This is a genomic window from Amycolatopsis vancoresmycina (genome assembly GCF_000716785.1).
In the GTDB taxonomy this organism is placed as follows: domain Bacteria; phylum Actinomycetota; class Actinomycetes; order Mycobacteriales; family Pseudonocardiaceae; genus Amycolatopsis; species Amycolatopsis vancoresmycina.
This window is the reverse complement of the sequence record NZ_JNYY01000017.1, coordinates 115343-161880: the sequence shown is the minus strand read 5'-3', so window position 1 is coordinate 161880 and position 46538 is coordinate 115343. Positions and strand designations below refer to the sequence as shown.

General features: G+C 74.0%; 38 protein-coding genes (1 of these 38 cut by a window edge). 13 read left to right on the top strand and 25 right to left on the bottom strand.

All coding sequences use genetic code 11. From position 1 onward, the window contains the following. Nucleotides 1-136: 136 nt before the first annotated feature. From OO60_RS34210 to OO60_RS34190, 5 genes are all read left to right on the top strand, one after another. The gene (locus OO60_RS34210; protein WP_003083537.1) at nucleotides 137-595 is read left to right on the top strand and encodes a hypothetical protein; all 459 of its coding nucleotides are present in this window, start codon (nucleotides 137-139) and stop codon (nucleotides 593-595) included. A 70-nt stretch (nucleotides 596-665) separates the two neighbouring features. Beyond that, nucleotides 666-3407 carry a helix-turn-helix transcriptional regulator gene (locus OO60_RS34205; RefSeq protein WP_033262895.1) on the top strand — a complete coding sequence of 914 codons (2742 nt, stop codon included), beginning with the start codon at nucleotides 666-668 and terminating at the stop codon, nucleotides 3405-3407. A gap of 171 nt (nucleotides 3408-3578) precedes the next feature. Further along, nucleotides 3579-4754 (top strand): FAD-dependent monooxygenase, encoded by a 1176-nt coding sequence (locus OO60_RS34200; RefSeq protein WP_205624116.1) that lies wholly within the window; start codon nucleotides 3579-3581, stop codon nucleotides 4752-4754. A 125-nt stretch (nucleotides 4755-4879) separates the two neighbouring features. Further along, nucleotides 4880-6199, top strand: a complete 1320-nt coding sequence (locus tag OO60_RS34195; protein ID WP_240490633.1) for a GH25 family lysozyme — start codon at nucleotides 4880-4882, stop codon at nucleotides 6197-6199. A 23-nt stretch (nucleotides 6200-6222) separates the two neighbouring features. Beyond that, entirely contained in the window at nucleotides 6223-6963 is a 741-nt protein-coding gene (locus tag OO60_RS34190; protein ID WP_003068007.1) for a D-Ala-D-Ala carboxypeptidase family metallohydrolase, read from the top strand. Between the two features lie 51 nt (nucleotides 6964-7014). Here the strand turns inward: OO60_RS34190 and OO60_RS34185 are convergent, their stop codons facing one another. The 4 genes from OO60_RS34185 to OO60_RS34170 all read right to left on the bottom strand — a co-directional run bounded on the left by OO60_RS34185 (nucleotide 7015) and on the right by OO60_RS34170 (nucleotide 14034). After that, nucleotides 7015-7992 (bottom strand): helix-turn-helix domain-containing protein, encoded by a 978-nt coding sequence (locus tag OO60_RS34185; protein WP_003068004.1) that lies wholly within the window; start codon nucleotides 7990-7992, stop codon nucleotides 7015-7017. Between the two features lie 276 nt (nucleotides 7993-8268). After that, entirely contained in the window at nucleotides 8269-10362 is a 2094-nt protein-coding gene (locus OO60_RS34180; RefSeq protein ID WP_003067998.1) for a tetratricopeptide repeat protein, read from the bottom strand. 46 nt (nucleotides 10363-10408) lie between these two features. Then, a complete protein-coding gene (locus OO60_RS34175) occupies nucleotides 10409-12556 on the bottom strand; it encodes an NACHT domain-containing protein (protein ID WP_033262894.1) in 2148 nt (715 codons plus the stop codon). 44 nt (nucleotides 12557-12600) lie between these two features. After that, a complete protein-coding gene (locus OO60_RS34170) occupies nucleotides 12601-14034 on the bottom strand; it encodes an NsdA family TPR-like regulatory protein (RefSeq protein WP_051767849.1) in 1434 nt (477 codons plus the stop codon). 182 nt (nucleotides 14035-14216) lie between these two features. Between OO60_RS34170 and OO60_RS46710 the strand changes: the two genes are divergently transcribed. Together OO60_RS46710 and OO60_RS34165 are read left to right on the top strand one after the other, a co-directional pair. Next, nucleotides 14217-14363 carry a hypothetical protein gene (locus OO60_RS46710; protein ID WP_156081343.1) on the top strand — a complete coding sequence of 49 codons (147 nt, stop codon included), beginning with the start codon at nucleotides 14217-14219 and terminating at the stop codon, nucleotides 14361-14363. Next, nucleotides 14360-14644, top strand: coding sequence for a hypothetical protein (locus tag OO60_RS34165; protein WP_033262893.1), 285 nt, complete (start codon nucleotides 14360-14362; stop codon nucleotides 14642-14644). Before OO60_RS46710 ends, OO60_RS34165 begins: the two co-directional genes overlap by 4 nt. Nucleotides 14645-14657: 13 nt before the next feature. Here OO60_RS34165 and OO60_RS34160 read toward each other — a convergent pair whose 3' ends face one another. The 4 genes from OO60_RS34160 to OO60_RS34145 form a co-directional block, all read right to left on the bottom strand. Then, complete coding sequence (locus tag OO60_RS34160) at nucleotides 14658-14897, bottom strand: hypothetical protein (RefSeq protein WP_033262892.1); 240 nt, start codon at nucleotides 14895-14897, stop codon at nucleotides 14658-14660. A gap of 87 nt (nucleotides 14898-14984) precedes the next feature. Next, nucleotides 14985-15968 (bottom strand): alpha/beta hydrolase, encoded by a 984-nt coding sequence (locus OO60_RS34155; RefSeq protein ID WP_033262891.1) that lies wholly within the window; start codon nucleotides 15966-15968, stop codon nucleotides 14985-14987. A 16-nt stretch (nucleotides 15969-15984) separates the two neighbouring features. After that, on the bottom strand, nucleotides 15985-17070 hold the full coding sequence (locus tag OO60_RS34150; protein ID WP_003070905.1) for a DUF1648 domain-containing protein: 1086 nt from the start codon (nucleotides 17068-17070) through the stop codon (nucleotides 15985-15987). After that, entirely contained in the window at nucleotides 17067-17465 is a 399-nt protein-coding gene (locus OO60_RS34145; RefSeq protein ID WP_003070902.1) for a GntR family transcriptional regulator, read from the bottom strand. Before OO60_RS34145 ends, OO60_RS34150 begins: the two co-directional genes overlap by 4 nt. A 105-nt stretch (nucleotides 17466-17570) precedes the next feature. Between OO60_RS34145 and OO60_RS34140 the strand changes: the two genes are divergently transcribed. Beyond that, nucleotides 17571-18386, top strand: a complete 816-nt coding sequence (locus OO60_RS34140) for a hypothetical protein (RefSeq protein ID WP_003070900.1) — start codon at nucleotides 17571-17573, stop codon at nucleotides 18384-18386. Nucleotides 18387-18475: 89 nt separating this feature from the next. Here OO60_RS34140 and OO60_RS34135 read toward each other — a convergent pair whose 3' ends face one another. After that, nucleotides 18476-18898: a DUF6069 family protein gene (locus OO60_RS34135; protein ID WP_033262889.1), complete on the bottom strand. Its 423-nt coding sequence runs from the start codon at nucleotides 18896-18898 to the stop codon at nucleotides 18476-18478. A 64-nt stretch (nucleotides 18899-18962) separates the two neighbouring features. Here OO60_RS34135 and OO60_RS34130 point away from each other — a divergent pair, with 64 nt between their 5' ends. Both OO60_RS34130 and OO60_RS34125 read left to right on the top strand, forming a co-directional pair. Beyond that, nucleotides 18963-19454, top strand: coding sequence for a MarR family winged helix-turn-helix transcriptional regulator (locus tag OO60_RS34130; RefSeq protein WP_033262888.1), 492 nt, complete (start codon nucleotides 18963-18965; stop codon nucleotides 19452-19454). Nucleotides 19455-19565: 111 nt separating this feature from the next. Next, entirely contained in the window at nucleotides 19566-20735 is a 1170-nt protein-coding gene (locus tag OO60_RS34125) for a PucR family transcriptional regulator (protein WP_003070894.1), read from the top strand. 49 nt (nucleotides 20736-20784) lie between these two features. On the opposite strand, the gene OO60_RS34120 is transcribed toward OO60_RS34125, so the two are convergent. The 3 genes from OO60_RS34120 to OO60_RS34110 all read right to left on the bottom strand — a co-directional run bounded on the left by OO60_RS34120 (nucleotide 20785) and on the right by OO60_RS34110 (nucleotide 23520). After that, nucleotides 20785-21771 (bottom strand): HEAT repeat domain-containing protein, encoded by a 987-nt coding sequence (locus OO60_RS34120; protein ID WP_033262887.1) that lies wholly within the window; start codon nucleotides 21769-21771, stop codon nucleotides 20785-20787. After that, nucleotides 21765-22439, bottom strand: a complete 675-nt coding sequence (locus OO60_RS34115) for a HEAT repeat domain-containing protein (RefSeq protein WP_003059258.1) — start codon at nucleotides 22437-22439, stop codon at nucleotides 21765-21767. The genes OO60_RS34120 and OO60_RS34115 overlap by 7 nt, the downstream gene beginning before the upstream one ends. A gap of 70 nt (nucleotides 22440-22509) precedes the next feature. After that, complete coding sequence (locus OO60_RS34110) at nucleotides 22510-23520, bottom strand: ABC transporter substrate-binding protein (RefSeq protein ID WP_033262886.1); 1011 nt, start codon at nucleotides 23518-23520, stop codon at nucleotides 22510-22512. 874 nt (nucleotides 23521-24394) lie between these two features. Here OO60_RS34110 and OO60_RS34105 point away from each other — a divergent pair. Then, entirely contained in the window at nucleotides 24395-27226 is a 2832-nt protein-coding gene (locus OO60_RS34105; protein WP_003059263.1) for a helix-turn-helix transcriptional regulator, read from the top strand. A gap of 9 nt (nucleotides 27227-27235) precedes the next feature. On the opposite strand, the gene OO60_RS34100 is transcribed toward OO60_RS34105, so the two are convergent. The 5 genes from OO60_RS34100 to OO60_RS34080 all read right to left on the bottom strand — a co-directional run bounded on the left by OO60_RS34100 (nucleotide 27236) and on the right by OO60_RS34080 (nucleotide 32396). After that, a complete protein-coding gene (locus tag OO60_RS34100) occupies nucleotides 27236-28384 on the bottom strand; it encodes an MFS transporter (RefSeq protein WP_033262885.1) in 1149 nt (382 codons plus the stop codon). Between the two features lie 193 nt (nucleotides 28385-28577). Then, a complete protein-coding gene (locus OO60_RS34095; protein WP_003059270.1) occupies nucleotides 28578-30137 on the bottom strand; it encodes a long-chain-fatty-acid--CoA ligase in 1560 nt (519 codons plus the stop codon). Between the two features lie 80 nt (nucleotides 30138-30217). After that, the gene (locus OO60_RS34090) at nucleotides 30218-30658 is read right to left on the bottom strand and encodes a hypothetical protein (RefSeq protein ID WP_003059273.1); all 441 of its coding nucleotides are present in this window, start codon (nucleotides 30656-30658) and stop codon (nucleotides 30218-30220) included. Further along, the gene (locus tag OO60_RS44740) at nucleotides 30655-31026 is read right to left on the bottom strand and encodes a hypothetical protein (protein WP_003059275.1); all 372 of its coding nucleotides are present in this window, start codon (nucleotides 31024-31026) and stop codon (nucleotides 30655-30657) included. Before OO60_RS44740 ends, OO60_RS34090 begins: the two co-directional genes overlap by 4 nt. Nucleotides 31027-31217: 191 nt before the next feature. Further along, nucleotides 31218-32396 carry an MFS transporter gene (locus OO60_RS34080; protein WP_033262914.1) on the bottom strand — a complete coding sequence of 393 codons (1179 nt, stop codon included), beginning with the start codon at nucleotides 32394-32396 and terminating at the stop codon, nucleotides 31218-31220. 84 nt (nucleotides 32397-32480) lie between these two features. On the opposite strand from OO60_RS34080, the gene OO60_RS34075 reads away from it, so the two are divergent. Both OO60_RS34075 and OO60_RS46085 read left to right on the top strand, forming a co-directional pair. Further along, nucleotides 32481-33374, top strand: a complete 894-nt coding sequence (locus OO60_RS34075; RefSeq protein WP_003059279.1) for a LysR family transcriptional regulator — start codon at nucleotides 32481-32483, stop codon at nucleotides 33372-33374. 235 nt (nucleotides 33375-33609) lie between these two features. Further along, the gene (locus OO60_RS46085) at nucleotides 33610-34239 is read left to right on the top strand and encodes a helix-turn-helix transcriptional regulator (protein ID WP_003059281.1); all 630 of its coding nucleotides are present in this window, start codon (nucleotides 33610-33612) and stop codon (nucleotides 34237-34239) included. A gap of 39 nt (nucleotides 34240-34278) precedes the next feature. Here OO60_RS46085 and OO60_RS34065 read toward each other — a convergent pair whose 3' ends face one another. From OO60_RS34065 to OO60_RS34030, 8 genes are all read right to left on the bottom strand, one after another. Continuing rightward, the gene (locus OO60_RS34065; protein WP_003059283.1) at nucleotides 34279-35520 is read right to left on the bottom strand and encodes an MFS transporter; all 1242 of its coding nucleotides are present in this window, start codon (nucleotides 35518-35520) and stop codon (nucleotides 34279-34281) included. A 64-nt stretch (nucleotides 35521-35584) separates the two neighbouring features. Continuing rightward, nucleotides 35585-35812 (bottom strand): hypothetical protein, encoded by a 228-nt coding sequence (locus OO60_RS34060; protein ID WP_003059286.1) that lies wholly within the window; start codon nucleotides 35810-35812, stop codon nucleotides 35585-35587. A 2-nt stretch (nucleotides 35813-35814) separates the two neighbouring features. After that, complete coding sequence (locus OO60_RS34055; protein ID WP_003059289.1) at nucleotides 35815-36036, bottom strand: MbtH family protein; 222 nt, start codon at nucleotides 36034-36036, stop codon at nucleotides 35815-35817. Further along, on the bottom strand, nucleotides 36029-36520 hold the full coding sequence (locus OO60_RS34050; protein ID WP_003059290.1) for a hypothetical protein: 492 nt from the start codon (nucleotides 36518-36520) through the stop codon (nucleotides 36029-36031). The genes OO60_RS34055 and OO60_RS34050 overlap by 8 nt, the downstream gene beginning before the upstream one ends. Then, the gene (locus tag OO60_RS34045) at nucleotides 36502-39162 is read right to left on the bottom strand and encodes a penicillin acylase family protein (RefSeq protein WP_033262884.1); all 2661 of its coding nucleotides are present in this window, start codon (nucleotides 39160-39162) and stop codon (nucleotides 36502-36504) included. The genes OO60_RS34050 and OO60_RS34045 overlap by 19 nt, the downstream gene beginning before the upstream one ends. Further along, complete coding sequence (locus OO60_RS34040) at nucleotides 39159-39923, bottom strand: thioesterase II family protein (protein WP_033262883.1); 765 nt, start codon at nucleotides 39921-39923, stop codon at nucleotides 39159-39161. Before OO60_RS34040 ends, OO60_RS34045 begins: the two co-directional genes overlap by 4 nt. Continuing rightward, on the bottom strand, nucleotides 39923-43597 hold the full coding sequence (locus OO60_RS34035; protein WP_033262882.1) for a thioester reductase domain-containing protein: 3675 nt from the start codon (nucleotides 43595-43597) through the stop codon (nucleotides 39923-39925). The genes OO60_RS34040 and OO60_RS34035 overlap by 1 nt, the downstream gene beginning before the upstream one ends. Beyond that, nucleotides 43594-46538, bottom strand: the 3' end of a protein-coding gene (locus OO60_RS34030) for a non-ribosomal peptide synthetase (RefSeq protein ID WP_037329507.1). Its footprint extends 6460 nt past the window's final position; only the last 2945 of its 9405 coding nucleotides appear in the window; its start codon lies off the right edge, out of view; the stop codon is at nucleotides 43594-43596. The genes OO60_RS34035 and OO60_RS34030 overlap by 4 nt, the downstream gene beginning before the upstream one ends.

Here is a 46538-nt window from a genome sequence, read left to right as displayed (position 1 = left end):
CGCGACGCCGCGGCCGCCCACGGCGAACACGAAAAGGAAACCGGGCAGTACGACGAACAATGGCCCGCCTGGTACGCCCAGTACATGACCGACCACCAGCACGCCTGAACCCCCGCACCAGCCAGGAGCACGAGAGATGTCCACGATCCACCTGCGCCAGCAGACCACCGCCTCACCCGAGCAGTTCCTCGCCGGGCTGACCGACTTCGGCCCGGAGCGCGCCAAGCTCTTCGGCCGCAGCGCGAACGAGTACCTGAAGGTGCACGAGCAGGGACCCGGCCACGCCGACGTCACCGAAGGCTCGGGCGGCATCTGGGAACGCCTGCGCTACGACTGGTCCGATCCGGCCAGGGTCGTCATGACGACCACCGACTCCAACACGTGGGGCGGAGCGTCCGGGCACACCTACACCTTCACCCGGCAGGCGGACGGGTCGACCCAGGTCGACGCCGTGGTGGTCCGGGAGGGCAAGAACCTCAAGGGCCGGCTGCTCGGCGGCCTGCTCGGGCTCGTGGGCAAGCGCGTCCTCGGCGGGGAGCTGGCCAAGACCGCCAGAGCCATCGAGGCGCGCAACGCGGCAGACCGCGACGCCTGATCGGCCGGGCCCGCGCTGCGCTACTGTTCGGCTCGGCCCGCCGTCGCGGGCCGGGCCGTGGGAGGTGTGCATGCCGGGGCGTGGACCTGCGCTGATCGGCAGGCACGGCGAGTGCGCCGCGCTCGATCGGCTCCTGGACGGCGCCCGGTCGGAGCGGGGCCAGGTGCTCGTCCTGCGCGGCGAGGCCGGGATCGGCAAGACCGCGCTGCTGACGTACGCCGGCGCGCAGGCGCGGGACTTCCGCGTCGCGCGCGCCGCCGGCGTAGAAGCCGAGCAGGTGATGGCCTACGCGGGGCTGCACCAGCTGTGCGCGCCGTTCCTCGACCGGCTCGACCGCCTGCCCGGGCCCCAGCGCGAAGCGCTCGGCACGGCCTTCGGGCGCACCGCCGGCGCCCGGCCGACCCGCTTCCTGGTCGGGCTGGCGGTGCTGACCCTGCTCGCCGACGTCGCCGAGGACCAGCCGCTGCTCTGCCTGGTCGACGACGCGCAGTGGCTCGACCGGATGTCCGCGGTGGTCCTCGCCTTCGTCGCCCGCCGGCTCCTCGCGGAGCGGATCGCGGTGGTCTTCGCGGTGCGCGACGGCGGCCACGAGCCCGACCTGGCCGGGTTGCCCGAGCTCCCGGTCGGCGGCCTGGGGGAGGCCGAGTCGGCGGCGCTGCTGGCCTCGGTGCTCAAGGGCCCGCTGGACGGCCGCGTCCGCGACCGGATTATCGCCGAAACCCACGGCAACCCCCTCGCCCTGCTGGAACTGCCCCGCGCGTGGACGGCGGCCGACGCCCTCGGCTCGCCCGTGCCCCTCGCCGGGCGCATCGAACAGTGCTTCGTCCAGCAGCTGGAGCCGCTGCCCGCCGACACCCGGCGACTGCTGCTCATCGCCGCCGCCGAGCCGCTCGGCGACGCCACGCTGCTCTGGGCCGCGGCCGGCCGGCTCGGCCTCGGCGCCGACCCCGCCACCGCGGCCGAGGCGACCGGGCTGATCGAGTTCGGCCGCCGGGTCCGGTTCCGCCACCCGCTGGTGCGGTCGGCCGTCTACCGGGCGGCGCCGGCCGGTGACCGGCAGGACGTGCACCGGGCCCTGGCGGACGTCACCGACCCGGACCGGGACCCCGACCGCCGGGCCTGGCACCGCGCGCAGGCGACCGTCTCGCCGGACGAGGACGTCGCCGCCGACCTGGAACGCTCGGCGGGCCGGGCGCAGGCCCGCGGCGGCCTGGTCGCCGCGGCCGCGTTCCTCGAGCAGGCGGCGCTGCTGACCCCCGAGCCGGCCCGGCGCGCGGACCGCGAACTCGCGGCGGCGGCGGTCAAGCGCGACGCCGGCGCGCTCGACGAAGCACTCGGCCTCCTCGACGCGGCGGCGGCCGGACCGCCCGACGCCGGGCGCGCCGCCGAAGCCGACCGGCTGCGCGGGCAGATCGCGTTCGACCGGCGACGCGGTGGCGACGCGGCCCGCCTGCTGCTGCGGGCGGCCGGACAGCTCACCCCGCTCGACGCGAACCGGGCGCGGGAGACGTACCTGGAAGCGCTGGCGGCGGCGCTGTGGGCCGACGCCGGCGCGCTCGCCGCGGCGGCCGAAGCGGCCCGGGCCGCACCCCCGGCGCCGGTACCGCCCCGCGCGGCCGACCTCGTCCTGGACGCCCTGGTCACCCGGCTCACCGGCGGTTACCGGGCCGCGGCGCCGCTGCTGTCCCGGGCACTGGCGGCGGTGCGGGCACTGGACGTCACCGCCGAGGACACCGGGCGGGTGCGGTGGCTGCTGGGCAACCGGGCGGGCGGCATGATCGCCATGGAGGCCGCGGACTTCGACGCGGCGCGGGCGTTCGCGGCGCGTCAGGTCCAGCTCGCCCGCGACGCCGGTGCACTGGTGCAACTGCAGTTCGCGCTCAACTTCCGCGGCGTCAACGAGCTGTTCGCGGGCGAGCTCACCGCGGCGGCGGCCGCGGCCGAAGAGGACCGCGTGCTCGCCGACGTGACCGGCACCGCGCCAGTCGGCTACGCGGCGATGCTGCTCGAGGCGTTCCGCGGCGAGGCGGCGTTCGAGGACACCGCGCGCGAAGCGTCGGCGCACGGACGGCTCCGCCTGGCGACCTTCGCCGACTACGGACGGGCGGTGCTGTACAACGGCCTCGGCCGCCACGACGCCGCGCTGGCCGCGGCCCGCCGCCTCTTCGACCTCGACGTGGTGGGGTTCCAGGGCCTCGCCACCGCCGAACTGGCCGAGGCGGCGTCACGCACCGGGGACGAGGTCCTGCTGAAGGCCGCGGCAGCGCGGTCGTCGGAGCGCGCCGGCGCGGCCGGAACCGCGGAGGCGAAGGGACTGGACGCCCGCGTGAACGCGTTGTGCGGCAACGATCCCGACGACCGCTACCGCGAGTCGATCGGGTGGTTCGAGCGGACGACGCTCCGGGTGGACCTCGCCCGCAGCCACCTGCTGTACGGCGAATGGCTGCGCCGCGAGGGCCGCCGCACGGACGCCCGCGCGCACCTGCACACGGCCCACGAGCAGCTGTCCACCATGGGCCTGGCGGCGTTCGCCGACCGCGCCCGCCGCGAGCTGCAGGCGACGGGCGAGACGGCGCGCAAACGCACGGCGGAGCCGGCCGGCGAGCTGACGGCCCAGGAGTTCCAGATCGCCCGCCTGGCCGCGGAGGGCTACTCGAACCCCGAGATCGGCACCCGGCTGTACCTGAGCCCGCGCACGGTCGAATGGCACCTGCGGAAGATCTTCCCGAAGCTGGGGATCAGTTCACGCCGCCAGTTGCGCGACACCGCCCTTGCGGAGGCGGCAGCGGGAGAACCGCACGTGGTCCGGTGACCGGACGTTCGTTCGCGCCCGTTCAGGCGAGGGCCGGTGCGGCGGGCCCACCGCGGCGCCGGTCGCCCGGTCCCACAGCCGCGCGGTGTGGTCGCGGCTCGCGGTGATCAGGGTGGCCGGTCCGGCGAACGCGATACGCTCCCGGCCGTGAACCGGGAGCAGGGGGGCGCAGTGAGCAGGGTCAGGGTTCTGGTGGCGGGAGCGAGCATCGCGGGGCCGGCGCTGGCCCACTGGCTGCACCGGCGCGGCGCCGAGGTCACCGTTGTCGAGCGGGCGCCCGGGCTGCGGCCCGGCGGGCAGGCGGTGGACGCGCGCGGGGTGACCAGGGAGGTCATCCGGCGGATGGGGCTGGACGCGGCCGTGCGGGCGGCCCGCACCGAAACCGCCGGCGCGCACACCGTGGCCGCCGACGGCACCGTCCTGGAGACCTTCCGCGCGGAAGACGACGGCGGCGACGGCTACATCTCGGAGATCGAAATCCTGCGCGGCGACCTGTCCCAGGTCCTGTACGACGACACCCGGGACGGCGTCGAGTACGTCTTCGGCGACCGGATCGCCGAGCTGGTCCAGGACGCGGACGGCGTCGACGTCGCCTTCGCGGGCGGCGACCGGCGGCGGTTCGACCTCGTGGTCGGGGCGGACGGGCTGCACTCGGCGCTGCGGGCGATGGTCTTCGGGCCGCACGAGCGGTTCGTCCGCCACCTCGGGCACGTGATGGCGTTCTACAGCGTGCCCAACGAGTTCGGCCTCGACCGCTGGCTGGTCGAGCACCAGGAGCCCGGGCGCTCCGCCATGCTGCGGCCCATCGGGGACGCCACCCGGGCGATGGCCATGTTCTCCTTCACCGCGCCCGATTTCGACGTCGACCACCGCGACGTCGAGGGGCAGAAACGGCTGCTGCGCGAGCAGGTCGCCGGCCTGGGCTGGCGGACCCCGGAGATCCTCGCGCACCTGGACGGCACCCCGGACTTCTACCTCGACCAGGTCGCCCAGGTGGTGCTGGACCGCTGGTCGAGCGGCCGGGTGGCGCTGCTCGGCGACGCCGCGTTCAGCTCGTCGCCGCTGTCCGGGCAGGGCACGGGGCTGGCTCTCGTCGGCGCTTACCTGCTGGCGGGGGAGCTGGCCGCGGCCGGGTGGGATCCGGCGGCCGGGTTCGCGGGCTACGAGACGCGGATGCGGTCGTTCGTCGAGGCCAACCAGGAAATCGGCCGGCTGCACGCGCACATCCGTGACGGCGGGGAACCGGACGGCGAGGGGCTGACCGAGCTGATCGATCGCGCGCTCAACGGTGTCGAGCTGCCCGATTACGCCGGGGTCCCGGACTCCCGCGCCGCGGTCCAGGGGTAGCCCGCGTCCCGGCGGCGTCCCACGGGACCGGCGTTTCCGCTGGTCCACGGGGTGGGATCGTCCCGGCGTCCCGAATCCGGCGCCGACCGGCGACCGGCGGGCCCGCCGCTGCCAGCCTTCACCGCATGCAGAGACTCGCTCTGGCCGTCGCGGTGCTGCTGGTGGTTCCCGCCGCCGCAGCGACCGCGGTCGCGGCCGAACCCGGTGCGGTGTGCGGGCACACCAGTGCCCAGCCCACCCTGAAACAAGGGGCGACCGGTGCCTCGGTCACCGAAGCGCAGTGTGAACTGAACCTGGCGACGAAGGCGAGCCGGTACTCGCCCATCGGCGCCGACGGCACCTTCGGCCCCGCGACCGACGCCCGCGTGCGCGTGTTCCAGAAGTGCGCCGCGCTGAGCGTGGACGGCGAGATCGGCCCGAACACCTGGGCCGCGCTGAACTCGTGGGCCGCGCGGCCGCGCAAGTGCGCCACCGCCGGCACGGCGGGCACCGCGCAGAGCGTCGTGTGCGGCCTGTCCACCGCCCGCCCCACCCTGCAAAGCGGGTCCAGCGGCACGGACGTCAAGGAACTCCAGTGCCGGCTCAACCTCGCCATGGAACCCGGCCACTACCCGCCGCTGACGATCGACGGCCAGTTCGGGGACGGCACCCGCACCCGCGTGATCCAGTTCCAGCACTGCGTCAACGCCAGTGCCGACGGCGTCGCCGGGCCCACCACCTGGGCGAAGGTCGCCGACTGGTCGAGCCGCAACACCTACTGCACGCCGCCGAAGCCCGCCGGGCACCCGATCGACGGCGTCGACACGGCCAAGTACCAGCACCCCGGCGGCGCGGCCATCGACTGGGGCGCGGTGAAGGCGTCCGGCGTCGAGTTCGCGACCGTCAAGGCGACCCGCGGCCTCAACGTCACCGACGAGTACCTGGCCACCGACCTGCCCGCCGCGCGCAACGCCGGCCTGGCCGCCGGGCCGTACCACTTCTACACGGGCACGGCGGCGAACACCGGCGGCGCGCAGGCGGACCGGTTCATCGCCGCCGTGAAGGCCACCGGGTACACCGGCAAGCGCGCCGGTGACCTGCCCCCCGTGTTCGACCTGGAGTGGAAGGACGACGGCTCCGGCGGCTGCCCGCCGTACGTCACCGTCGCCGACGCCAAGGCCTGGCTGGACAAGGTCCAGGCGGCGTTCGGGCGGACGCCGATCATCTACACCCAGAAGTCGTTCCTGGACGCCTGCCTCGGGGGCACCACGGCGCTGTCCGGCTATCCGATGCAGCTCGCCGACTACCGGCAGTCCGTCACGCAGCCGGCGCTGCCCGCCGGGGCGCGGACCTGGCTGATGTGGCAGTACACCGACGCGGCCATCCCCGACGGCATCCCCGCGCCCGCCACCGGCGACGTCTTCAACGGCACCCAGGCCGATCTCGACCAGCTCGCCAACCGGTGAATCCCCGCAAGGAAAGGACGAGAATGACCCACTCCATGAGCCGCCGCACGGCGCTGCGCGGCGCGGTGGTGCTCGGCGCGGCCGCGGCGGTCAGCCCGCTGCTGCTGACCGGTACCGCCCAGGCGTATTCGTGGTCCCGCACCCTCGTGCAGGGCAACACGGGCGCCGACGTCACCGAACTGCAGATCCGCGTCGCGGGCTGGGCGGCCGACCACGCCAGCCAGAGCCGCGTCTCGATCGACGGCGAGTTCGGGCCCGGCACCGCGGCGGCGGTCCGCCGGTTCCAGGCGGCCTACGGCCTCGGCGTGGACGCCCAGGCCGGCCCGGCCACCCAGGCCGCGCTCAACGCGCTGGAGCAGAGCGACGGCTCCACCGTGCACTTCAACTTCAGCGAGTTCACCGACCGGGACAGCGGCACCTTCAACGGCGGCAAGGTCAACGCGGCCACCGCCAAGGAGAACGCCCGGCGCTGCATGTACAAGCTGGAGGCCCTGCGCAAGAAGCTCGGGAACAAGGCGATCACGGTCAACTCCGGGTTCCGCAGCATCGCGCACAACGCGGAGATCGGCGGCGCCAGCGACAGCATGCACCTGTACGGCACCGCGGCCGACCTGAACGTGCCGGGCGTGGCCAACAAGACCGTCTACCAGAAGGCCGAAACCTGCGGGTTCTCCGGGCTGGAGACCTACAACACCGACCACCAGCACGTGGACAGCCGGGCCGACCTCGGCCGCTCGTGGTGGTGGGAGAACGGCACGGTCTGAGCCGGCGGCCGGGCGCCGGGGAACCTGGGGGTTCCCGGCGCCCGGCCGTGGTCAGTGCTGCGGGTCCGCCAGCGCCGCCGCGCAGGCCGGCCAGTCGTGGAAGTCGTGGTGCGCGCGCCACAGCCGGTGCGCCGCCTCGATGTTCCAGACCGGGTCGAACGCCTGCCGGGGCGTGCCGCCCAGCTCCAGCAGGCGGCCGTCGGAAATCTGGAACACGCCCCAGTTGCGGCTGCCGTTCGTGTTCGGCAGCACCCACAGCGGATCGAGGAACGACGCGCAGCGGGCGATCGCGACCGCGGTGTCCGGCGTCTCGGTGAACACCGCGCGGATCCGCTGCTCCACCATCGGCGGCGACCAGCCCGCCATGCTGGTCCGGTGGTCGTAGAGGGCGTTCTTGGTGGCCTCGTCGACCACGCCGCGGGCGGGCAGGCCGGCCAGCACCTGGAACGCGGTGACCCGGCGCAGCGTCTCCGGGCCGAAGGAGCCGTCGACCGCCAGCCGCCCGTGCGCGGCGACCAGCAGGTTCTGCACCTCGGTGACGCACTCGTCGTGCTGGCCCATGCTCACCGGCGGCTGGCAGGCGGCGGAGAACAGCACCCGGTCGGCGTACCGCCCGGGCGGCGACCCCGACCCGTCGGCGGTGACCCAGAACAGGCCACCGGCCAGCAGGACGACGATCGCGATGGCCACCGGTACCGACCAGCGCCGCAACCGCGACGACTCGGCGCGCCCGGCGGCCTCGGCGGGCTCGACCTGCTCGACGTCGTCCGGCGCGGCCTCGTCGTCCCGGCCGGCGTCGGCCAGCGCCCACAGCTGGTGCAGCTCGCGCAGCTCGTCCGCGGACGCGCCGCAGACCTTCGCGAACGAGTGCACCACGCGGTAGTCGGCGGGCACGCTCTTGCCGGAGCAGTACCGGTGCAGGCTGGAGCCGCTGACGCCGGCCTGGCGGCCGAGCCGTTCGAAACCCTGCCCGCTGCGGTCCTTCAGCATGCGCAGGTGGGCGGCGAACTTGTCCATGTGCGGTGTCACGGTGACAGGAACACCTCGCTCGGGCCGCGGATGACGGACGGAAGTTAACACCGCCGGGCGGCAAGCCGGGCGGAAACCGACGGATTGCGCCACCCGGGCGATCGCACTCGGCCGGCGGGCTCCCTTCGCGGCAGACGAGGCCGAAGCGTTTTCCGGGCGGTGGGAGAAGGCGTGGAACGGGTCTCGACGGCGCTCGCCCTGCCGGACCAGCGCGCCGGCACGGCTTGGAGCGCCTGGATCCTCGGGCTCGCCGACCCGGGCGGCGACCGGTGAACGTCACCACTGTGCGAAGGCGTGCCCCGCGGTCCGGGTGTACGGGTGGTCCGGGCCCAGGACCCGGCTCATCACGGTGAGCAGCGCGCCCAGCTCCGCCTTCGGGTCGCCGAGGCGCCCGGCCGCGCGCGACCAGGCGATGCGGTGGTACCCGGCGAGCAGCGTGTAGGGGTGCTCCGGGCCCAGCGCCCGGCTCAGGTCGGCGACCAGCCCGGTGAACTCCGCGGCCGCGTTCGGTGCGTCACCGGCTTCGCCGCGCCAGCGGGCGAGATCGCCGCGGGCCAGCAACGTGTTGGGGTCGTCCGGGCCGAACACGCGGGCCGTCTCCGGCAGGAGCGCTTCGAGGGTGGCGACGGCCCCGGCCGGGTCGCCCGCCTCGCTGCGCCAGCGGGCCAGGATGCGGTGCGTGGTCAGGGTGTGGGGGTGCGCCGGGCCGAACACCCGGGTCAGATCGGCCAGCACCGCTTCCAGTTCCGCGACCGCGCCGGCCGCGTCGCCCGCGTCGCCGCGCCAGCGGGCCCGGTTGCTGCGCGCCAGCAGCGTGTCGGGGTGGTCGGCACCGCGTTCGCCGAGCAGGTGCCGGTAGACGCGGTCGAAGGCGGCGACCGCGCCGGCGGCGTCGCCCCGGCCGCCCCGCCAGCGAGCGACGTGGCGGAGCACGGCGATCGTGGCCGGGTGGCCGTCCCCGAGCGCCGCGGTGGCCGTGGCCAGGAGATCTTCGAAGTACGCGGCCGCCTCCGCGGCCAGCCCGCTGTACCCGAGACTGCGGCCGACCTGGACCAGGACCGGGTACGCGTCGGTGGTGATCAGCTCGCCGGCGGCGTTGGCGTGCAGGGCCAGGCCGTTGGCGCGCAGGGTCTGCTCGAACGGGGTGCCGCCTTTCGGCGCCGGCCAGCTGTCCAGGAGCGCACGGGCGGCGGCGACGGCGACGGACGTGCGGTGCGACGCCGGCATCCGTTCCCGGACGACGCGTTGCACCAGAGCGTGCATCCGCAGGACGTCGGCGTCGACGGTGGCCAGGCTCAGCCGGTGCAGCGTGTGCAGCGCACTGCGCACCGATTCGGCGTCGACGTCGTGGCCGGTCACCCCGGCCAGGTGCGCGAGCGCGGGCGGCGCGGTCAGGACGGCGACCGGGATGCCGTTGGCGTCCAGCAGGGCGGCGAGCTCCATCAGCGGGCGGGCCAGGCCGGCCGGGCGGGCCTGGTCGGCGCGTTCGACGGACAGCGACCACGCCGCCGGCAGCGGCCCGCGGTGGTCGTCGGGCAGCGCGTCCGGTTCCGGCAGCAGGTCCGCCAGCGCCCGCCGCCGGTCGGCCAGGCGGGTGCGGTAGGCGGCGCACGTCAGGCCCTCGTCCAGCAGGTAGGCGGTCGCCTGGGCCAGCGCGAGCGGCAGGTGGCCGAGGTCGGCGGCGAGCGCGGCGGCGCCGTCGGCCAGGTCCGGCCGCTCCGCGAGTTTTTCGGTCAGGTAAGCCATCGACTCGGTCGGCGTGAAGAGTTCGACGCCCACCAGCCGCCGCCGGCGGCCGCCGAGCGCGGCGTCCCGGCGTCGGGTGGTGACGACGAACTGCCCGGTCCCGGTGGCCGGCGGCCACAGGTCGCGCAGGTCGGCGACGGTGGCCACGTCGTCGAGGACCACCAGCCAGCGGACCGTGGTCCCGGCCAGCCAGGCGAGCAGCCGGCTGGCGTCCTGCCCGGCGTCGTCACTGCGCTGCCCGGTCAGGCCGGCGGCGGCCGCGTAGCCGGACTGGATCGCACCACGGGATTCGGCCGTGATCCAGATCAGCAGGTCGAGTTCGCCCGCCGCCCACCGGCGTTCGGCGTGCTCGGCGGCGAGCTGCGTCTTGCCGACCCCGCCGAGCCCGGACAGCACGAACCCCCGCTCGTCCGGGCTCGCCTCGCCGAGCACGGCCCGGCGCTGGTAGCAGTGCGCCAGCGGCGGCACGACACCGAACCGGCGCGGCCACCCCGGGTCCGGCGCGTGCTGGTGGATGACCACGGTTTCCGGGCCGGAGCGCACCGTGAGACTGCCGATGTCCCGTGCCTGCACGACGTTGCCGTCGACGGACCCGCCGATCGCGTTGTGGGCCTGGTCGGACACTCGCCTCTCCCGATCGGACGGCTCCGGGACCCGCCACGGTACGCGATCAGCCGGGTGCGGTGCCCGCCAGCCGGTCCTGGAGGGTGGCGTGGCGGAACTGGTAGTCGGAGCCGACGGTGCGGAGGAGCTGGCGGTCCCGGGCGTCGTCGAGGAAGCGGGCCAGGCGTAGCGGGGTTTTGCCGGTCAGGAAGAAGTAGAGCTGGGCCAGGGCGGTGATGCAGCCGGTCGAGCAGACGGCGCCGAGCGCGATCCCCAGGTTCACGCCGAGCGTGAGCATCACCACCGCGAATTCCCTTACCGCTGGAAGATCGTTCCAGTTCTCCACGATATTCGTGATTTCCGCTGATCCGCATGAAACCGCCGAAGTCAGCAGTCCGGCGCTGACTCCGGTAGTCATTCCGGTGATCAAGCTCTGGCGAAGCTGGTACCGCGGATCGATCGTTCTCAACGGCTCGCGGGTCAACAGCTTGTCCTCCAGGGAAGACATGAGCATGAACATGCAGAGAAGGAGTGCACTGAGCAATATGGTGGCCATTACCCCGACTGTCAGGTCACTGTCGTAGATGGCGAAGAAAAGGCCACCGAGAGGGCCGATGATCACGCTGAGCAGAATACTGCTGACCGTGTTCGACTTCCAGTTGACCTGGCCCCCGCCGTAGAGATTCAGCTGACGCGGTTTCCCGCGCGTCTTGCTGTGGGTCGCTGCGCCGACGGCAAATCCCACTGCCGCGAAAACGGCCGTCGCGACGGGCGCGCTGATGGCCAGGTTCCGGGCCAGGATCAGGCTGATTTCGAGGAGGGCGAGCGTTCCGGCGGCGGCGGTCGCGACCGCGCCGGCCAGCCCGCCGAGCAGAATGCGGGCCACGACCGGTGTCCAGTGCGAGATGCTCCACCACGTGAGGTCGCGCGTGTTTCCGGCGCTGAGCTTGGCCGCGAGGAACTCCAGGGTCCGGCGGGCGGTCTCCTCCGGGTACCGCGACCGGGCCCGGCCGGGTTGCGGTTCGTACGCCGCGGCCACCGCCTGGTCCAGGAGGTGCTCGGCGATGGACTCGGACGTCGGGAACTTGTTCCGGTCGAGCAGGTCGTCGACGCCGGGTGCGGACGAGTCGTCGGTGGTTCTGCGGTAGACGTCGCGGACCAGCGAGATCGACAGCGGGTTGTCGAGTGCCCGCGCGGCCACGGAATCGGTGCCGGACGCGAGCGTGGCGAGGAACTTCTCCCACGGCGCCGGCGGCGGGTCGACCAGGCAGCGCCTCAGGTATCCGGTGACGTCACCGGGTTTCAGCTGGGCGAGTTCGAGGGCCACGGCGCCGGTGAAGATCCCGCTCCTCGCCGCGACGACCAGTTCCGAGGTCCGGGTCAGCAGGACGATCCGGAAGGTCGCCTGCCTGCTGAGGGCCTGCAGGACCACCGGCCGGTCGTCCTCCGGGATTTCGTCGAGGCCGTCCAGGAACACCGCGATGCGGCCGGAATCGAGCAGGGCAGCCGCGGACCGGCGGCGGTGCCGTCCGCTGAAGGCCGGGACGTCGACGAGTTTGCCGGCCAGCCAGTCCCGCACCGACGTCTGTTCGGGATCCCAGCCCTGCAACGTCGTCAGGAACGGGACCGGCACCGCACGACGTTGCTCCGGGCCGACCTGGTCGCGGTAGCTGAGCGCGTCCAGCAGCAGCAGGATCGCCGCCGAGCTCTTCCCCGTTCCCGGGGTGCCGGCGATGATTAGCCGGCCGGACGCCAGCCCGCCGTACACGCGGTGCAGCGTCCGGTGCGTGCCCGAACGCAGCTTGGCGGGCGTCGTGCGGCTCAGGCCCGGCAGCGGCGGGAAGGAGCCCCGGGCGGTGGCCGAAGCCGGCGGTCCCGCCACCGGCTGGCTGCTCAGGTGCCAGCGGATCGGCAAGGGTTCGGGTTGGAGCAAGCCGCGTTCCATCGCGGCGGTGGTCCACTGGCGCCGGACGACGGCGGCGAGGGTGTCGGCGAGGGCGTCGGCGTCGACCGCGGCGCGCCCGGACCGGACCTTGGCGCCGAAGACCTGCCAGACCGTCAGCACCACCCCGAAGGCCGCCAGCACGAACTGCCCGTACCCGCTCGCGTTGCTGCGTTCGCCGGGTTCGAGCAGCGTCACCTGCAGGGTCCACCAGCCCAGCCCGGCCACCAGCAGGACGATCCCGGTGGCCACGAGCAGCCCGTTGCGCGTCATGCCGGGAGAGTCGGATTTCGGCGCCCGGTTGCAACGCCCGGCGGTCAGGGACCGGACAGGGCCGGGTGCGCGCGGATCCGTTCGGCGAGTTCGCGGGCTTCGCGGGAGTTCCGGTAGGGCGCCGTGTCCAGCGTCGTGCAGATGTCGGACAGGCGGGTGGCCAGGTGGGCGACGCCGGCCGTGGCGGACGTGCTGATCACCGGGTCGAGGGCGACGTCGGCGGCGTCGAGTTCGCGCACGGCCAGGTAGCCGTCGGTCATCTCCAGGCGGGTGGACGCCTCGCCGCCGTAGCGGCGGTTGCGCTCGGCGTCCGTCGCGTACAGGCGCAGGGCGCGCTCGGCCGCTTCGATGGCCAGCACCGGCTTGCCCACCTGCACCCAGGCGCCGGCGTTGCAGAAGGACTGCCGTGCCTCGTCGAAGCCGAATTCGCCGCCGACGAGGTCGTGCAGTTCGTCGGGCTCGGTGGCCTGCTCGCGGGCGCGGTGGCCCATGCTGATCACGGTCCGGGTCTCGCGGGCGTCGCCGAGGGAGGCCCAGGCCCGGCTTTCGATGTTGCACAGGCGCACGAAGCCGGTGCCGTGCCGCAGGTGCTCGCGGCCGGCCCTGGCCAGGTGCGCCGCCTCCCGCGGGTTGCCCGACCAGAACGCGATGAGCGCCTGCGTGCCGCGCAGCCACGCCTTGAGCCCGTTGTGGCCGATGATTTCCGCGTAGACCCAGGCGGCCCGCGACTGTTCGGCGGCGGCGCCGTAACAGCCGAGCTCCAGGCTGGCGCTCGCCAGCAGCCCGCACAGCTGGCCGGCGAGCAGGTGGAGGTGCGACTGCTGGGCCGGGTGGGCGCGCCGCTGCAGCAGCTGGAAGACGCGGTCGCGCACGCGGACGAGCTCGCCGAAGATCTCGGCGGGCTGGGTCAGGATGGAGCTGCGCGCGAGCTGCACGACGTCGTGGTCCAGCTGTTCGAGCGTGATCGCGCCGACCTCGGTGACTTCGGCGAGTTCGGCGTGCGCCCCGGACGCGTGGGCGGCGGCGCGGACCGCGGCGGCGTCGAGTCGCCCGGGTACCGGGGGAGCGGCGGGCTCCGCGGCCGGCGGGAGCTGGTCGAGCACGAGGCGCTCGGGCTCGGGCAGCAGCGGCAGTTCGTCCTCGCCCAGCAGGGCACGGGGCTCGGTGCCGTAGACCCGGGCGAGCAGGGTGAGGACGTGGAGCGTGGGGCGGATGCCACGCTGCGGCCACGCCTCGTACTCGCTGATCCGTTTGCCGGTCATCGGGGCACGCGGGTCGCCGAGCAGGTCGTTGCAGCGGGCCGCGACCGCCGTCTGGGACAGGCCGTGGGTGTACCGCCAGGCCTGGCGCGGGTTGAACTGCCAGCGGCCGGCCATCTCCGCGGCGATCCGCGCCGGGCTCGACCCGCCGGCGAGCAGCTGGTGCCGGAGCCGTTCCCGCTCCGGTTTGCTCCCGGGCTTCGCCGCGCTGGTACCCATGGCGGACCACCGTAGCGCATCACGGCTTTCCGTGGCAGCACCGCGGATCACGCGGAAAATCCGGGGAAAACTCCCGTCCGGCGGGAATCCGCGCGCCCGGCCCGGTCCGGCAGGCTGGTCCGCCGCATCGAGCCACGTGGAGGATCCGTGTCACGTCGTCGCGACACCGCCGGTACGGCCGCATGACCGTACGCTGGACGGAGAACGCGCGCAGCGGCCGCACCCCGCCCGACCCGGGACGGCCGGTCGAGGCCGCGCCCGCCCGCGCGGCCGCCCCGCCCGCCTCCGCGAAGGCCCGGCGAGCCCCGGACGAGCGGGAGCGCGGGTGAGGACGGCCGAGGAGGGCCTGCGCGCGCTGATCGCCCGCGGCTTCCGGTTCCAGCACATCGCCGACGCCCGCGGGGAGCTGACGATCATCGTCGGCACCTACGGGTGGCCCGGCTTCTGCGACCGCATCGAGATCCACGGCGAACTCGAGGCATCGGCGGCCCGCACCGGGAGCGGGCCGGCCGAGCGGGCGGTGTGGCGGCGGCGCGGGGACACGGTGTCGGTGATCGCCGCCCTGCTCGCGCTGCCGGCGCCGTCTACTGTGGACGGACCGGCGGCCTGACGACGGCCCGAAGTCAGCGAAGGTGGTTCTTCCGCCGGTGCCAGACCAGACCCGCGACCGCCACCAGCAGCACCGCGGGCAGCCCGGTGACGAGCCACCCTTCCACCGGCGCCGCCGGGACGACGTCGACGTGCGTCACGGAACCGGCCAGTGTCACGGCGGTGTGCGTCAGGTTCTGCGCCGGCGGGCCGCCGCCGCACCCGTTCTGTTCGTGCTGGTGCGCCACCACCGCGTATTCGATGGCTGTCGGCATTCCTCAGCCCTCCTCGGATTCTCGCGAACCGAGACCAGTGTGACGCTGCCGCGCGGAGAACTCCAGACCCGCCGGAGTTCTGGACGTTCACCGCGTCGACCAGGGCCTCGCCCACTGGTGCAGCGCCGCGAGGAAAGCCGGTGCCAGTGGCTGTCCTTCGACCGGGCTGCCGGCCGGGTGCAGGAGGTGGTCGACGCCGTCCAGGGTGGCGAGGCGCTCGCCGCGCAGCGCCTTCAGCAACGGCGGCAAGGTGTCGCAGGGGATGTTGGGGTCGGCGGTCCCGCACGTCACGAGCACCCGCGTCCCGCGAGGCACCTTCCGGGCCACGTCGGGCGGGTAGATCGCGTCGTCGCTGCGGAGGAAGGCCTCCTGCGCCGCGAGCGTGCGGAACAACCCGGCGACCGACGGCAGCATCCCGTCCGTGGCGACCGGCTCGCCGGCGCGGAAGGCGGCGATCCAGGCGCTGATCAGGTTCTTCTGGGCCACGGCCTGCTCCGGCGGCAGGGCGGCGTCGAGCTGGGCGCCGACCTGGGCGGCGATCAGGTCGAGGATCCGCTGGTCCTGCGGCGCGACCAGGGCCAGCCCGGCCGGCCGCGGCCACACCGAAGTGCCGACGAGCAGCGCGTTCATGCCGCCCTCGCTGTGGCCGACGACCAGCATGGCAGCCGGGTTCGCTTCCGGCTGGGCGCGCAGAGTCGCGTACGCGGCTCTGGCCTGGCTGATGAAGACGCCGTAGCCGGCACCGGCGGGCGGCGGCGTGTGCGCTGTCCCGCTGCCGTACTTGTCGAACCGGAACGTCATGACGCCGTCCTGGCCCAGTGCATCGGCCAGCAGCGCCAGGGTGTCCGGCCGGAGCGTGGGCAGCTGGTTGCCGTTGCGGTCGGTCGGCCCGCTGCCGGGCAGCAGCAGCGCGGCCGCGAGCCGGGCGCCGGGGCGGTGCGCCGGCACGTGCAGGGTGCCGTGGGCGGCGACGCCGTCGGACTGGAACGTGATTTCCCGGTCGGTGGCCGGAAGGCCGCCGGCGGGTGCGACGGTCGCGGCGACCAGCGCCGCGGCCAGCAGGGTGTGCATGGGAGTTCCCCCTTGGTCAGCGGATGATGAAGGGCAGGAAGAGGCCGAGCAGGACGACCGCGGCGGTCAGGCCGAGGCAGGTGACGAGGGCGACGGGGTTGCCGATGTTGACGGTCCAGCCGACGCCGAACCGCCGCGCCACGAACCACGACGGGTCGTCGGCGTTGCGGTAGAGCACGCCGCCGATCCAGTTGCCGTCGTCGTCGCGGTGGGACAGGCCGGTGTGCTCGCCGGATCCGCCGTCGCGGTCGCGCCGGGCCACGACGACCACGAGCAGCGCCACGCCGACGGCGACCGGCCCGATCGTCAGCGGCAGCAGGAGACCGGCGTCCGGCCGGGCGGCCCAGGTCGCCCACGCGGCGGCGAACAGCCCGAGGTCGATCAGCGTGGCCAGGCCGACGAGCGCCGTGCCGAGCCGGGACACGAACTTGCGGTGCGCCCGGGCGGACGCCGAGGGCCGCGCCGGGTCGACGTCGGCCGGCCCGCGGAACGCCAGCACGCCGGAGACGCAGAGGATCACCGTCAGCGCGGCCTGGACGAACACGATCCCGAAGGCGCTGCCCACGGACTTCGCCGCGAACCGGTCCGCGGTGCCGCCGGAGAAGTGCACCGGCAGCCGGTCCGGCAGGTCCGGGTACCGGAGCACGCCGACGACCACCGTCGCGGCCACCACGAGCACCGGGAGCAGCAGCCAAGCCCACGGGAAGCGCGGCGGGTCGTTGCGCAGCGACGTGTCCACGGCGACGCCCTGGCGGACGCCGGCGTACCAGTCCTGGTCGCGCTTGGCGGCCGTGATCACCCGGTTGGCCCGCAAGTAGAGCAGGTACCAGACGACCAGCATCGCCAGCATGGCCGCGGGCAGCACGGCGATGCCCGCCGCGAGGATCAGCCCGGTGCCGGCCGCCGCGAGGACGCCGGCGGTGGCCAGCACCCCGGTGCGGAACCGGGTCGTTTCCCGCCGCACCACCGGGTCTTCGATCCGGTCGTCCGGCACCCGCACGCCGAACCGCACGCTGCGGGCGGACAGCACCGGCGTCAGCCACGCCAGGTACCCCAGCAGCGCCACCAGCACCAGGTGCGCCACCACACCGGTCGTCGTCACGATTCCTCATCCCCTTGCTGTTCCCCGAAGTTCGCGAGCAGGGCGCGGCACGTCGCCAGCACCTCGTCCGCGGGCACACCCTTGGCGACGGCCTCCGCGAGCAGCGTGCGCGCCCGCGCCGACCAGCCGTCCGTGAACGCCGCGTCGGCGGCGGTGGGGCCGATCACGGCCCCGGTCTTGCGGTTCAGGTGCACAAAACCCTGCTGGCGCAACAGGTCGTACGCCTTGTTCACGGTGTGGAAGTTGATCCCGAAGTCCGCCGCGAGCTGCCGCGTGGACGGCAGCGACTCGCCTTCCCGCACCGTGCCCGCCGCGATGCCCTCGACGACGCGATCCCGCAGCTGCTGGTAGATCGGCACGTCGCTGGACAGGTCGAGGCTGATGATCACGCGCATCCCCTTGGTGAGCTGTTATAGTAGTTATAGAACAAAGCGACGCTGCGGGCAAGGGGGCCCGGTCGGGTTCTGGCGGCGGGGGAGCGCGTGCGGTAGAACCGGGAGGTGGCCGAGCGCGTCCGGCGTCCTGACCCGCACGTTTCCGTCGAGCGTGACGTGCTGGTGCGGTACCTCGACGCGTGGACGGCGACCGTGCTGCGCTCGCAGCGTGGCGGGACGTACGTCGAGTGCGGGGACTTCGCGGCCGACGCGTTCCGGGTCTTCGGCGAGTTCGCCGACCGGCTGGCCGGTCATCACCTGACGGCGGTGGTTGTCGGCCGCCCGGCGCCGGACGGGGCACCGGAGGGACTCGCGGTCCGGACGGCGGCCGGGCTCGGGGACGTCGAGGTGTCCGGGCCGATGCTGGCGCACCTGTCCGGTGCCTGGCCGTCGTCGCTGCTGCGGGGCAAGGCGCACGAGGTCCTGCTCGCGGCGGAGCCGGGCACGGACGACCGCGAGCGGCTGCGGGCGGCGGGCCTCGGCTGCGTGGTCGCGGTGGACCTGGTGGCCGAGACGGGGCAGGCGCGCACGCTGGTCTTCGCGACGGCCGACAGCCGGCACCTCGCGACGTTCAAGAACGAGTTGTGGGCGGTGGACGAGTTCGCGGGCATCCGCTACCGCGACCCGCGTGACGCGGAGGGCGCGCTGGTCGACATCTCGCTGACACCGCAGCTGCTGCCCCTGCGCCGGGCGCTGCTGGCGGAACTGGACCGGCGGGGCACGGGCACGGTCGCCGAGCTGCAGCGGTTCACGCTGCTCGAGACGATCTACCGCACCGAGGACGCGATCGGCGCGCTGACGGCCGCGGTGGCGGCCGGCCAGATCGCCCGGGAGCCTGGAAAGGGGCGGCTGGGCTCCCGCACGGTGCTGTCGGTGAGTTAGCCGCCGCTTCGGTTCGGTGCAAGTTGTCGTGAGTGGTAAGGCGGGTTCTAACCCGCCGTACCACTCACGACGGGGTTGGCGGAGGGCTACTAGTTGGTGGTCTGGACCGGCTGGGCGTCGTGTTCGGCGGGCTTGAGGGTCGGGCGCAGCGCCGTGACCAGCGCTGTGGTGACGACGAGGTGCATCAGCATCAGCCCGAAGACGTTGGCGGCGGTGGCGCCCGCGGTGAACAGCAGCAGGTCCGGGACCCAGGTCAGGACGAGGACCGCGGGGACGACCACGCGCAGCGCCTGCGGTGCGCGGCGGGCGAGCACGAACCAGCCGATCGTGCCCAGGAGGAGGCCGGCCGCCGTGGCGGGCAGGTAGGACGCGGGGGACAGGCCCATGCCGATTCCGCCGTCGTCGAGGGACAGTGCGCCGAGCGCGATGACCGTGTTCACCGCGGCGGCCGCCAGGAGCGCGAAGCCGAGGCGCAGAGCCGTGACCGCGGTGGGTTTGGGGGTGGTCGTCATCGCTCCTCCTTGGGTTGCGTGTTCAACCCAAACGGTAGGTTGGGTTGCGTGTTAAAGTCAAGCTGTGAGTGACGAGGAGTCCGTGCGCTGGCTCGGCGAAGACGAACGGCGGGCGTGGATCAACCTGGTGAAGGTCCTGCTCACGCTGCCGGGCGCGCTGGAAAGCCAGCTGCTGCGCGACGCCGACCTGACCCTGCTCGGCTACATGATCCTGGCCCGGCTGTCGGCGGTGCCGGCGGAAACCCTGCGGATGAGCGAGATCGCCGAGATGGCCAACGGGTCGCTGCCCCGGATCTCGCACGCCGTGGCGCGCCTGGAGGACCGGGGCTGGGTGACGCGGAAGGTCTGCACCGGCCAGGGCCGGCGGTTCACCACCGCGACGCTGACCGACGCCGGCCGCGCGCACCTGGCGGCGTCGGCGCCCGCGCACGTCGCGACCGTGCGCCGCCTGGTCCTCGACCCCCTGGGCGAAGACTTCGTGCAGCTCGGCGACGCGGTTGCGCGGATCGTCGAGAACCTGGGGCTGCCCACGGAGCTCCTCGACCCCCGCACGTAACACGGCGACACCGGCCGTCGATGGACGGGCCGGGGGCCGATGGTGCCGGGCCTCGGCCGGATCGAGCCGCTCTGATCACTCCGATCGCTCTGACGGGGAGGACGGATCGAGATGAGTGGCCTGCTCGACGAGCTGATGAAACGATCGGACGCCAACGCGCGCGCCGAGCTGGTCGCCTACGAACGCGAGCTCCCGGAATACCGGCTGCGGGCCGCGGATCCGCGTTCCCGCGCCGAAATGCTGGACTACGCGGTGTGGTTCCGCCGCCACACGGTCGAACTGGTCCGGGACGGCAGGCGGCTTTCCGACGAAGACCTGTCCTTCATCGGGGACATCGGCCGGAAACGGGCCGAAGAGGGGCTGTCCACCGGCGCGGCGCAACACGTCCTCGCCCTGCACGCCACCTTGATGCTGCGCGAAATCAACGACGTGGCCGAAGGCGACGACCTCGACGAGCTGCTGCGCCTCACGGCCTGGTTCGGCGAACAGGGCGCCCGCGGCAGCGGCCGCTACCTCGACGGGTACCTGGCCGTGCAGCGGCTGCGGCTTTCGGTGGGAAAGCGGTTGCACGACCTCGTCGACCTGCTGCTGGCCGGCGACCTCTCGGCACCCGGCCTCGCGCACGACCTCGGAATCTGCCTGCACGACCACTACTTCGCGGTGGTGCTGCGGTTCCCCGGCCGCCCGCCGGGCCGTGACGACGACCCCGGCGACCTCGTCGAGTCGGTGTTCAAGCTGCACACGGTACCGATCGCCTGGCGGCGGCCGGACGAGCTGCTCGTCCTGCTGCCCGTGTGCGCTTCACAGGAGACGCCGGGCGACGACGCACTGCCGGTGGTGCGCGACATCGCCGAGGCGGTGCAGGGAGCCTGCCGCGTCGGCGTCGCGGCCGGCCCGGCGGGGCGGCTGCCGGAGACCGTGTCGATGGCGCGCCGGATCGCGGAAGTCGCGCCGGTGCAACGGGTTCCGCAGGTGCTGCCCGGGATCGGGGACGTCTTCGTCGAGCTCGGCGTCGTGCGGGTGCCCGAGGTGGACCAGTGGCTGCGCGACGTGGCGCGGCGCCTGGCGAACGGCCCGGACCTGGTGGCGACGCTCGACGCGTACTACCGCAACGACATGAACCGGCTCCGCGCCGCCGTCGGCCTGCACGTCCACCCCCGCACCCTCGACTACCGCCTCCGCCGGGTGCGGGAGGTCACCGGGATCGACCCCGGGTCGGTGAAGGGCATCCGCATCCTCACCGCGGCCGTCGCCCGCCTGCAGGCCGGCGCGTACGCCTGATCGCGGAATCCCGGCTGCCGCCACTGATCTGCGCGGGCACGGCTTCCGGTCACGTCCGCTCGCCGAGCGCATCGGCGAGGGCCGACGCGATGAGGGCGACCGCCCGGTCCTCGTCGTCGCCCAGTTGCCGCAGGAGGGCCTGCGGGAGCGGGCCCGGGAGCTCGGCGAGCGCCTGGGCCACCCGGATCCGCACCGCGGGGCCCGCGGTGAGCTCCCCGGCCAGCGCGTCCAGGATCCGTTCGCCCTGCCCGGGGTCCACGGCCAGCGTGCCCAGCACCTCCGCCGCTTCGACGTCGTTGGTGCCCTCGGCCACCATGGCGACCAGGACCGGGACCGCAGCAGTGGTGCCGCGGCGGCCGGCGGCCAGTGCGGCGTGCCGGCGGACGTCCGGGTCCGGGTCGTCGAGGGCGCCGGCGAGGAGCGCGGTGGCCTCGTCGCCGGGGAGCTCGGCGATCGCCAGTACCGCACGCCGCCGGATGGCGGGGTCGGCCGAGCGCATCCCTTCGGCCACGCCCGCCACGCCGTCGGCGCCCGCGCGGGCCAGTGCCCAGCGCAGGGCGCCGGCGACGTTCGGGTGCGCCTCGGACAGCACCGCGCGGGCCAGCAGCGGCACGTCCTCGATCGGGGTGAGGGCGGCCTGCTGCCGCCGGGACGGGCTGGGCGAATCGAGCCCGTGCAGGAGCTCGACGACGTGCAGGACGCCGTCCCACCCGGACGGCTCCGAGGCGTCGATCGCCCGGAGCCGCTGCAGGAGTTCCTGTTCCCGCCGCAGCCGGTCTTCGGTCCGCCGGATGAGGTCGCCGACCAGCGCGGACGGCGTGAACGCCGGATCCGCCAGCGCCCGGGCGACCTGCCGCAGCGACATCCCCAGCGAGCGCAGCCCTTCGACGTGGAAGATCCGGCGGATGTCCGCCTCGGAGTACTCGCGGTAGCCGCCGACGGTGCGGCCGGTCGGCCGCACCAGCCCGAGGGAGTCGTAGTGCCGCAGCATCCGCGTGCTCACCCCGGACCGGCGGGCCACTTCGCCGATCAGCACGCGGCTTCCCCGGCACGCTCGGGGCCGAGCGCGACGATCCGCTTCGCCTCGTCGACGGCCAGGTCGAACCCGGCGTCCGGGTCGTCCAGGAGCCGTTGCGTGGCACGGGCGTGCGCACGCACGGCCGCGTCCGGGCTCGCCAGCCCCGGCCGCAGCGCCGGCTCGGCCACGTCGCCGAGCGCGACGAGGGCCCGGCTGAGGCTCAGCTGCACGGCCCGGTCGCCCCGGCCGAGCTGGAGCGCCAGTGCCACCGCCAGGTCGTCCCGGGCCTCGGGCGGCGCGAGGACGACCGCGGCCCGCCACGCGCTGCGCGCGACCTCGTCGTCGGGGTCGTGCAGCAGCGACCGGGTGATCGACGGCCACACCGTGCGGTCGCCGATCTTGGACAGCGTGTGCAGCGCCTGGCTGCGGGCCTGCGCGCGCCCGGAGCGGAGCTCCGCGACGAGCCTGGGCACGGTGACGTCCGCCGGCAGGCGGGTCAGCGCCCAGGTGAGCATGTCGCGCACGAAGAAGTCCGGCTCGACCGCGCACCGGGCCACGAGCGCGGCCGCGAACCCGGGGTCGGCCCGGGTGCCGGCCGCCAGTGCGGCCCGGAGCCGGGCCGACGAGTTCGCGGCGCCCAGCGCGTCGAGCAGGTGCGTGTCGGTTGTGCGGTTGATGGTGACCACCTCCTCCCCGCAGTGAAGACCTTGTCACAGTGTCAAGGTCAAGCGCGGGATGGCGGTGGTCACCATCGGGTCATCTCCCGGCCTGGGGCGCGATCATCGAGTTGACGTCGATCGGCGACGGGATGGCGCCGAGCTGCAGCAGCAGGTCCGGCACCCGCTGCAGGCGCCGGGAATCCAGGATCGAGCCGTAGCCCGGCAGGGTGAGCAGCTTGGCGGTGTCCTCGTCGATCTTGGCGAACCGCACCAGCAGCGGCTCGACCTTGGCGCGGTCGATCAGGGCCTCGTGGGTCGCCTTCTGCATGGCGCGCTGGAACGCGGCGAGCGTCTTCGGGTGCTCCCGCACCCACGTCTTCGTCGCGCCGTAGCCGGTCAGCGGGAAGTCCTGGGTGGCGCCGGTGTTGATGTCGACCACCGGGATCGCGCCTGCTGTCTTGGCGGCCTGCGTCACGTACGGTTCCGGCAGGTAGGCGGCGTCGGCGTCACCCTGGTTCAGCGCCGCGGCGATGTTCGGCAGCGGGATCAGCACCCATTTCACCTTGCTGTAATCGACGTTGTGGTCCTGCATCACCGACCGCGTGAGAAGGTCGGAAGCGGTGTTCTTGGCCGTGATGGCGATCTTCCGGCCCGCCAGGTCGAAGATTGTTTTCACCGGCGAATTCGGAACCGTGACGATCGCATTCGACTTCGGGTTGACCGACGTCGCGTCGGCGACCAGTTCCATGTCGGCGGCGCCGCTGCTGCGTGCGGTGAAGAACGGGGGGTAGGTCGAGAACGCGATGTCGGCCTCGCCCGAGATCGCCTTCGCCAGCGAGGCCTGGCCGCTGGCGGCGACGACGGACTCGACGGTGAGGCCCTCCGCCTGGAAGTAGCCGCTGTCCTGGGCCAGCCAGAACGGCCCCAGGTCCGTGGTGGGCAGGATGGAAACCTTCAGCGTGGCCTTTTCCAGGCTGCTGCCGGTCGATGCGGCGCTCGAGGTGTCCGAGCCGAGCGCGCCGCAGCCCGAGACGGCCGTGAGGGCCGCAAGGGCGAGCACAGCGTGGCGAGCGCGACCCCGGCCACTGCTCCTGGCGATTCCAAACACAAGGCATGCTCCTCGAAGGAGATGAGAGTCGGTGTACCGATTAACAGGCGGGTGCGTGATTTACTCCCCGACATCAAGCTGGCCACTGTAGGCACCCCGCCTGCACTTGACAATGCGTGATGTGCACCGGAGGCAGGGTTTCACCAGAATGGCCGCACGGGTACTTGATCGACGATCTTGTGCTTTGTACCCGGGTATCGAGGGATGCTACGAATTGCTGCGGCGGAATGATCGGCGGCCACCGATTCCGGACCGCGGAACGCCCGGGCCGGGGATTCGGGCCGGGTTCCGGTGCGCCGCGCGGCACGCGGCAGCCGCTGGTCCGGACCAGTCCCGGCGCGGGCCGGGGGCGGGCCGGTCTCCGCCGGACACGGGCTGTATCCGACCGGTGGAGTGCGGAAAACGTAGCGGGGGACGGCAAGGTGGGGCGGAAAACAACGGGACGACGGCGAATCCGGAGATCGGGATCCGGCAATATCGAACCGGAGCATCGTCACTGCCCGTATTCGCGCGAAGGTCGCCCACAGGGGCTCGAGAGAGGGGTCGCGTTGTCGTCGAAAACGTCGAACGGGGGCCGCTTCCCGTGCCGGGCGGCCGCGGCTGGGAAGCCGCCCGGGCCGGGAAAGGGCGCGCGATGTCCCGGTGGGCAGGCAGTTCGTCGGCCGGAACGCGGTCGTCCGTCGTTTTGTCCGGGCCGCCGCGGCCGGGCGGTGATCTGTTTCCGGCCGGTGCTGAAATCACGCCGGGATCACGAATCGGCGCATTTATCGAATGGGATGTTTCCTTGCGTGGAAGCCTCGACTAACGGTAGAAGTTCCGCCCTGACCCGGTGCGCCCCTTGTTGGGGAACAGGTTTTACTTCTAAAATCGCCGTGTGCGACCGCTCACGGAGGGTACAGAGCTGCTGGTCGGCCGGGACGGCGAGCTGTCCCGGCTGGTCACCTGGATCCGTGACGTCGCCGACGGCCGGGGCCGGGCCGTGCTGGTGGACGGCGAGCCGGGGATCGGCAAGTCCGCACTGGTCCGCTCCGCCTGCGCGGCCGCCGCCGAGGCGGGCTGCCAGGTGTACTGGGGCGCCGGCGACGAACTCGGGCAGGCGTTGCCGCTGCTGCCGCTCCTGGACGCGCTGGAGATCACGCCGGTCACCCGGGATCCCCGTCGTGACGCCATCTCCGAGCTGCTGGGCGGCGGTGCCGTCGCCGGCAAGGGCGCCGATCTCGCCGCCGCGGCCGCCGAACAGCTGATCGCGCTGGTGGACGAGCTCTGCCAGGACGAGCCTGCCGTGCTGGTCGTCGACGAGCTGCAGTGGGCCGACCGCACGACGGTGGCGGTGTGGAGCCGGCTCGCCCGCTCGGTCCGGCAGCTCCCGCTGCTGCTGGTCGGCGTGCTGCGCCCGGTGCCCCGCCGCGACGACCTGCGGTCGCTGTTCCGGATCGTTGGGGCGGGCGAACGGCTGCGGCTGAGCCGGCTGGCCGAACCCGCGGTGCTCGAGCTGGTGGCCGCGCTGGCCGGGGGCAAACCGGGCGCCGAACTGGCGCGGCTGGCCGACGGCGCCGCCGGGAACCCGTTGTACCTCACCGAACTCGTCGACGCGCTGGCCCGCAGCTCGCGCCTGGAGGTCGACACCGCGGGCGTGGTGGAGCTGACCGGCGCGGCCACGCCGGACTCCCTGCCGGAAGCGATCGCGGACCGGCTGGGCTTCCTGTCCGAATCGACGCTGGGCGTGCTGCGGGCCGCGGCCCTGCTCGGCGTCGGCTTCTCGGTCGCGGACCTGGTGACCGTGACGAACTCCCCGCTCGCCGCCCTGCTGCCCGCCCTCGACGAGGCCCGCGCCGCCGGGGTGCTGGTGGCGGCGGGCGACGACCTCGAGTTCCGGCACCCGCTGATCCGCGGGGCGCTGTACGACGAAATGCCGACGGCGGTCCGGATCGCCTGGCACCAGGACGCCGCGTGGGCGCTGGCCGAGGCGAAGGCCCCGGTCGAGCGGGTCGCGCGGCAGCTGCTGCCCATGGTGTCCACAACGGACAGTCGGGTGCCGGTGCCGGCGTGGGCCGTGCAGTGGCTGCTCGAAGTGGCCATGGCGCTGATCGGGCAGGCGCCCGTCGTCGCCGTCGCGCTCCTGCGCCGGGCGGTGCGGGACACGCCCCTCGACGACGCCGTGACCGGCGCGCTGGCCTGCCGGCTGGCCGACGCCTACTACCAGCTGGACAACATCGCCCAGGCCGAGCGGATCGCCTGCCGCGCACTGGACCGCGTCCGCGACCCCGACGTGCGCGTCGACCTGCACACGACGGTCGTCCAGTGCCGCGGGCGGACCGGCCGGGCCGCCGAGTACCTGGCCGAGCTGAAGCACGCACTGACCCGGCCGGGACTGCAACCGCGGCACCGGGCCAAGCTGCTGGTGCTCATCGCGCGCACCCACCGCTACATCGGGGAGATGGACGCCGCTCGCCGGGTCGCGACCGCGGCGCTGGACGAGCTCGGCCCGACCGAGGACCGCTGGGCGACCGGGTGGGCGCTGCACGTGCTGACGCAGGTCGCGATGTCGCGGGGCGAGTGGGCCGACGCGCTGCCGCTGTTCGACCGCGCGATGGCGATCGTGCGGGGCGACCCCGCGCTGATCGACCTCACGCTGCAGCTGCGCATCAACCAGTCGGTCACCTTCGGCGCGCTCGACCGCTACCCCGACGCGCTCGCCGCCGCCGGCCAGGCGCGGGAACTGGCCGACCGCACCGGCAGCATCGCGCGGCTGGCCCAGGCCCAGAGCGCGCTCGGGCGGCTGCTGCTGGCCGCCGGCCGGTGGGACGACGCGCTCGCCGAGGTGGAGGTCGTCCCGGACGACCGCAAGGAGCCGGACGTGGTGTGCTGCGACCACGGGGTCGCCGCGATCATCCACTTCCACCGCGGCGAGACGGCCGCGGCCCGGCGGCACCTCGACGTCGCGGCGCTGTACTCCCAGCACATCGGCGACGAGGTCGTGGAACCCCTGGTGCGAGCCAGGAGTTTCGCGTTCGAGCACGCCGGTGCCCCGGAACGCGCGCTCGCGGTGCTGACTTCCGTGCCGGCCGGCGAAGTCACCGGGGAGGACCTGCTGGGGGACGCCGCCCGGCTGGCCGCGGCGATCGGCGACGTGCGGGCCGCGGCGAAGATCGAGGCCAGGGTGGGCGCGATCGGCGCCGAGTCCGCCGTTCCGCACCGCCGCGCGCTCGTCCTGTACTGCCGCGGGCTGCTCGAACGGGACGGCACGATGCTGCTGCGGGCCGCCGACGGCTACCGCGACGCGGGCCGTCCGCTGTCGCGGGCCAAGGCGCTGGAAGCCGCCGCGGTCGCCTTCGCCGAGGCCCGGGCCGAGGACCGCGGTTCGGCGCGGGCCGCCTTCACCCACGCCATCGACCTCTACTCGGGGCTGGACGCGCAGTGGGACGTGGCGCGGCTGCGCGCCCTGTTCCGCTCGTTCGGCATCCGCAGCGGCCCGACGGTGAAGCACCGGAAAGCCACGCGCGGCTGGGACAGCCTGACCCCGACCGAGAGCCGGATCGCCGCGCTCGTCGTGGAAGGCCTGTCGAACCCGCAGATCGCGGCCCGCCTCTACCTGTCCCCGCGCACGGTCGGCACGCACGTTTCGCACATCCTCACCAAGCTCGAGGTGCACTCGCGCATCGACATCGCCCGGGAGGCGGCCCGGCACCAGTCCGCCTCCGGCTGAGCCGCGGGATCACACGCCGACCTCGGGTGCGTCCCCTTGGCGGGGCAGGGAAAGCGGGGGCGCGACCAGCGGTGCCGTGGTCCGGCGTGAGACCGCGGCGTGCCCGCTGAGGATCTGGCCGAGCAGGACCGCCAGTACCAGCAGCAACGGGGTCTGCCAGGTGCCGGTGCTGGTGTGCAGCCAGCCGCAGGCCAGCACGCCGAACCCGGCGATGAGGTACCCGAAGCCCTGGACCACGGCGGACAGCGACAGGGAACTGTCCTTGCAGCGCAGCGAAACGGTCGTCAGGACGAAGGCGAGGGCGCCCATGCCGGTACCGGTGGCCGCGGCCCACAGCCACGGCGCGGCCGCGGGTGCGAGGAGCAGGCCGGTCACGCCGATGACGTTGGGCGTGGCCAGCGCGACGACGAGCAGGGTCTGGTTGCGCCAGCGGCGGGTCCAGCCCGGGACCAGCCACATCATGGGCAGCCCCATGGCCATCGACAGCGCGAGGCACGCACCCGCGGTCGTCGGCGGGACACCGGCGTCGCGCAGGATGCCGGGCAGCCAGCCCATGACCAGGAACGTCACCGTCGAGATGAGTCCGAAGTGGATGGTCAGCGCGGTGGCGGGCGGCGCTCCGGTGGCGGCCCGCGGCGACCCGAATTCGCCGGGGGTGCGCTGCCAGACCTGCTGGGCCACCAGTGCCGTGGTCGCCCACACCCCGAGCGCCACCCGCCACGACGACGACATGACAGCCGTGGGCGTGACCAGCGCGCCGGCCGTGCTCCCGAACCCGAGCCCGAAGGTGAAGGCGGCGGAACCCTGCGCCAGCAGCGGCAACATGGTGCCGAGCACGGCGATGGACAGGCACGCGAGCGCGGTCCCGGCCAGCAGTTCGACCGGCCCGCCGAGCACCCGCCCGGCCAGCGACAGGACCAGCCCGACCAGGGCGACGGAGACGGTCCGGTGCGGGCCCACCCGGCTGCACAGCCACGGCGTGGCCCACCCGCCGAGCCCGATCGCCCACAGGGGCAGGGCCACGAGCACCGCGCCGACGAGGTTTCCGGCGACCGAGATGTCGGGCAGTGCGGCACCGAGGCTGGTCACCGCGGGCCGCAGGTTGATGGCGAGAACGAAGATCACCAGTGTGGAGACGGTGCTGGTAGCACGAGACATCGCTCCTCCTCGGTCGTCGAGGCCGGAGCGGGTAACTCCGTAGAGCAATGTTTCTCGGAGAGGCGGTTTCCAGACATCCGTCAGGTGACCGATGTCCGAGGTTTTGTTGTCTTTGCAGGGGTTCGGGGTGTTCCGATGGCCCTGCGGATGGGCGTGCATCGGCACGCGAGGGAGCCGGCGAAGGCCGGGACGGCTACCCGGCGGTGGTGTAAGCGATGTCCGGCCCGGTGCGCTCCCAGAGGACATCGGCGCAGTTCAGGCCCTCGGCGGACAGCTGCCGCTTGACGACCTTGAACGTCGAGGTCCGGGGCAGCTCCTGGACCGTTCGCACGTACCTCGGCACCTGTTTGGGCCCCAGGTCGGGCTGGCCGGCGAGGAACCGGCCGAACCCGGCCGGGTCGAGGGGCGCGCCGCCGGTGACGATGGCGGCCATCACCTGGTCGCCGGTCACCGGGTCCGGCACCGCGTAGACGGCGGCGTCGGTGATCGACGGGTGGCGCAGCAGGATGCGCTCGATCGGCGCCGTGCCGAGGTTCTCGCCGTCGACGCGGAGCCAGTCGCCGAGCCGCCCCGCGAAGTAGCAGTAGCCGTCGGCGTCGGCGTAGGCCAGGTCGCCGGTGTGGAACCGGCCGTCGCGCAGGCGCTCCGCGTCGGCCACCGGGTCGCGGTAGTACCCGGCGAACCAGCCGGCGCCCGCCGTGTTGACCAGCTCGCCGACGGCGTCGCCGGCGTTGGCCAGGCTGCCGTCGGGGGCGAACTCGGCCGGCGGGCACGGCCGGCCGGTCTCCGGGTGCAGGATGGCCACGTCGGGGGTCGGCCGGCCGAGCGAGCCGGGCGGGGTGTCGCCGGTGCGGGCGAACCCCACGCCACCCTCGGTGGACCCGAACGCGTCGACGACCTTGCAGCCGAAGCGTTCCGCGAAGGCGACCAGGTCGGCGCTCGCCCCTTCGTTGCCGTAGACGAGACGCAGGGGGTTGTCCGCGTCGTCCGGGCGGGGCGGCGTCGCGACCACATAGGACAGTGGCTTGCCGACGTAGTTGGCGTAGGTCGCGCCGAACTTCCGCACGTCGGACAGGAAGCCGGACGCGGAGAAGCGGCGGCGCAGGGCGATGCCCGCGCCGGCCGCCAGCCCGACCGCCCAGCCGGCCATGATGGCGTTGGAGTGGAACATCGGCATCGTGACGTAGACGGTGTCGGATGCGGACAGCCCGAACCGCTCGGCGAGCATCGCGCCGGGAAACGCTATCTTGCCGTGCGTGCAGCGCACGGCCTTCGGGTCGCCGCTGGTGCCGGAGGTGAAGATCAGCATGAGCAGGTCGTCCGGCGCCGCCGGGACGGGCTCGGCCGGGTCCGCGGACGGCGGCCACGAACCCAGGTCCCGCACGCCGGCCCCGCCGAGGTCCAGGCCGGCCAGCAGCGGCCGGTACTTGGGCTCGGCGAGCACGACCTGGCAGTCGGCGAGCCGGACGTCCCGCGCCAGTGCCTCGCCGCGCCGGGTGGGGTTGAGCCCGACCAGCACCGCCCCGGCGAACGCGCAGGCGCCGAGGAGCACGGAGAACGCCGGGACGTTGTCGGCCAGGACGCCGACGTGCGGCGGTTCGTCCCGGCGCAACGCCGCCCGGAGGCCGGCTGCCTGCTGAGCCGACGCCCGGACGTGCTCGGCCCACGACCACGTCTCGTCCTCGAACCGCAGGCCCGGCCGGTCGTCCCCGGCGCGGGCCAGCAGCAGGTCGGTCACCGTCGGGACGCCCATCCCCGCACCTCCCGGCACCGGCAGAACTGGAACACGTTCTACTTCTAGCACGGCGCGGGTCCCGCGGTCCACCGCGGCGGTCAGCGGCGGCCGGTGGCCACCACGACGAGGAACTGCCCGCCGCCCGCCTGGACACCGGCGGTGACGGGCACCCCGGGCAGCAGGCGCGAGAACCGGTCCACCAGCCAGTCCGCCGCTTCCCGGGCGTCCTGCTCGGTCGGGCAGCGGGCGACGGTCTCCCGGCCGCCCTTGCGCTCCAGCCGCCCGGCCACCGTGATCAGCGGCGCGGGGTCGGCCACGTGCAGGCGGTCCGGCCAGGGGATGACCACCTTGACCGCGCCCTTGCGGGTGTTGCACCCGCGGTGCGCGAGCCGCTCGGGCACCTTGGCCTTCCGGTCCGCGGTCCGGCTGTCGACGCTGGGGCCCCGCGAGTCGTTCACCGACATCCCGGGGTCGACCGGCTCGTCGCAGACCCAGCACCGCCAGCCGTCGCGCTCGGCGACGTCATCGAGAAGACTCATGCGCGCAACCTAGCCTGCCCGGTCCGGCCGGTCGCCCGCGACCGCGTCGGCGTGGTCGGTGAGGGGGGCCGCGACGCAGTGCCCGGCGGCGATTTCGTCCGCGACGAGCCGAGCCGTCCGGCGGCCGGCGCGCGCAGGAACGCCGGCGGGAAGGAGCGGTCTTCGCTGCCCAGCACGAACCGGGTGGGGACGTCCGGCCACGCGGCCGGTGGCCACGGCTGCTGCATCGCGGCCGGCGACGAATGCGCCCGTTCCCGGCCCAGTGCCTCGTCCGCGAGGGCGCGCGGAACGTCGTGGTGGAAGCCGACGTGCGGGTCCTCGTGGCCGGTCCGGCCCCCGTCGCGGGCCGCCTGGGCTTGCTTCCCCATGCGGCGGGGGATTCGCCGGGTGCCGGGATCATGCCGGCCACCAGCAGCGGCAGCCCGACGGCGAGCCGGTCGGCGGCCGGCGGCGCGGTGAAGCCGCCGAACGAGTGGCCGACGACGACCGGGTCCAGCCGGTCGCCCGCGGCTGCGGCCACCACGCACGTACTCATGGGCAATGCCTTTCGGCGGAGGAATCAACGGGTCCGGCGGCGCACGGCCGGCCCGAGCGCCCGCCGGACGGCGAACAGGGCGATCCCGCCTGCCGCGCACCCGGCGCCGAGGACGGTCGGGCCGGTGAGGCCGAGCAGGGCCGTCCCGGCGAGCGGGCCGAGCACCGCGCCGACGCTCCAGGCTGCCGAAGCGAGGCCCAGGTACCCGCCGCGCAGCTCGGCCGGGGCCAGCGCGGCGAAAGTGTCGCCGAAGCGGACCGCGATCCCGACCTGGCCGAGGGTCCAGACCAGCACCGAGACCGCGAACCCGGCGAGGCCGTGGCTCACCGCGCCGAGCCCGGCGCCCAGCCCCACCAGGAGCATGGAGCCGGCCGACACCGTGCTGCCGTCGCGGCCGGCGAGCAGCCGGACCGCCCACGGCTGCAGGACCACGACGGCGATCCCGTTCAACGCGAGCACCGCCCCGTAGGCCGCGGGACCGAGGCCGGCGGCCGCCATCAGCAGCGGCAACGTCGTGAACGTCTGCAGGAACACCGTGAAGTGGCCGACGTGGACCGCCAGCATCGCGAGCAGCAGCCGGTCGCGCAGCACCACGGGCAGCAGCGCCCGCCGCGTCCGCGCCGCCCCCGCCGGGCGGGTTTCCGGCACCCGGCGCCAGACGATCAGGGCCGCGGTCAGCGAAGCCGCCACGTTGACCCAGAACAGCAGCCCGTACCCGTACCGGGCCAGGACCCCGGCCGTCACCGCCGCGACCGAGAAGCCGAGGTTAGCCGCCCAGTAGAGCAGCCCGAACGCACGGATCCGTTGTGCCGGAGGGAGGTCGGCCACCGCGGCGGACCCGGCCGGGCGGAACAGTTCGAGCGTCAGCCCGGCCCCCGCGGCGGCGACCCAGATGCCGGGCAGCGAATCCGCCGAGCCGAGTGCCGTGAGCGCCGCGGCGCCGCCCACGAACCCGGCGAGCATCGTGTTCCGCCGGCCGATCCGGTCGCCCAGCCAGCCGCCGAGCAGCTGGGAGCCGATGTCTCCGGCGCCGACCGCCGCGACCACCGAGCCCGCGGTCGCGGGCGAAAGGTGTTGTGCCTGCGTCAGGTACAGCACCAGGAACGACCGCACCACACCACCGGCGCGGCCGACGAAGTGCGTGGCCGCCAACGCCCAGACCAGCCGGGGCAGCCCCGGGGCGATCGTGTTCGAAGTCGTCATGGCCATGACGCTAGGTGGGTTGATCCATCATGAAAAGCGATGATTTACGATCAAATCGATCGTTTTCGCTTATACTTCGGTGTTATGGCCGACTTCGAACTGCGCCACCTGAGGACGATGGCCGCCGTCGCCGAAGAAGGCACCTTCGGGCAGGCGGCCGTGCGGCTGGGCTACACCCAGTCGTCGGTGAGCCAGCAGATCGCCGCGCTGGAGAAAGCCGTCGGCGGCCCGCTGTTCGACCGGCCCGGCGGCCCGAAACCGGTCCGGATCACGCCGCTCGGCGAGGTGGTCTTGGCGCACGGGCGCGAACTGCTGGCGAAGGCCGCGGCGCTGACCGACGCCGTCGGCCGGTTCCGGGCGGGCCACGGCCGCATCGACATCGGCACCTTCCAGAGCGTGTCGAACCTGATCCTGCCCGCCGTCATCCGCCGGCTGCTCGACGAACACCCCGGCTGCGACATCAGGCTGTCCGACGTGCCGCCGGAGGACGCGCGGATCGGCGAGCTCGACCTGCTGTTCCACGACGGCCCGGTCGGCGGCGACGTCGAGCGCGTCGAGCTGTTCGACGAGCCCTACCTCCTGGTGACCGGCGCCGGCGCGGTCGGCGGCGGCCCGGTCCGGGTGAAGCGCCTCGACGGCGTGCCGATGGTCGCCTGGCCGCCCACCCACCACCAGCGGTGGCTGGAGCGGACGCTCGCCCGCGCCGGCGCGCAGCCGCGGATCGTGTTCCGCACCACGGGCCACGAAACGATCCTGTCGATGGTGCGGGCGGGCATCGGCTGGGCGGTGCTGCCGTGGCTCGCCCTGCACGCGCACGACGCCTGGTCCGACGAGCAACTCGCAATTCATGCGCTGAAGCCGTCGCCCAGCCGCTCGCTGGCCCTGTACCGGCCGGCCGGGCGCACCGAATCCCCGCTCGCGGTCCGGACCCGGGAGATCGCGGTCGGCGTCGCGCGCGATCTCGCCCGGCGGATGTGATCGATTGCCTCGGCGGGAAAAGGATTTCGGGCATTCCCCGAAACAAAGATCGCGTCGATGGGCTGTCGACGAATTGTCGACGGCGTCTGTCAGGGTGGTGTTACGATCGTCGGTCTGCTGGGGTGCGGCGAACTGCGAGAAACCGTTTTGGGCGGTTCGTGCGTTTTTCCGCCCGGTGCACCGGTGGCGATCTTCGGGGGCAGAGCCGGGTGATCCGGCCTGGGGAGGGGGATCGATGCTGGGGAAGGCGAACGTACCCACGGCGGAGACCGCTTGGGCGCTCGAGCGAGCCGGCTGCCCCGACCTCGCCGCGCGCCTGCACGCCGCGGTCGACGACGTGCTGGGGCGCTACGACCAGGACCCCGGCGCCGGTGCCGAACGCGCCGACCGGGAAATCCTCCGCCGCCTGCACGAGGTGGAGGAGTCGTGGCTACGGAAATCGCCGCAGACCGGGCAGCTGCTGCAGATCGAACGGCCGCCCGCCGCGGATCTTCCGGGTGTCGAGGTGCGGATATTGCCGGGCCTGGCGACCTGGCTGGCCGTGGTCGACTCGATTGCCGTGGTGTTTCCCCTGCGACAGGACCGGACGGTCCTGCGCGCCCCCGCCGTGCTCGCGGTGGCCACCTGGGCGTTCCAGCAGGCCCGGCCGGCGCCACCGGCGGGCGCGGTGCCGCCGCAGCTGTCCCAGCTGGAGGTCCGGATCCTGCGGTGCCTGTCGGCGGGCCTCAAGGACGAACAGGCGGCCCGCCGCCTGGAGATCTCGGTCCGCACGTACCGCCGCCGGGTGACGGCCCTGTGCGACCGCCTGCACGCGTCGAGCCGGTTCGAGGCCGGCGTGGCGGCGGCCAAACGCGGACTGGTGTGAGAACACCGCGGCCGGCGATTCCCCCAGCCACGGTGTCCCTCAGAGGCGGCGAAGGCTACGGCTGGCGATGCCGCACACCGCCACCGCGCCGAAGCCGAGGCCCGTCAGGTGGAACATCGCGGCCGGCGACCACCGGCCCAGGACCAGCCCGGCCGCCGCCACCGACACCGGGAACATCGCGAACGTCACCAGGCTGATCAAACCCTGGGCGCGGGCCAGCAGCCGCGGTGGTGGCATGCGCTGGGTGGCCGTCATCACCAGCACCGCCAGCACCCCGTCGAGCGCGCCGACCACAGCCATCGTCGCCGCCATCGGCAGGAGGCCGCCGACGTGGGGGAGGGCGGCGAGGAGGCCGCCGTTGACCGCCAGGGTCGCGATCACCAACGGGCCCTGGCGGCGGCCGCGGGTCAGGGCACCGGCGGACGCGCCGCCGCCCAGCATGCCGATCCCCAGTGCCGCCATCAGCCAGCCGTAGCCCGCCGGGCCCAGTTCGGGGCGCGTGCGGGTGAGGACCGGCAGGGCCACCTCCAGCGTCCCGCCGACCGACGCACCGAGGACCGCCGTCATGAGCAGGACCGTGCGGTACAACGGCGACGACCGGACGAACCCGAGCAGGGACCCCGATCCGGCGGTCCCTGGGCGGTCCGGCGGGGCCGGAGCCCGGTGGATGGCCAGCAGTGCGAGCGCGGAGACGGCGAAGGAAAAAGCGTCGGCCCCGATCGCGGGCCACGGTGCCACCAGCGCGACCAGCGCGCCGCCGATCGGCGGGCCGATCACGTTGGCGAACAGGTTGGCCGCGATGCCGATGGAGTTCGCCGCCGTCAGCTCGGCGTCCGGCACGAGCGCCGGGGTGATCGAGCGGTACGCGGGGATGTGGGCGCCTTCGCAGGCCCCCAGGACGATCCCGGTGACGACCAGGTGCCCGAGCGCGGGCGCCCCGCGGACGGCGGCGACGGTCAGCGTGGTCAGCGCCGCGCACCGGGCTAGGTCGGCGCACAGCATCACCAGCCGGGCGCCGAACCGGTCGGCCAGCGCGCCGCCGGGCAGCGCCGTGACGATCCGGGCCACGCCGAACCCGGTGAGGGTCAGGCTCAGGCCCGAGGTCGCGTAGCCGGCGCCGAGGATCACGAACGGCAGGGCGACCAGGTACACCATGTCGCCGAGCGTCGACAGCGACTGCCCCGCCACCAGGATCCGGAAGTCGCGGCGGCGGAACGGGGCGAACGGCGACGGGCGGGGCTCGACGTCCTTCGCCGGGCTGGTTTCGTGGTCGGCACTCATCGGCGGTCTCCTCGGACGGCACCGGAAAGGGGGTGGCGGCGGCGCGCGCCGCCGCCACCGGAACTCAGCCCACGTCGTCCGGGACGGCGAACCGGAGCTGCTCGCGGCAGAACCGTTGCCACTCCGGGCTTTCGTCGCGGTACGCCGGCTCGTCGGCGAACGCGTCGGCCGTGACGCTCAGGTCGTCCCACAGGAACAGCGGCCCCGCCACGGCGTGCGTGGCGACCCAGTCCGACGCCGGCTCGAACGCCCGTACCGCTTCGGGCGGGTAGGCCCGGCTGTAGCGCAGCACCCTCACTCTCCCGGGGACTGGGCGGCGGCCATCGCCGTGCGCAGGCTCAGCGGCCGCATGTCGGTCCACACCCGTTCGATGTGGTCCAGGCAGTCGCGTTTCGGGCCGCGGACGCCGACCTCCGTCCAGCCGCTGGGCAGCTCGCGGCCGGCCGGCCAGATCGAATACTGCTCCTCGTGGTTGATCACGACCGCGTATTCGCGGCTGTCCTCGTCTTCAGGCATCGGTGACCGCCTCCTTCTGTTCGATGGGGTTGCGCCGCCCGTCCCGGGCCGCGCGGACCAGCTGCCGGGCCGCCGCGGCCACCCAGACCCCGGCGGCGCACAGCAGGACCGCGTACGCCAGCGTCAGGACGTAGCCCAGCCACGCCGCGTCGTCGCCGACGCCGGCCAGCCCGATGGTGACGCGGGAGATCCGCGTGGTGTCCGTCGTCGTCCACCGCCACACCAGCTCGCCGCCCCAGCTCAGCAGCGGCACGGCCAGGGTGACCACCGCCAGCGCGCGGCCGCGCAGCAGCAGGGCGGCCGCGACGCCGGTCAGCACGGTCACCCACCACCAGCCGAGCTGGTTGCCACCCCAGTCGAGGACGACGCCGGCGGCGGCGACGGCCAGGACGCGGACCCAGGTTCGGCTGCGCGTCGCGGTGCCGGGTGCGGTTGCCGTGGTGCTCCGGCCGGGCGCCTGCCCGGTCAGGGATTGAGTGTCCATGTCCGCCCCTTCGTCGCGGCCAGGGCGGGTTCGCCCTCGAGGATCGGTCGGTTGCGTCCGGCGAACCAGTCGGCGAGCCGGTCGGAATACCAGGGGGACGCCGGGTTTTCGCTCTGGCCGCCGGGGTAGATCCCGACGGACTGCCCGGTGCCCCAGTCGACGACCATGCGCCAGCTGGCGCCGCCGACGGCCACGCCGGTGAGCGGCTTGCCGTGCCGCACCGGTGCGGCGCTGACCACGGAGTTGATCGTGCGGCCGCTGCCGCCGGAGGCGTACGGCCCCAGGTCCAGCACCGGCGACTGCAGCAGCGAAGCGATCATCACCTTGTGGCCGTCGCCGAGCTTCCAGGTGCGCACGTCGGTCCCGCGCTTGCTCTTCAGGTCGGCGACCGCGGCCGTGAACGCCTGCCGGATCACCTCCGGAGCGGTGTGGGTGTTCGAACCCGGCGGGGCGAACAGCGGGTTGGCGGTGTCGTCGATGCTCAGGTTGATCAGCAGCCCGTTGAGCCCGTCGACGGCGTACGTGCTGTCGTTGGTGCGCGGGGTGAACACGTCCCGCGGCGGCGCCGGGATTTTGTACTGCTGCCAGACCGGGTGCCACACCGCGTACCCGTAGAGCACCATGAACCGGCCCCAGACGGTGGCCGCGGTGGAGTCGGCGGTCAGCTGGTAGTCCCAGTTCTTCAGCGCGTCCAGCGCCTGGGCCTGCACCGGGTCCCACGACCCGGCCTGCAGGTCCTTCAGCACGGTCGGCAGCAGCGCGCGGGCCACGTCGTCCACCATGGACATCTGCAGGTCCTGCATCTGCTGCGAGGTCACCCCGGTGGCGCCGGTGAGCGCCTTGGTGATCTCGGTGGACCGCCAGCCCTGGTCGAAGAAGTCGTAGCCGCGGCCGTAGTAGTACGGGTAGTCGGTGCCGACTTCGCGCTGGTTCGCGGTCTGCGCGAACCCGGACGGCGGGTTGTACGTGCTCGGCAGCGCTTCGAACGGGATGCTCCCGGTGACGTCGCACTCCCCGGTCCCGGCCATCGGCAGGAACGGCAGGCAGCGGTCGGGGACCTGCGCCTGCAGCCCGGCGTTGACGATGCCGATGTTGCCGGCGTCGTCGGCGTAGGCGAAGTTCTGCGCCGGGGTGTTCCAGCCGCGCAGCGCCTGGTGGAACTGGTCGAAGCCGGTGGCCTTCTCCAGCGCCAGCATGCTGTCGAAGTTGTCGCTCGGCAGCGTCCCGGTGAACCACACGGCGGCGGTGACGCCCTGGACCGTCATCACCGGGCCGTGCACGGTCATCCGGGTCGTGTAGTCGACCGTCGAGCCGTCGTGCTGCTTGATCTTGCTCACGATCTTCGTCATCGGCCGCCACTGGCCGTTCCAGAAGTACTGGTCGGGGTGGGCCGCGTCGGTCTTCTCCAGGTAGTAGAACGTGCCCGGCCGCTGGGAGTTGGTCAGGCCCCAGCTGATGTGCTGGTTCTTGCCGCCCAGTACCGCCGGGATCCCCGGCACGGTCACGCCGGCCAGCTGGTAACCCGGCGAGCGCAGCTCCACCTGGTACCAGATCGACGGGACGGTCAGGTTCAGGTGCGGGTCGGAGGCCATGATCGGCTTGCCGGACGCGGTGTGCTTGCCCGAGACCACCCACGCGTTGCTGTTGCCGATGGTGTGGACGGCGTTCGCGGGCAGCTGGGCGATGCGGTCCTGGAACTGCGCCGACGCCTCGATCGCCTGCGGCGAGGTGCCGACTGCGAACCCGTCCGGCGGCCCCGCGCTTCCGGACGGCGCCGGCAGCGTGCCGCCACCGCCGGTCGTGCCCGCGGGCGGCGCCGGGGCCCCGTCGTTGCGCGCCGGGATCGGCGTCAGCGGCAGTTTCCGGTACGGGCCCGGGTCGTACGGGTACTGCGGGTTCTGCCCGACGGCGTGGTAGAGCTGCTCGAACTTCTGCTCGCCGAAGGCGCCGGCGATGTAGCTGAACGCGGTCGGCAGCGGGTCGAAGGACAGCGTCTGGGTCTCCAGCCGTTGCACGGCCAGGGAATCGACCGGCGTCCACGGCTCGACCGGGAAGTCCATCAGCTTGTAGTAGAGCGGCAGGGCGTTGTCCTGCTTCAGCTGCGCGATGGCGGCGTTGACGCCTTCGGCGTATTCGCTGAGCACCGCGCGTGCCGGGGAACCGGCGGTCATCGCGTTCCAGTCGCGCTGGGCCGCGCGCAGCAGGCCGAGGTCGAGTTCGTACTTGTCGGAGTTCAGCGCGGCCGGGTCGCCCGTGGTCTCGGCCAGCCGGCCCTCGGCCTGGCGCCGGGCCAGGTCCATTTCGAACAGGCGGAAGCGGGCGTGCGTGTAGCCCAGCGCCCGGTACATGTCCGCGTCGGTGCCGGCGGCGATGTGCGCGGTGCCGTCCGCTTCGAACGCCACGGTGGCGCTGCCGGACAGGCCGGGCAGGGACAGGGTCTGGTCGTGCGGCGGGTTCCCCTGGCCGGCGGTGACCCACACCCCGGTACCGGGGTTGACGGCCGCGCCGAGGGGCGGGAGGGTGCCGGCGCCCGCGACCGACACCTGCAGGACCACGACGGCCAGCGCGAGCGCGCCGGCCAGCGAGGCCGAATGCAGGCCGAGCCGGCCCCGCGGCGTCAGGTTCCTTCTCGATGGACTCAACGTGCTGCCTCCTTCAGGTGCGCACTGGTCGCGTGCGCGGCCAGGGTGGTCCGGACGGTGCGGAGCACGTTGTGCTCCTGGTCGAACAAGGCGAAGTGGCCGCCGGGCAGGGTGATGCGGGTGAACCGGCCCGTGGTGTGCCGTCCCCAGGCGATCAGGGTGCCCGGCGGTGCCGCGGGGTCGTGCAGCCCGCCGAGCGCGGTGATCGGGGCGATCAGGGTCGCGGCGGGGTCCGGGGTGTGCGCTTCGGCGGCCTCGTAGTCGGCGCGCAGGGCCGGGGTGACGAGGTCGACGAGGTCGGGGTGGGCCAGGACGTCGGGGTCCAGGCCGCCGAGGCGGCGGACGTGGGCGACGAAGGCGGCGTCGCCGAGGCCGGCGACCGGCGGCTCGCTGCTGCGCGCACAGGCCGCTCCGGAGACGAACACGTGCCGCGGCCGGGCGCCGCCGGCTTCCAGGCGGCGGGCGAGCTCGAAGGCGAGCAGACCGCCGAAACTGTGGCCCAGCACCGCGAACGGCCGGTCGAGGTGGGGTGCGAGGGCGTCGGCGAGCGCGTCGACGAGGTCCGGGACGCGGCGCAGCGGTGGCTCGGCGACGCGGCGCTCGTGGCCGGGCAGGCAGACGCCGACCAGGTCGACACCGGGCAGCCGGCCCGCCCAGCGCAGGTAGCGGGCCGGCCCGGAACCGGCGTGGGGCAGGCAGAACAGGCGGACGGCGCCGTCTGCGGGGTCCGCGGCGCGGCGCAGCCAGGGGCCGGTGGTCATCACTGCACCCCGCTCTCGCTCAGCTCGGGCACCATGCCCTGCCGGACCAGGAAGGCGACCGTCTTGGCGACGTAGTCGACGTCCATGTCCGGGAACCCGGCGTCGCCGCCGAGGCCGGACAGCGTGTTGCCGATCTCGACGACGTCCGGGTCGCCGGTCATCGGGCCGTCGATGGACAGCAGGGCCGCCAGCCCGTCCAGGCGGCCGGCGGTGCGGCGGGCCAGCTGCACCCGCCACTGCGCGTACGGCACGGTGTCGAACCGGTACCCGGTCCGGGTGAGGTGTTCGTGGATCGACTCCATGGGCGCCACCTGCGGGTTGTAGAACTGGTGCACCGGGTTCGGCCGGGGCGCGAGCCGGGACAGCCGGACGATCGCCGCGGACACCAGGTCGACCGGCAGGACGTGCAGCGGGATCGGGGTGTCCTCGGGCATCAGGCCGGCGATCAGGCTGCCGGCCAGGCACAGCGCCAGCTGGTCGCGCACGCCGACGGCGCCGGTGCCGGTGGCGCCGGTGATCAGCCAGGGCCGGTACACCCCGACCGGCAGGCCGCGCCGCCCGGCTTCCAGGACGAGGTGCTCGCCGGTCTTCTTGCTGAGCACGTACCCGTCGGAGGTCCCGGCTTCCAGCGGCCCGGGCCGCTCGGGCAGGACGTCGCCGACGCGCATGTCGATGGTCGAGACGTAGTGCACCGGCGTCGGCCGCCCGGTGCAGGCCAGCCGCAGGATTTCCGTGGTGCCCACGACGTTCGGGGCGCGCAGCACCCGGTAGGGGAGGATGAAGTTCATGTGCGCGGCGCAGTGGTAGATGACGTCGAGGCGGTCGCCGAGCTCGGCGAACCCGGCCTCGTCCAGCCCGAAGCGGGGCAGGGTGAGGTCGCCGGGCAGGACGGTCAGCTTCGCGGGGTCGACGTCGTCCTGGTCGTAACCGGCGAGGTTCGCGGCCAGGCGCTCGGCGGGCTCTTCGCCGCGGACCAGGCAGACGACTTCGGTGGCGCCGTGGCGCAGGAGCTCGGCGATCATGTGGCCGCCGAGGAAGCCGGTGCCGCCGGTGAGCAGGACGCAGCCGAGGCCGCCGTCCGGCGGCGCCGGCCGCGGCGCCCCGGTGGGGGCGACGCCGGCGGGCAGCTGTTCGTCGCGCCGGGCGGTGGCCATGGCGCTGTCCGGGGCGCCCGGGCCTTCCGGGTCTTCGAGGGCGGCGGCGAGCGCGGCGACGGTGGAGTTCGTGAACAGCGTCTTCAGCGGCACCGGCATCCCGACGGCCTCGGGCAGGGCGACGATCAGGCGCGCCGCGGTGAGCGAAGTGCCGCCGGCGTCGAAGAAGTCGTCGTGGATGCCGATGTCGCGGCGGTCCAGCGCGGTGCCGAAGCAGTCGAGGATCGCCCGCTCCAGGTGGGTGCGCGGGCGCGCGGCGCCTTCGTAACCGCTGGTGCGCTGCGCGGTGGCGGCGAGCAGCGCTTCGGGCGTGTCCGGCAGTTCGGGGAGGCCGAGGCACCGGTCGGGGAGCAGCCCGGCGGGGAGCTCGGCCGCCAGGTAAGTGTCCACTTCGGACACCACCGCGGGCGCGTGCACGGCGACGGTCTCGCCGGCCGCGGTGATGACGGCGGCCGCGGCGGTGACGTCCGGGTGGGCGCGCAGGACCGCTTCGAGCTCCGAGGTGTCCGGCGGGCCGAGGAGTTCGACGCGGCCGCCGGCCAGGCGTGCGGTGCGCCCGGTCCGGAGGCGGCGTGCACCGCCGGGCGCGGGAACCAGGAGTTCGGCGGTGCGGGCGGCGCCGCCGAGGTGGTGCAGCGGTTCGGCGGAACCGGCGAGCCAGAGTTCGCCGCGGGCGCCGGGGAGGGCCGGACGGCCGGTGAAGTCCGTCAGGCCGAGGACCGGGGTGGTGCCGGTGAGGGCGCGCCGGGGGAACACCAGGTTCCGGCTCAGCTGAGCCGGAACGAGGTCTTCCCCGCCCGGCCGGGCTTCGGTGAGCACACGGGGTTCGGGCGGACGGCCGTCGTCCGGCGGGGCGATCACCCGGACCGGCAGGTCCGCCAGGTCGTCGCGGTCGGTGACGAGCACCGTCGCCGGTCCGAGGTGGCGAGCCACGTACGCGGGCGGTGCGGTGGAATCCAGCTCGAGGAACAGCGCACCCCGCGCGCACGCCGCCCGGCGGGCCGCGGCGCGGCGAGCGTCGTCGCGGACGCAGATCGCGACCGGCCCGACCCGCTCGCCCGTCACCTCGACGACCGGCTCGACCGAGGCCAGCCCGAGCACCTCGGCGGCGAGCCGGCGGCCTTCGCCGGCCGCCGGCTCGGCGGCCTCGGGCAGCCCGGCCCCGATCGGCAGCTCGGAGAGCCGGACACCGAGGTCGCCGCCCATCGCGGTCAGCACCGCGACGACGTCCTCGAGGATCCCTTCGGCAGTCGCCGTTTCGAACAGCGCCGTGGCGTAGACCAGGTTCAGCCGGAACCCCTCGGGCGCCAGCTGGGCGTCCAGCGTCAGGTCGTAACTGGCCACGCCGCCGGACACCGGCGCCGGGACGAGGGTGGCGCCCTCGACGTCGACCTCGCCCGAAAGCCCGTCCTGCACGGCCAGCAGCACCTGCGCCAAGGGCGCGCGGCCCAGGTCGCGCGGCGGGTCGAGTTCGGTCACCAGGTGCTCGAACGGCAGGTCCTGGTGCGCGTACCCGGCCAGGCAGGTGCGGCGCACGCGCGCCAGCAGGTCACGCACGGCCGGGTCGCCCGCCGCGTCGGCGGGCAGCGCCAGCAGGTTGATGAAACAGCCGAGCAGCTCGGCGGTCTCCGGGCGGGTGCGGCCGGAAACGGGTGTCCCGACCAGGAACGCCGGCTGCCCGGACCGGCGGGCCAGCACGGCCTGGTAGGCGGCCAGCAGCAGCATGAACGGCGTCGCGCCCTCCGCCCGCGCCGCGGCCACCAGGGTCTCGGCCAGCGCCGGCCCGAGCTCCCGGGACACCATCGCGCCGCCGAAGTCCTGCTCCGCCGGCCGCGGGTGGTCGGTCGGCAGGTCGAGCACCCGCGGGACGCCGGCGAGTTCCTGCTTCCAGTACGCGAGCTGCTCGTCCAGGCCGCTCTCGGCCAGGGTTTCCCGTTGCCACACGGCGAAATCGGCGTACTGGATCGGCAGCTCGGGCAGGTCCGGCGCCGACCCGCGCACCTGCGCGCGGTACAGCTCGGCCAGGTCCCGGACCAGCAGGTCGGCCGACCAGCCGTCGCAGGCCGTGTGGTGCAGCACGAGCAGCAGCAGCCCCTCGCCGTCGGCGATCCGCACCAGCGCGGTCCGCAGCAGCGGCCCTTCCCGCAGGTCGAACGACGACCGCGCCTGCCGGTCCGCGACGGCGCCTGCCGCGGCGCGCGCCTGCTCGACCGGCAGGCCGCTCAGGTCGACCAGCCGCAGCACCGGCGGTTGCTCCGGCGCGACGAGCTGCACCGGCGCGGTCCCGTCGTGGTCGAAGCGGGTCCGCAGCACCTCGTGCCGCTCGGTCAGCGCGGTCAGCGCGCGGTCCAGCGCGGCGGCGTCGAGCCGGCCGCGGACCTGCAGCGCGGCGGTGATGGTGAACGCGGCGCTGCCGGGGTCGAGCTGGTCCAGGAACCAGATCCGCTCCTGGGCGAAGGACAGCGGGAACACGTCCTCGGCGGTGGCGTCGGGCACGGCCGGGTCCTGCAGTGTCGTCATGACGGCTTTCCCCCGGAGTGAGCGGGACGGGCCCGGCGCTGCTGCCGGGTGATGGTGGTGGTCCGGCCGGCGGCGCGCAGCAGCCGCGCGATCCCGGCGACCGTCGGTTCGACGAAGACGTCCCGCAGCCGCAGTTCGCAGCCGAACCGTTCCCGCAGCCGGGCGGCGATGCGCGCGGCCTGCAGCGAGTTGCCGCCGAGGACGAAGAAGTCGTCGTCCACGCCGACCGCGTCGATGCCGAGCAGTTCGGCCCACACCTCGGCGACAGCCGCCTCGAAGGGGTCGCGCGGGGCCGCGGACGGCCCGGTCCGCCGCCGCGGTGCGGGGTCGGGCAGCGCCGCCCGGTCGACCTTCGCGTTGTCGCCGAGCGGCATCGCGGGCACCACCACGACGTCGGCGGGCACCATGTAGTCCGGCAGGCGGCCGCGCAACCGGCGGCGCAGGTCCGCGGGATCGAGGTCCGCCCCCGGCGCGGGGACGGCGTAGCCGATCAGCCGGGCGTCGGCGCCGCGGCCGCGCAGCACGGCGGCGGCCTGGCGCACGTCCGGCTCGGCGGCCAGCACGGCTTCGATTTCGCCGAGCTCGACCCGGAAGCCGCGGATCTTGATCTGGTCGTCGGCCCGGCCCCGGAACTCCAGCAGGCCGTCGGGACCGTGCCGGACGACGTCGCCGGTGCGGTAGAGCCGGGCGCCGGCCCGGCCCGGGAACGGGTCCGGCACGAACGCCGCGGCGGTCTCCGCGGGCCGGCCGAGGTAGCCGCGGCCGAGGGAGCAGCCGCCGACGTGCAGCTCGCCCCAGACCCCGGGCGGGACGGGCCGGCCGTGCCGATCCAGGACGTAGAGCTCCACCAGCGGCATCGGCCCGCCGAGCGGCACCCGGCTGCGGGACTGGGCCCGCTTGCAGGTCCAGCCGGTGACGGCGATCGCGGTCTCGGTGGGGCCGTACATGTGCAGCAGGTCTGCGGAACCGTGGGCGAAGAACGCCTCCTGGGTCGCGACCGGCAGCGTCTCGGCGCCGCACATGACGTACCGCAACGAGTCCGGGAAACCCGTGCCTGCCGCGTCGAGCACCTCGACCGCAAGTTCGAGCATCGACGGCACGAAGTGGGTGATGGTGATCCCGGCGGCCTCGATCAGCTCGACCAGGTAGTCGGGGTCGCGCTGGCTGCCGGGCTTGGCCAGGACCAGCTCGGCGCCGGCCAGCAGCGGCCAGAACACCTCCTTGACGGCGACGTCGAAGGTGGTGGTGGTCTTGTGCAGCATCCGGTCCGCGGCGCCCAGCGGCCAGTCCTGCTGCATCCACAGCAGGTTGTTGGCGATCGCACGGTGTTCGATCTGCACGCCCTTGGGCTTGCCGGTGGACCCGGAGGTGTAGACCACGTAGGCGAGGTGTCCCGGACCCACGGCCACGGACGGCGGCGACGCGTCCTCGGCCCGCCAGCCGTCCCGGTCGACGTGGACCCGGCCGGGCGACGGCGGCAGCACGTCGTCGCCGTCGGCGTCGGTGACGACGAGCCGGGCGCCGGCGTCACCGAGGATGTCCGCCAGCCGCGCGGCGGGCTGGGCCGGGTCGAGCGGCAGGAACCCGGCGCCGGCCTTGAGGATCGCGTACTGCGCAACGACGGCCTCCAGGCTGCGCGGCAGGGCGACGCCGACGACGTCGTCGGGCCGCACGCCCCGGCGGAGGAGGTGCCGGGCGAGCCGGTTGGCGCTGTCCTCGAGCTCGGCGTAGGTGAGCTTCGGGCGGGGCTGCCCGGGTTCGGTGGCCAGGGAAACCGCCACCGCGTCCGGGGTCGCGGCGGCCTGGGCCTCCACGAGGGCGTGCAGGCACACCTGCGGGTCGTAGCGGGCCGGTACGCGGTTGAAGTCGCGCAGCCAGGTCTGTTCCTCGGCCGGGCTCAGTGCGCCGACGGCCGACAGCGGCCGGTCGGGACCGGCGGTGAACTCCCGCAGGGTCCGCAGGTAGTGCTCCACGAACCGGGCCATCAGCGGTTCCTGGTAGACGTCGGTGTCGAACTCGCACCCGCCGCCGATGCCCTCGGGGGTGTCGAGCAGGTTCAGGACGACGTCGAACTTGGCGGTGTGGTTCGGCACCGGCACCGGTTCGACGGCCAGGCCGGGCAGCCGCGGCAGCGCGCCGGGGGCGTTGTTCAGCGCGATCATCACCTGGAACAGCGGGCTGCGGGCCGGGTCGCGCTGCGGGGCCATCGCGTCCACCAGGGTTTCGAACGCGACATCGGGGGCGGCGTAGGCGTCCAGGCAGGCGCGGCGGACTCGGCCCAGCAGCTCGCGCACGGTCGGATCGCCGCCGGTGCGGGCGCGCACCACGAGGGTCTCGGCGAACAGGCCGACGACGTCGGCGGTGCCCGGGGTGCTGCGCTGGGCGGCCGGGGTGCCGATCAGCAGGTCCTCCTGCCCGCTGAACCGGGTCAGCGTGGCGGCGAACGCGGCCAGCAGCACCATGAACTCGGTGACGCCGGCGTCCCGCGCAAGCGCGCGGACGCTTTCGGTGAGACCGGTGCCCGCGGTCAGCGGCAGGGTGCGGCCGTGGTGACGGCGCTCGGGCGGCCGCGGCCGGTCGGCGGGCAGTTCGAGGGTGTGCGGGGCACCGGCGAGGTCCTCGCAGCGCCGGGTGAGCTGCCCGGCGGCACGGGCGGCGCGGCTGCGTTGCCAGGCCGCGTAGTCGCTGTGCCGCACCGCCGGTTCCGGCAGGTCGGTACCGGCGTAGGCGGCGGCGAGGTCGCGGGCGAGAACCGAAACCGACCAGCCGTCGGCGACGATGTGGTGCAGGACCAGGACGAGCACGTGGTCCTGTTCGGAGACCCGGATCAGCGTGGCGCGGAAGGGCGGTTCGCCTTCGGCCAGGCGGAACGGCCGGGTGGCCGCGGCACCGGCGAGGGCGGCCGCGCGGTCGGCGGCGGTGGAGAGGTCGATGGTCTGGG

What these genes read in the sequence shown, in the direction of transcription:
- OO60_RS34210 (WP_003083537.1), top strand. Translation starts at nt 137, where the DNA reads ATGTCCACGATCCACCTGCGCCAGCAGACCACCGCCTCACCCGAGCAG.
- OO60_RS34205 (WP_033262895.1), top strand. Translation starts at nt 666, where the DNA reads ATGCCGGGGCGTGGACCTGCGCTGATCGGCAGGCACGGCGAGTGCGCC.
- OO60_RS34195 (WP_240490633.1), top strand. Translation starts at nt 4,880, where the DNA reads ATGCAGAGACTCGCTCTGGCCGTCGCGGTGCTGCTGGTGGTTCCCGCC.
- OO60_RS34190 (WP_003068007.1), top strand. Translation starts at nt 6,223, where the DNA reads ATGACCCACTCCATGAGCCGCCGCACGGCGCTGCGCGGCGCGGTGGTG.
- OO60_RS34175 (WP_033262894.1), bottom strand. Translation starts at nt 12,556, where the DNA reads ATGACGCGCAACGGGCTGCTCGTGGCCACCGGGATCGTCCTGCTGGTG.
- OO60_RS34170 (WP_051767849.1), bottom strand. Translation starts at nt 14,034, where the DNA reads ATGGGTACCAGCGCGGCGAAGCCCGGGAGCAAACCGGAGCGGGAACGG.
- OO60_RS46710 (WP_156081343.1), top strand. Translation starts at nt 14,217, where the DNA reads ATGACCGTACGCTGGACGGAGAACGCGCGCAGCGGCCGCACCCCGCCC.
- OO60_RS34160 (WP_033262892.1), bottom strand. Translation starts at nt 14,897, where the DNA reads ATGCCGACAGCCATCGAATACGCGGTGGTGGCGCACCAGCACGAACAG.
- OO60_RS34155 (WP_033262891.1), bottom strand. Translation starts at nt 15,968, where the DNA reads ATGCACACCCTGCTGGCCGCGGCGCTGGTCGCCGCGACCGTCGCACCC.
- OO60_RS34145 (WP_003070902.1), bottom strand. Translation starts at nt 17,465, where the DNA reads ATGCGCGTGATCATCAGCCTCGACCTGTCCAGCGACGTGCCGATCTAC.
- OO60_RS34135 (WP_033262889.1), bottom strand. Translation starts at nt 18,898, where the DNA reads ATGACGACCACCCCCAAACCCACCGCGGTCACGGCTCTGCGCCTCGGC.
- OO60_RS34125 (WP_003070894.1), top strand. Translation starts at nt 19,566, where the DNA reads ATGAGTGGCCTGCTCGACGAGCTGATGAAACGATCGGACGCCAACGCG.
- OO60_RS34100 (WP_033262885.1), bottom strand. Translation starts at nt 28,384, where the DNA reads ATGTCTCGTGCTACCAGCACCGTCTCCACACTGGTGATCTTCGTTCTC.
- OO60_RS34095 (WP_003059270.1), bottom strand. Translation starts at nt 30,137, where the DNA reads ATGGGCGTCCCGACGGTGACCGACCTGCTGCTGGCCCGCGCCGGGGAC.
- OO60_RS34090 (WP_003059273.1), bottom strand. Translation starts at nt 30,658, where the DNA reads ATGAGTCTTCTCGATGACGTCGCCGAGCGCGACGGCTGGCGGTGCTGG.
- OO60_RS44740 (WP_003059275.1), bottom strand. Translation starts at nt 31,026, where the DNA reads ATGGGGAAGCAAGCCCAGGCGGCCCGCGACGGGGGCCGGACCGGCCAC.
- OO60_RS34080 (WP_033262914.1), bottom strand. Translation starts at nt 32,396, where the DNA reads ATGACGACTTCGAACACGATCGCCCCGGGGCTGCCCCGGCTGGTCTGG.
- OO60_RS34075 (WP_003059279.1), top strand. Translation starts at nt 32,481, where the DNA reads ATGGCCGACTTCGAACTGCGCCACCTGAGGACGATGGCCGCCGTCGCC.
- OO60_RS46085 (WP_003059281.1), top strand. Translation starts at nt 33,610, where the DNA reads ATGCTGGGGAAGGCGAACGTACCCACGGCGGAGACCGCTTGGGCGCTC.
- OO60_RS34065 (WP_003059283.1), bottom strand. Translation starts at nt 35,520, where the DNA reads ATGAGTGCCGACCACGAAACCAGCCCGGCGAAGGACGTCGAGCCCCGC.
- OO60_RS34055 (WP_003059289.1), bottom strand. Translation starts at nt 36,036, where the DNA reads ATGCCTGAAGACGAGGACAGCCGCGAATACGCGGTCGTGATCAACCAC.
- OO60_RS34050 (WP_003059290.1), bottom strand. Translation starts at nt 36,520, where the DNA reads ATGGACACTCAATCCCTGACCGGGCAGGCGCCCGGCCGGAGCACCACG.
- OO60_RS34040 (WP_033262883.1), bottom strand. Translation starts at nt 39,923, where the DNA reads ATGACCACCGGCCCCTGGCTGCGCCGCGCCGCGGACCCCGCAGACGGC.
- OO60_RS34035 (WP_033262882.1), bottom strand. Translation starts at nt 43,597, where the DNA reads ATGACGACACTGCAGGACCCGGCCGTGCCCGACGCCACCGCCGAGGAC.